Annotated in this window: 55 protein-coding genes (2 of these 55 only partly in view); 38 read left to right on the forward strand and 17 right to left on the reverse strand. The window is 58.3% G+C overall.

Annotated elements, in window-relative coordinates; translation table 11 throughout:
- The 3 genes in view from ACR3EQ_RS22660 to ACR3EQ_RS22670 are tightly spaced (at most 44 nt apart) and all read left to right on the forward strand, a layout consistent with a single transcriptional unit that may run on beyond the window.
- Window positions 1-718, forward strand: partial view of a YcaO-like family protein gene (locus ACR3EQ_RS22660; protein WP_480492194.1) — the 3' portion only. It extends 476 nt beyond the left edge of the window; only the last 718 of its 1,194 coding nucleotides appear in the window; the start codon falls outside the window, past its left edge; its stop codon occupies window positions 716-718.
- A 44-nt stretch (window positions 719-762) separates the two neighbouring features.
- On the forward strand, window positions 763-1,434 hold the full coding sequence (locus ACR3EQ_RS22665) for a TfuA-like protein (protein WP_480492195.1): 672 nt from the start codon (window positions 763-765) through the stop codon (window positions 1,432-1,434).
- Complete coding sequence (locus tag ACR3EQ_RS22670; protein WP_170611700.1) at window positions 1,431-2,321, forward strand: DMT family transporter; 891 nt, start codon at window positions 1,431-1,433, stop codon at window positions 2,319-2,321. The genes ACR3EQ_RS22665 and ACR3EQ_RS22670 overlap by 4 nt, the downstream gene beginning before the upstream one ends.
- A 207-nt stretch (window positions 2,322-2,528) precedes the next feature.
- Here the strand turns inward: ACR3EQ_RS22670 and ACR3EQ_RS22675 are convergent, their stop codons facing one another.
- From ACR3EQ_RS22675 to ACR3EQ_RS22695, 5 genes are all read right to left on the reverse strand, one after another.
- Window positions 2,529-4,973 carry a GcvT family protein gene (locus tag ACR3EQ_RS22675; RefSeq protein ID WP_480492197.1) on the reverse strand — a complete coding sequence of 815 codons (2,445 nt, stop codon included), beginning with the start codon at window positions 4,971-4,973 and terminating at the stop codon, window positions 2,529-2,531.
- 8 nt (window positions 4,974-4,981) lie between these two features.
- Entirely contained in the window at window positions 4,982-5,863 is an 882-nt protein-coding gene (locus ACR3EQ_RS22680) for a phosphotransferase (protein ID WP_480492199.1), read from the reverse strand.
- Window position 5,864: 1 nt separating this feature from the next.
- Window positions 5,865-7,856 (reverse strand): ABC transporter permease, encoded by a 1,992-nt coding sequence (locus ACR3EQ_RS22685; RefSeq protein ID WP_480492201.1) that lies wholly within the window; start codon window positions 7,854-7,856, stop codon window positions 5,865-5,867.
- Window positions 7,853-8,875 (reverse strand): quaternary amine ABC transporter ATP-binding protein, encoded by a 1,023-nt coding sequence (locus ACR3EQ_RS22690; RefSeq protein ID WP_480492202.1) that lies wholly within the window; start codon window positions 8,873-8,875, stop codon window positions 7,853-7,855. Before ACR3EQ_RS22690 ends, ACR3EQ_RS22685 begins: the two co-directional genes overlap by 4 nt.
- Window positions 8,876-8,953: 78 nt before the next feature.
- On the reverse strand, window positions 8,954-9,901 hold the full coding sequence (locus ACR3EQ_RS22695; protein ID WP_480492204.1) for an ABC transporter substrate-binding protein: 948 nt from the start codon (window positions 9,899-9,901) through the stop codon (window positions 8,954-8,956).
- Window positions 9,902-10,079: 178 nt separating this feature from the next.
- Here ACR3EQ_RS22695 and ACR3EQ_RS22700 point away from each other — a divergent pair, with 178 nt between their 5' ends.
- The gene (locus tag ACR3EQ_RS22700; RefSeq protein WP_480492206.1) at window positions 10,080-10,889 is read left to right on the forward strand and encodes a DeoR/GlpR family DNA-binding transcription regulator; all 810 of its coding nucleotides are present in this window, start codon (window positions 10,080-10,082) and stop codon (window positions 10,887-10,889) included.
- Window positions 10,890-10,910: 21 nt separating this feature from the next.
- Here ACR3EQ_RS22700 and ACR3EQ_RS22705 read toward each other — a convergent pair whose 3' ends face one another.
- Entirely contained in the window at window positions 10,911-11,576 is a 666-nt protein-coding gene (locus ACR3EQ_RS22705; RefSeq protein ID WP_170611710.1) for a GntR family transcriptional regulator, read from the reverse strand.
- Between the two features lie 128 nt (window positions 11,577-11,704).
- Between ACR3EQ_RS22705 and ACR3EQ_RS22710 the strand changes: the two genes are divergently transcribed.
- The 5 genes from ACR3EQ_RS22710 (at window position 11,705) to ACR3EQ_RS22730 (ending at window position 15,904) form a co-directional block, all read left to right on the forward strand.
- A complete protein-coding gene (locus ACR3EQ_RS22710) occupies window positions 11,705-12,649 on the forward strand; it encodes a class II glutamine amidotransferase domain-containing protein (RefSeq protein WP_170611712.1) in 945 nt (314 codons plus the stop codon).
- Window positions 12,646-13,359, forward strand: coding sequence for a GltB/FmdC/FwdC-like GXGXG domain-containing protein (locus tag ACR3EQ_RS22715; RefSeq protein ID WP_170611714.1), 714 nt, complete (start codon window positions 12,646-12,648; stop codon window positions 13,357-13,359). The genes ACR3EQ_RS22710 and ACR3EQ_RS22715 overlap by 4 nt, the downstream gene beginning before the upstream one ends.
- Entirely contained in the window at window positions 13,344-14,768 is a 1,425-nt protein-coding gene (locus ACR3EQ_RS22720; protein WP_170611716.1) for an FMN-binding glutamate synthase family protein, read from the forward strand. Before ACR3EQ_RS22715 ends, ACR3EQ_RS22720 begins: the two co-directional genes overlap by 16 nt.
- A complete protein-coding gene (locus ACR3EQ_RS22725; RefSeq protein WP_170619625.1) occupies window positions 14,765-15,469 on the forward strand; it encodes a type 1 glutamine amidotransferase in 705 nt (234 codons plus the stop codon). The genes ACR3EQ_RS22720 and ACR3EQ_RS22725 overlap by 4 nt, the downstream gene beginning before the upstream one ends.
- Before the next feature lie 84 nt (window positions 15,470-15,553).
- Window positions 15,554-15,904, forward strand: coding sequence for a hypothetical protein (locus tag ACR3EQ_RS22730; protein WP_170611719.1), 351 nt, complete (start codon window positions 15,554-15,556; stop codon window positions 15,902-15,904).
- Here ACR3EQ_RS22730 and ACR3EQ_RS22735 read toward each other — a convergent pair.
- Complete coding sequence (locus ACR3EQ_RS22735; RefSeq protein WP_170611721.1) at window positions 15,901-17,040, reverse strand: FAD-dependent oxidoreductase; 1,140 nt, start codon at window positions 17,038-17,040, stop codon at window positions 15,901-15,903. The genes ACR3EQ_RS22730 and ACR3EQ_RS22735 overlap by 4 nt on opposite strands.
- A gap of 92 nt (window positions 17,041-17,132) precedes the next feature.
- Here ACR3EQ_RS22735 and ACR3EQ_RS22740 point away from each other — a divergent pair, with 92 nt between their 5' ends.
- The 14 genes from ACR3EQ_RS22740 (at window position 17,133) to ACR3EQ_RS22805 (ending at window position 29,524) form a co-directional block, all read left to right on the forward strand.
- Window positions 17,133-18,425: a glutamine synthetase family protein gene (locus ACR3EQ_RS22740; RefSeq protein WP_480492208.1), complete on the forward strand. Its 1,293-nt coding sequence runs from the start codon at window positions 17,133-17,135 to the stop codon at window positions 18,423-18,425.
- A complete protein-coding gene (locus ACR3EQ_RS22745; protein WP_170611725.1) occupies window positions 18,425-18,691 on the forward strand; it encodes a EutN/CcmL family microcompartment protein in 267 nt (88 codons plus the stop codon). The genes ACR3EQ_RS22740 and ACR3EQ_RS22745 overlap by 1 nt, the downstream gene beginning before the upstream one ends.
- A gap of 41 nt (window positions 18,692-18,732) precedes the next feature.
- The gene (locus ACR3EQ_RS22750) at window positions 18,733-19,041 is read left to right on the forward strand and encodes a BMC domain-containing protein (protein ID WP_117869464.1); all 309 of its coding nucleotides are present in this window, start codon (window positions 18,733-18,735) and stop codon (window positions 19,039-19,041) included.
- 23 nt (window positions 19,042-19,064) lie between these two features.
- On the forward strand, window positions 19,065-20,249 hold the full coding sequence (locus ACR3EQ_RS22755; RefSeq protein WP_480492210.1) for a hypothetical protein: 1,185 nt from the start codon (window positions 19,065-19,067) through the stop codon (window positions 20,247-20,249).
- On the forward strand, window positions 20,249-21,628 hold the full coding sequence (locus ACR3EQ_RS22760; protein ID WP_480492212.1) for an aldehyde dehydrogenase family protein: 1,380 nt from the start codon (window positions 20,249-20,251) through the stop codon (window positions 21,626-21,628). Before ACR3EQ_RS22755 ends, ACR3EQ_RS22760 begins: the two co-directional genes overlap by 1 nt.
- A complete protein-coding gene (locus ACR3EQ_RS22765; RefSeq protein WP_170611731.1) occupies window positions 21,625-22,248 on the forward strand; it encodes a BMC domain-containing protein in 624 nt (207 codons plus the stop codon). Before ACR3EQ_RS22760 ends, ACR3EQ_RS22765 begins: the two co-directional genes overlap by 4 nt.
- Window positions 22,248-23,429 (forward strand): malate dehydrogenase, encoded by a 1,182-nt coding sequence (locus ACR3EQ_RS22770; protein ID WP_170611733.1) that lies wholly within the window; start codon window positions 22,248-22,250, stop codon window positions 23,427-23,429. Before ACR3EQ_RS22765 ends, ACR3EQ_RS22770 begins: the two co-directional genes overlap by 1 nt.
- Window positions 23,426-23,836: a Rid family hydrolase gene (locus ACR3EQ_RS22775; protein ID WP_480492215.1), complete on the forward strand. Its 411-nt coding sequence runs from the start codon at window positions 23,426-23,428 to the stop codon at window positions 23,834-23,836. The genes ACR3EQ_RS22770 and ACR3EQ_RS22775 overlap by 4 nt, the downstream gene beginning before the upstream one ends.
- A 96-nt stretch (window positions 23,837-23,932) precedes the next feature.
- Window positions 23,933-25,213, forward strand: coding sequence for an ABC transporter substrate-binding protein (locus ACR3EQ_RS22780; protein WP_480492217.1), 1,281 nt, complete (start codon window positions 23,933-23,935; stop codon window positions 25,211-25,213).
- A 65-nt stretch (window positions 25,214-25,278) separates the two neighbouring features.
- Window positions 25,279-26,130, forward strand: a complete 852-nt coding sequence (locus ACR3EQ_RS22785; RefSeq protein ID WP_170611739.1) for a branched-chain amino acid ABC transporter permease — start codon at window positions 25,279-25,281, stop codon at window positions 26,128-26,130.
- 2 nt (window positions 26,131-26,132) lie between these two features.
- The gene (locus tag ACR3EQ_RS22790; RefSeq protein WP_170611741.1) at window positions 26,133-27,080 is read left to right on the forward strand and encodes a branched-chain amino acid ABC transporter permease; all 948 of its coding nucleotides are present in this window, start codon (window positions 26,133-26,135) and stop codon (window positions 27,078-27,080) included.
- Window positions 27,077-27,808, forward strand: coding sequence for an ATP-binding cassette domain-containing protein (locus ACR3EQ_RS22795; RefSeq protein WP_170611743.1), 732 nt, complete (start codon window positions 27,077-27,079; stop codon window positions 27,806-27,808). The genes ACR3EQ_RS22790 and ACR3EQ_RS22795 overlap by 4 nt, the downstream gene beginning before the upstream one ends.
- Window positions 27,808-28,515: an ABC transporter ATP-binding protein gene (locus ACR3EQ_RS22800; protein ID WP_170611745.1), complete on the forward strand. Its 708-nt coding sequence runs from the start codon at window positions 27,808-27,810 to the stop codon at window positions 28,513-28,515. The genes ACR3EQ_RS22795 and ACR3EQ_RS22800 overlap by 1 nt, the downstream gene beginning before the upstream one ends.
- A gap of 175 nt (window positions 28,516-28,690) precedes the next feature.
- Window positions 28,691-29,524: a hypothetical protein gene (locus tag ACR3EQ_RS22805; RefSeq protein ID WP_170611747.1), complete on the forward strand. Its 834-nt coding sequence runs from the start codon at window positions 28,691-28,693 to the stop codon at window positions 29,522-29,524.
- Window positions 29,525-29,565: 41 nt separating this feature from the next.
- Here the strand turns inward: ACR3EQ_RS22805 and ACR3EQ_RS22810 are convergent, their stop codons facing one another.
- Window positions 29,566-31,422 carry an SLC13 family permease gene (locus ACR3EQ_RS22810; protein ID WP_170611855.1) on the reverse strand — a complete coding sequence of 619 codons (1,857 nt, stop codon included), beginning with the start codon at window positions 31,420-31,422 and terminating at the stop codon, window positions 29,566-29,568.
- A 269-nt stretch (window positions 31,423-31,691) separates the two neighbouring features.
- Window positions 31,692-32,564, reverse strand: a complete 873-nt coding sequence (locus ACR3EQ_RS22815; RefSeq protein ID WP_170611749.1) for a LysR family transcriptional regulator — start codon at window positions 32,562-32,564, stop codon at window positions 31,692-31,694.
- Window positions 32,565-32,766: 202 nt separating this feature from the next.
- On the opposite strand from ACR3EQ_RS22815, the gene ACR3EQ_RS22820 reads away from it, so the two are divergent.
- From ACR3EQ_RS22820 to ACR3EQ_RS22835, 4 genes are all read left to right on the forward strand, one after another.
- Window positions 32,767-33,783 (forward strand): TRAP transporter substrate-binding protein, encoded by a 1,017-nt coding sequence (locus tag ACR3EQ_RS22820; protein ID WP_170611752.1) that lies wholly within the window; start codon window positions 32,767-32,769, stop codon window positions 33,781-33,783.
- Window positions 33,784-33,845: 62 nt separating this feature from the next.
- Window positions 33,846-34,409, forward strand: a complete 564-nt coding sequence (locus ACR3EQ_RS22825; RefSeq protein ID WP_170611754.1) for a TRAP transporter small permease — start codon at window positions 33,846-33,848, stop codon at window positions 34,407-34,409.
- Window positions 34,409-35,749 (forward strand): TRAP transporter large permease, encoded by a 1,341-nt coding sequence (locus ACR3EQ_RS22830; protein ID WP_170611756.1) that lies wholly within the window; start codon window positions 34,409-34,411, stop codon window positions 35,747-35,749. The genes ACR3EQ_RS22825 and ACR3EQ_RS22830 overlap by 1 nt, the downstream gene beginning before the upstream one ends.
- Window positions 35,750-35,773: 24 nt before the next feature.
- Window positions 35,774-36,262 carry a universal stress protein gene (locus tag ACR3EQ_RS22835; protein ID WP_170611758.1) on the forward strand — a complete coding sequence of 163 codons (489 nt, stop codon included), beginning with the start codon at window positions 35,774-35,776 and terminating at the stop codon, window positions 36,260-36,262.
- A 113-nt stretch (window positions 36,263-36,375) separates the two neighbouring features.
- Here the strand turns inward: ACR3EQ_RS22835 and ACR3EQ_RS22840 are convergent, their stop codons facing one another.
- A complete protein-coding gene (locus ACR3EQ_RS22840; RefSeq protein ID WP_170815989.1) occupies window positions 36,376-37,890 on the reverse strand; it encodes a malonate--CoA ligase in 1,515 nt (504 codons plus the stop codon).
- Window positions 37,891-38,179: 289 nt separating this feature from the next.
- On the opposite strand from ACR3EQ_RS22840, the gene ACR3EQ_RS22845 reads away from it, so the two are divergent.
- The 8 genes from ACR3EQ_RS22845 to ACR3EQ_RS22880 all read left to right on the forward strand — a co-directional run bounded on the left by ACR3EQ_RS22845 (window position 38,180) and on the right by ACR3EQ_RS22880 (window position 46,164).
- The gene (locus ACR3EQ_RS22845) at window positions 38,180-38,437 is read left to right on the forward strand and encodes a metal-sensing transcriptional repressor (protein WP_170611769.1); all 258 of its coding nucleotides are present in this window, start codon (window positions 38,180-38,182) and stop codon (window positions 38,435-38,437) included.
- 4 nt (window positions 38,438-38,441) lie between these two features.
- Window positions 38,442-39,779, forward strand: coding sequence for an MFS transporter (locus ACR3EQ_RS22850; RefSeq protein ID WP_480492220.1), 1,338 nt, complete (start codon window positions 38,442-38,444; stop codon window positions 39,777-39,779).
- 137 nt (window positions 39,780-39,916) lie between these two features.
- The gene (locus tag ACR3EQ_RS22855; RefSeq protein ID WP_480492222.1) at window positions 39,917-40,969 is read left to right on the forward strand and encodes a dipeptidase; all 1,053 of its coding nucleotides are present in this window, start codon (window positions 39,917-39,919) and stop codon (window positions 40,967-40,969) included.
- Between the two features lie 30 nt (window positions 40,970-40,999).
- On the forward strand, window positions 41,000-42,595 hold the full coding sequence (locus ACR3EQ_RS22860; RefSeq protein WP_170611775.1) for an ABC transporter substrate-binding protein: 1,596 nt from the start codon (window positions 41,000-41,002) through the stop codon (window positions 42,593-42,595).
- 8 nt (window positions 42,596-42,603) lie between these two features.
- Entirely contained in the window at window positions 42,604-43,650 is a 1,047-nt protein-coding gene (locus ACR3EQ_RS22865) for an ABC transporter permease (RefSeq protein WP_480492224.1), read from the forward strand.
- Window positions 43,647-44,561 (forward strand): ABC transporter permease, encoded by a 915-nt coding sequence (locus ACR3EQ_RS22870; RefSeq protein ID WP_170611779.1) that lies wholly within the window; start codon window positions 43,647-43,649, stop codon window positions 44,559-44,561. Before ACR3EQ_RS22865 ends, ACR3EQ_RS22870 begins: the two co-directional genes overlap by 4 nt.
- Window positions 44,558-45,424, forward strand: coding sequence for an ABC transporter ATP-binding protein (locus ACR3EQ_RS22875; protein ID WP_170611781.1), 867 nt, complete (start codon window positions 44,558-44,560; stop codon window positions 45,422-45,424). Before ACR3EQ_RS22870 ends, ACR3EQ_RS22875 begins: the two co-directional genes overlap by 4 nt.
- Window positions 45,421-46,164 carry an ABC transporter ATP-binding protein gene (locus ACR3EQ_RS22880; RefSeq protein ID WP_170611783.1) on the forward strand — a complete coding sequence of 248 codons (744 nt, stop codon included), beginning with the start codon at window positions 45,421-45,423 and terminating at the stop codon, window positions 46,162-46,164. Before ACR3EQ_RS22875 ends, ACR3EQ_RS22880 begins: the two co-directional genes overlap by 4 nt.
- 36 nt (window positions 46,165-46,200) lie before the next feature.
- Here the strand turns inward: ACR3EQ_RS22880 and ACR3EQ_RS22885 are convergent, their stop codons facing one another.
- The 7 genes from ACR3EQ_RS22885 to ACR3EQ_RS22915 form a co-directional block, all read right to left on the reverse strand.
- Window positions 46,201-46,959 (reverse strand): methyltransferase domain-containing protein, encoded by a 759-nt coding sequence (locus ACR3EQ_RS22885; RefSeq protein ID WP_170611785.1) that lies wholly within the window; start codon window positions 46,957-46,959, stop codon window positions 46,201-46,203.
- The gene (locus tag ACR3EQ_RS22890) at window positions 46,956-47,576 is read right to left on the reverse strand and encodes a pimeloyl-ACP methyl esterase BioG family protein (RefSeq protein WP_170611787.1); all 621 of its coding nucleotides are present in this window, start codon (window positions 47,574-47,576) and stop codon (window positions 46,956-46,958) included. The genes ACR3EQ_RS22885 and ACR3EQ_RS22890 overlap by 4 nt, the downstream gene beginning before the upstream one ends.
- The gene (gene bioA, locus ACR3EQ_RS22895) at window positions 47,576-48,859 is read right to left on the reverse strand and encodes an adenosylmethionine--8-amino-7-oxononanoate transaminase (protein WP_170611789.1); all 1,284 of its coding nucleotides are present in this window, start codon (window positions 48,857-48,859) and stop codon (window positions 47,576-47,578) included. Before bioA ends, ACR3EQ_RS22890 begins: the two co-directional genes overlap by 1 nt.
- The gene (gene bioD / locus ACR3EQ_RS22900) at window positions 48,856-49,476 is read right to left on the reverse strand and encodes a dethiobiotin synthase (RefSeq protein ID WP_480492227.1); all 621 of its coding nucleotides are present in this window, start codon (window positions 49,474-49,476) and stop codon (window positions 48,856-48,858) included. The genes bioA and bioD overlap by 4 nt, the downstream gene beginning before the upstream one ends.
- Window positions 49,473-50,606: an 8-amino-7-oxononanoate synthase gene (locus ACR3EQ_RS22905; RefSeq protein WP_170611793.1), complete on the reverse strand. Its 1,134-nt coding sequence runs from the start codon at window positions 50,604-50,606 to the stop codon at window positions 49,473-49,475. The genes bioD and ACR3EQ_RS22905 overlap by 4 nt, the downstream gene beginning before the upstream one ends.
- Window positions 50,603-51,583 (reverse strand): biotin synthase BioB, encoded by a 981-nt coding sequence (gene bioB, locus ACR3EQ_RS22910; protein ID WP_170611795.1) that lies wholly within the window; start codon window positions 51,581-51,583, stop codon window positions 50,603-50,605. The genes ACR3EQ_RS22905 and bioB overlap by 4 nt, the downstream gene beginning before the upstream one ends.
- A 188-nt stretch (window positions 51,584-51,771) precedes the next feature.
- Window positions 51,772-53,298: an ABC-F family ATP-binding cassette domain-containing protein gene (locus ACR3EQ_RS22915; RefSeq protein WP_480492229.1), complete on the reverse strand. Its 1,527-nt coding sequence runs from the start codon at window positions 53,296-53,298 to the stop codon at window positions 51,772-51,774.
- A gap of 332 nt (window positions 53,299-53,630) precedes the next feature.
- Here ACR3EQ_RS22915 and nadA point away from each other — a divergent pair, with 332 nt between their 5' ends.
- The 3 genes in view from nadA to nadC are tightly spaced (at most 8 nt apart) and all read left to right on the forward strand, a layout consistent with a single transcriptional unit that may run on beyond the window.
- On the forward strand, window positions 53,631-54,683 hold the full coding sequence (gene nadA, locus ACR3EQ_RS22920; RefSeq protein ID WP_170611799.1) for a quinolinate synthase NadA: 1,053 nt from the start codon (window positions 53,631-53,633) through the stop codon (window positions 54,681-54,683).
- Window positions 54,684-54,691: 8 nt separating this feature from the next.
- Window positions 54,692-56,257: an L-aspartate oxidase gene (locus ACR3EQ_RS22925; RefSeq protein ID WP_480492231.1), complete on the forward strand. Its 1,566-nt coding sequence runs from the start codon at window positions 54,692-54,694 to the stop codon at window positions 56,255-56,257.
- Window positions 56,254-56,908, forward strand: the 5' portion of a protein-coding gene (gene nadC / locus ACR3EQ_RS22930; protein ID WP_480492233.1) for a carboxylating nicotinate-nucleotide diphosphorylase. It continues 194 nt past the right edge of the window; 655 of the gene's 849 nt are visible here — the first part of the coding sequence; the start codon lies at window positions 56,254-56,256; its stop codon lies off the right edge, out of view. The genes ACR3EQ_RS22925 and nadC overlap by 4 nt, the downstream gene beginning before the upstream one ends.

Below are 56,908 nucleotides of genomic sequence, written 5' to 3' on the forward strand. Positions count from 1 at the left end.
GTTCTTCCTTTCAAGCTCCAACGGCTTGGCGTCAGGAAACACCTTTGCCGAAGCCGCCTGCCACGCCTTGTGCGAAGTCATTGAACGCGACGCCATAGCGCTATGGTCGCAATTGCCCTGGACAGATCGTGACGCGCGACGCATCGACCAAGATACGATTTGCGGCGGCTCACTTCTTGCGATTCTGAAAAAATTCCAAGACGCGGATATTGATGTGGCGATCTGGGACGTCACTTCCGACATTGGTGTGCCTGCATATCTGGTCTGGACATGCGAGAAAGGAAACCTGCCGGTTTTGCTGCCGCGGCCCTCGGTCGGTGCGGGGTGTCACCCTTGCCGCGAAATCGCATTGTCCCGCGCGCTGACAGAAGCCGCACAGGAACGGCTGACGCTGATCACCGGTTCCCGCGATGACTTGTCCAGGGAGTTCTATCGCGAAATGGAATTTCACGAGACAATCGCAAGGCCCGGAAAGCTTGAGTTCGGGTCAAGAAAATCGCAAGACACAGCAACCCCGGATGGTGATCTGGATCAGATATTAGCGGGCTTGCAGAATGCTGGACTTCACGACGCATACATCATCGACATAACCGCGGACTATGTGGCCAAATATATTTCGGTGGTCCGTGTGCTTGTTCCGGGACTGGAAGGTCCAAGCGACGACCCGCGCTACGCAATGGGGGTGCGGGCGCAAAGACAGCTGGAACCGGCCCAATGACCATATTCGTATTTTGCGGCCCCACGATCCGGAAAAGTGAAGCATTGAGTATTCTTGACGCTGAATACCTGCCACCTGCTGCACAGGGGGATGTGATGGCCGTGATAGCGCGCAACCCCCATGCCATCGGTATCATTGACGGGTACTTTCAGCTGACACCTTCGGTCTTACACAAGGAAATACTTTGGGCGCTTGACCAAGGCGTTCACGTTTTCGGCAGCGCCAGCATGGGAGCGCTAAGAGCCGCCGAGCTTTGCGATTTCGGCATGAAGGGGATCGGGCGCGTTTTCGAGGATTACCGCACTGGCCGGATTACACGGGACGACGAAGTCGCCCTGAACCACGGACCCGCCGAACTGGGTTATCCCGCATTGTCTGAACCATTGTTGAACATCAAGGCCACGCTGGCGGCTGCGTTGGAAAACGGGGTTATTTCACAAGAAACCGCAGCAGCTTTTGAAGCGCATATGAGCCGGACATATTTCTCACACCGTTCCTATTGCAACATGATCGAATACGGTCGTCAAAAAGGGTTTGATCTAAAGGAACTCGCCCGTTTTGAAGACTGGCTAGACCATGGGAAAGTTGATGTAAAGAAAGCTGATGCGGTCGAAATGCTAACCTTCATGAAGGACTTCCTGAAGCAGAATCCGGGCAGGTTTTCGTCGCAGTTTTATCTGGAACGCACTTCGGTTTTCGACCGGGTCGGCCAATGAGCGCCATGCTTCGTCAGTTTCAAGGGAGCGCGCGCGGGATAATCTTGTTTGCGCTGGGCGTGTTTTTCATGTCCGCGCTGGATGCGGTCGCAAAAATGCTGGCCCAGACATATTCTGAGCTTCAGGTCATATTCTTCGAAAGCGTGTTCGGGCTGCTGTTTTTCTTCGGGATCATCGCCCCGTCGACCTGGCGTTCGATGGTATCGCCACGGTGGCCGCTGATGATTGGCCGAGGCTTGCTGACCTTGGGAACGATGTATTTTTTCATTGCAGGTCTGAAGGTACTGCCTCTGGCTGAGGTGACGATCATCTTCATGGTTTCCCCGATCATTTCAATGTGTCTGTCTTCCCTGTTCTTTCGGGAACACGCGAGCGTCCTGCAGGTCTTAGCGGTGGTTGCCGGAGCTTTGGGTGCATGTCTCATTATTCGCCCGCCGGGCGTCGGCATGAACATGGCCGCTTTGCTGCCGCTGGCCGCGGCTTTTTGCAGTGCTTTCGGTCTTGCGGCGGCGCGCGCCCTGTCCCGCCGCGACACGCCAGAAGCAATCACGGGCTATGAATATCTGACGATTTTTCTGGTCGCTGTCCTTCTGGTTCCGGCTGGGGACCACCTGCCCGAGACGCCGGATTTGTGGCTTGTTGTTCTACTCGGGCTGTTCGGCGCCTTATGCGTGTATTGTCGAACGAAAGCGTGCTCGGTTTCGCCGCTCAGCTTGATGGCACCGGTAGAGTACTCCGGGATGATCTGGGCCATCATCTTTGGCTATGCGATCTGGAACAACCTGCCGGATTTCTGGGGATGGGTCGGGGCAGGGCTGATCGCAATTGGCGGCTTGCTGCCAGCGCTTCCAATTGGTCAGTCCGCCAGGAAGGAGAACCGACTCTGATGCAAAACTTGTCGCCTGTCTTTCCGGTTCGGACGGGTATCGGTTTTTCGGTTTTGGTCGCTCAGCAACCTCGAAAGTTCAGTATGAAGTTCCGGCGTCGCGGCGGAAGTTACTCCGCCGTCTGAAGCCAGTATCGGCGCTTGGCCGTTCCCTTCTGTTGTTACGTTACCGGTACCACAAGGTCTTAACCTTCCGGTATCGTCGCTTTTATGCTTTGACACGTTCCATTTTCGGATCGTACAGCGGCTGCAAAGTGACTTCGCAGGGAACGCGTTGGGTAGCGACCTCCAGCTCGTACCTGCCGGATGTTACAAATCCCGGGTCGACCCCCTCGGGGTTGCGGACATAGCCGTAACCGATGGATTTGCCCACGGTGAAGCCATGGCCACCCGAGGTCAGCCAGCCGACGCGCTTGCCGTCGCGATAGATCGTCTCGCGGCCCAGCAGAATAACATCCGGGTCGACGGTGAAACAGGCCAGCATCTTTTTGACGCCTTCGGCCCTTTGTTTTTCCGACGCAGACCGGCCTTTGAAGTCGACGTTCTTGCGCAGCTTCACCGCCCAGCCCAGCCCGCTTTCGAATGGCGTGTGGTCAGGGCCGATTTCCGCACCCCAGGCGCGATACCCTTTTTCGAGCCGCAGCGATTCAATCGCCCGATAGCCTGCGTTCACCAGACCGTGCGGCTGGCCCGCAGCCATCAGGGCGGAATAAACCGTCTGGGCATATTCCACCGGCAGGTGCAGTTCCCAGCCAAGCTCGCCTACATAGGTCACGCGCAGTGCCTTGACCGGGCACCCGGCGATGCCGATTGTGCGGATCGTGCCGAACTTGAAGCGGTCGTTCGAAACGTCATCGCGCGTGACCTTCGCCAGAATATCGCGCGCTTTCGGGCCCATCAGCGACAGCACGGCATTGGATGAGGTGATATCAAAAAGCTGACAGTTGAGACCTTCGGGGATATTGCGGCTGATCCAGTCGAAATCATGGGTGGCAAAGCCGGTGCCGGTGACGATGTAAAACTCATCATGCGCGACGCGGCCCACGGTCAGGTCGCACTCGATCCCGCCCTTGTCGTTCAACATCTGCGTATAGGTCAGCGCGCCCACGGGCTTGTCCACGTCATTGGCGCAGATCCAGTTCATAGCGACCAGCGCATCCGGACCCTTAAGGGCGAATTTGGCGAAAGAGGTCTGGTCGAACAGCACTGCCGCCTCGCGCGCGGCTTTGTGTTCGCGGCCCACGGCACTGAACCAGTTCTGACGGCCGAAGCTGTACTCATCTTTGGCTGTTTCACCCAGCGAGGCATCGGCGTACCAGTTCGGGCGTTCCCAGCCCAGTTTCTCACCAAAGCACGCGCCCTGATCTTTTAGCGTTTCATAGAGCGGAGATTTGCGGCAGGGCCGCCCCGAGTCGTGTTCTTCATGCGGCCAGCCCATCGTGTAGTGCTTGCCGTATGCCTCGACCGTGCGGGTGCGCACCCAGTCGGTGTCGAAATGCGGGCGGCCAAAGCGGCGGATGTCGGCGGACCACAAATCGAAAGGCGGCTCGCCCTTGTGGACCCATTCGGCCAGCGCCATGCCCGCCCCACCACCAGCTGCGATGCCGAAGGCGTTGAAACCCGCACCGACGAAGAAGTTGCGCAACTCTGGCGCTTCACCGATGATGAAATTGCCGTCGGGCGTGAAGCTTTCAGGCCCGTTGGTCAGCGTTTTGACACCCGCATTCTCCAAAGCGGGAACACGGCCAAGGGCCAGCTCCATCAGTTGTTCGAAATGATCGAAGTTGCTGTCGAGCAGCGTGTAGTGGAAGCCCTGCGGGATGCCTTTGGTTGCCCAGGGGATCGGGTTTGGCTCGTACCCTCCCATGACCAGCCCGCCGACCTCTTCCTTGTAGTATGTCAGTCGGTCCGGGTCGCGCAGGGTCGGCAGGTTGGAAGGCACGTCAAAGGGTTCCGTCACCATATATTGATGCTCCATCGGCACCAGGGGCACGTTGACGCCAAAACGTCCCGAAAATGTACGGGTCCACTGACCGGCACAGCAGATCACCTTTTCGCATTCGATCCGGCCATGTTCGGTGATCAACGCGCGGATCTTGCCATCTTCGAATTCGATATCGGTGACCTTGGTGTCCTCGAATATCTTCGCTCCGGCCATGCGTGCGCCCTTGGCCAGCGCCTGAGTGATGTCTGACGGGTTCGCCTGACCATCCGTCGGCAGATACGCCGCGCCGATCACGTCAGAGACGTCCATCAGCGGCCACAGGTCCTGCGCTTCGGAAGGAGTCAAAAGCTGCATGTCCAGACCGAAGGAATGCGCCGTTGTGGCCTGGCGTTTAACCTCGGTCCAACGTTCTTCGTTACAGGCCAGCCGCAGGCCACCGTTCATCTTCCAACCGGTGCCGAGCCCGGTTTCCTCTTCGATCTTGTTGTACAGATCGACCGAGTAGCCCAGCAACTGCGTGATATTGGCGTTCGATCGAAGCTGGCCCACCAATCCCGCCGCGTGAAATGTCGTACCCGAGGTCAGTTTCTTGCGCTCCAGCAGTACCGTATCTGTCCAGCCCAGCTTGGCCAGGTGATACGCGGTCGAGCAGCCGATGATCCCGCCGCCGATGATGACGGCTTTGGCTGTTTTCGGAAGGTCGGTCATGTCTGTCCTCAGGTGTTTTTGAAGTCTGTCAGAGCCGCGCGGAACCGCGCGAGGTTTTCGGCTGTGTAAGCTGCGTAGTCGAAGTCGATATCCGAAGTGATTTCGGACACCATGCTCCACATCGTTTCGCGCAGCAGCGAGGCGCATTTCATGGCCGTGTAGCGATGGCGCAGATCGCCAGTGACGGGGGTTTCAAAATATGTCTCCAGCACCCAGTCTTCCTGTTCGGGCGAAAGGCCGTTGTTCGAAGCCAGCCCGCCCAAGTCAAAGAGCGGCGAGTTAAACCCGGCATAGTCGAAATCGATCAACCAGAGGCGGGCACCGTCGTCCAGAAAGTTGCCGCAGAGCAGATCGTTGTGGCCAAAAACCATGTCATATGGTCCCGCCTCGGCTTCGAGGCCATCACTGATTTCCACCAGATCAGGGAGCAAAGCCGAATGGGTGCTTCCTCGTTCCTTGAGTGTAGCGGCGTAGTCGCGGATGACGTGGAAGACCCAGAACACCAGCGACGGGCCGCGCAGATGCTTGGGGATCTCGATATGGCAGGCTTTCACCAGGTCCAGAACACGCGGCAGCGTGTCGGGGTGGCGAATGTCCTCTTCGGACAAGGTACGGCTTTCGACGAACTCCAATACCGTCAGGTCGCCCGAGGCGTGGACCACGGCAGGCGAAAGCCCAGCCGCATGGGCCGCCCTGTTGGCCGCCAGTTCGTTGAACCGCATCACCTGATGCAGGGGGATATCGTCTCCGACACGCACCACGTAGGAACCGCTGTCGTCGGTGATCTTGTAGTTTATGTTGGTGATGCCGCCGGTCAGAGGCGTTGCCTCAATATTTCCTTGCCAGATCGGCAGATCGCGGATGCGGGTCATCAGATCGGAATGGCTCATGTTAGCTCTCCAGTCCAAAGCGGATACGGGCCTGCCGGGCACCTGCATTGATCAGCCTGTCCGCAATGATGGCGATGAAGGCAATCGACAGACCAGCCACCAGACCCCGACCGGTGTCGGCCTTGGTCAGTGCGATATAGACCTCTTGCCCCAGATCGCGGGTGCCGACGAGCGCTGTAATGACCAGCATCGACAGAGCCAGCATGATCGTCTGGTTGATGCCCAGCAGGATTTCGGGCAGGGCCATCGGCAGGCGGATATGGCGCAGCAGTTGCGTGCGGGTACAGCCAGAAACCAGCCCGGCCTCGATCAGGTCTTCGCTGACCGAACGCACACCGTGCGCGGCATAGCGCACTGCTGGGGCCAATGCGTAAAGCACGATGGCGATCAGTGCGGTGAAGTCGCCGACCCGAAACAGCATGACCACCGGGATCAGATAGACAAAGCTGGGCAGAGTTTGCAGCGTGTCGATCAGCAGATTGATCACCGTTCCGGCGCGTTTGTTCAGGGCCGCCAGCACGCCCAGAGGCACTCCGATCAGGGTTGCCAGAATGACTGATGCCCCGCAGAGGTAAACCGTCACCATTGCCTTCGACCACAGACCCGACACAAGGATCAGCGAGGCCATGCCGCCGCACAGCAGCGCCAATCGCCAGCCGCCTGCGTGCCAGCCCAGCAACGTCAGCATGGCAATGGCCCAGGGCCATGGGATGCCCAGCAGAACCGTCTTGATCGGGATCATGAACCAGGTCAGGAAAAAGACCTTGATCGCCTCGAACGTGTCGAAATAGTTGACGTTCAGGTATTCGACAGTGTTGTCCCAGAAGGCACCCGTGGTGATCGTCTGGCTTTCGGGATATTCCAGCAGCAGGGGTGAAAACTGGCCCAGAACCCATGTAACGACCAGCAGGATCAGCACGAGAACTGTCCGCCGATGGCGGGCGACCCACGAGCCCGGCGCCTCATGATGCACCTGCCCCATCCGTTCGGCAAAAGCCTGGCTCAGCCGGTCCACCGCGATGGCCAAAACAACGATGGCGATGCCAGCTTCGAACCCTGTGCCTATGTCCAGACGGCGCAGCGCGGCGAGGACGTCGAACCCCAGCCCTCCGGCCCCGATCATCGAGGCGATGATGACCATGTTCAGCGTCAGCATGATCACCTGATTGACACCCACCATCAGGCTGTGACTGGCCGAGGGCACCAGAACGCGCCACATTAGCTGCCGCTGTGTCGTGCCCGCCATGCGGCCAAAGTCCTGAATCTCGGGGTCAACGGCTTTCAGTGCCAGCGTCGTGATCCGAACCATCGGAGGCGTGGCGTAGATGATCGTCGCGACCAGAGCCGAGATCGGGCCAAAGCCGAACATGAACAGGATCGGCACCAGATAGGCGAAGATCGGGATCGTCTGCATCAGATCCAGAATGGGCGAGATGATGCGTTCGAAGGTCGGGTTGCGATAGGCGATGATGCCGGTCAGCAACCCTCCGCCCGCGCCGATCGGAACTGCAATCAGAACCGAAGCCAATGTGACCATTGCGCTGTCCCATTGGCCAAAGACCGCAAGGTAGATGAAACAGCTACCAACCAACGCGGCCAGTGCCCCGTCGCGGCAATACTGGCCCAACGCGATCACTGCGGTGATCACCACGATCCAGCTGATGGCGGGCAAAATGACCTGAGCGTCATTGCCCAAACCGCTGACGAACCCATTGGCAAGCAGCGCCAGAACAAAGTTGTAAGGCTGTTCAACCAGCCAGGCGATGGCACGTGTGATATCGGTGAACGAAACCGGCCCGATGGCCGCGTCCTCAATCAGCCAGGTCATGGCAGAGGAAATGTAGGTTTTGAACGGGATCACCCATGCCGAAGGAAATTTCGTCAACCAGCGGGCATCCATCACCTTGCCCAGATCGCGTCCGAACCAGCCCAGCAGGATCGTTACCAGAACAAGCGTCAGGATGACAATCTGGCTGCGGTTCAGGCGGATCATGCCGCATCTCCGCCGCCGAACAGCACACGCGCCACGGCCTTGCGATCTATCGCGCCAACAATCTGGCCGTTTTCATCCGAAATCGGGATTGGGGTGTCCGATGCAATGATCCGTTCTGCCACGTCTGACACACGGGTTGATTGCGGTATGGGATCGCCATCGCCACTGGCCCCCGCGATCATGACGCCGCCGACGGTCAGCACTTTTGAGCGGGGAATATGGCGGGTGAATTCGGCCACGTAGTCGGTGGCGGGATGCATCACCAGCTCTTCCGGGGTGGCGATCTGGATCACTTGGCCATCTTTCATGATGGCGATGCGGTCGGCCAGGCGGACGGCTTCTTCGAAGTCGTGTGTGATAAAGACGATGGTCTTGTGCAGACGTTCCTGCAGACGCAGGAATTCATCCTGCATCTCGCGCCGGATCAACGGATCCAGGGCCGAGAAGGGCTCGTCCAGAAACCACAGGTCGGGTTCCGTCACCAGCGAGCGGGCGATTCCGACGCGCTGTTGCTGTCCGCCAGACAGTTCGCGCGGGTAGTAGTCCTCGCGTCCTTTCAAACCCACCAGTTCCACTACGTCGCGGGCCTTGGCCGTTGCCTCGGCTTTTGGTTTAGCCTGAATGGTCAATGGGAACATGACGTTTTGCAGAACGGTCAGATGCGGCAACAGGGCAAAGTGCTGGAATACCATGCCCATCTTATGGCGGCGGATTTCTATCAACTCTTTCTCGTTGGCGCGCAGCAGATCGGTGTCATCGAACAGAACTTCTCCGCCCGTTGGTTCGATCAGCCGTGACAGGCAACGCACCAAAGTCGACTTGCCCGATCCGGACAGGCCCATGATGACGAAAATCTCTCCCTCGGTGATTTCGATGTTGGCGTTGCGCACCGCCCCGATGACGCCTGCGTTGCGAATCTCATCCGCCGATGGGTTCGGGTGTTGCCGCAGCAGCGATTCCGCATTTGGACCGTACAGTTTCCATACATTACGGCAGGACAATTTTGTCTTGGGGGTCATCTGGTGTGTCCAGTCAGAGAATGGAAAAGGCCGGAACGGGTGGGGAGAGGGAGCTTGCCCGCTCCGGCAAAAGGCGGATTACTTGGAGATCCAGCCGGACCAGCGGTCCTTGTTAGTATCCATCCAATCCGCAACAACCGTATCGATTTCCACGCCTTCCAGATCGGCCTTTCCGACCATCGCGCTCATTTCATCGTTGTTGATATTGTAGGCCTCGATGATGTCATAAGCCCCGGGCCATTTTTCCTGCAAACCGGACCAGGCCGCTTTCCAGATCGGACCACGCGGCTTGCCGCAGTCGTAGGCCAGGCTCGGGTTCACACCGACCGACGGATCGCTGTAGCATTCGGCCGAGAAAGGCGGAAACTCCACGAACTCGCCGTCATATTTCGCGGGCGCCCAATGGGGTACGTAAACCCACAGCATGATCGGGTCTTCCCGCTGATAGGCGGATTCCAGTTCTGCAAACAAGGCCGCATCGGTTCCAGCATGGACAACTTCAAACTCAAGCTCCAGCGCCTCGACACGCTCTTCGTCAAATCCGCCCCAGGTTACAGGGCCGCCAACGTAGCGCCCGTTTGGTGAAGTCTCGGCCGTTGCGAATTCTTCGGCACAGTCTTTCAGCGCTTCCCAGTTGGGCAGACCCGGGCAGCGGTCTTTCATGTAGGACGGATACCACCATTCCTCGATCGCCATCAGGCCGGTTTCGCCGACATTGACGACATTGCCGGTGGCGGTCGCCTCGTCCAGAGCCTCGCGTCCGGTGGTTTCCCAGATTTCCATCGCCAGATGCAGGTCGCCCGTCTTCAGGCCTGCGAATTGTGCGATGTAGTCCGCCTGAACGTATTCGACGTTGTATCCCGCCTCTTGCAGGATCGAGCCCATGATCTTGGTGTTGATTAGCTGACCGGACCAGTCGTGCAGTGTCAGTTTTATCGGGTCGGTCGACTCTGCGGCCCATGCCGCCGAGGTCACGCCGGCAGCTACCAAGGCAAGTGCACAGAGTCCCAGATTGCGTTTCATCATACCATCTCCCTGTCGTGGTTTTTTCTGGTGAATCGGTGGTATTCTCTCTAGACGACCATATCGTGGGGTTTTGTGTCAATAAAAACCACGTAAAGCCACATAAATACTCAAATCACGCCGCTCAAACCGTTGATTTTTCGTGTAGCGTTGCTTTCTGTGGGTGTTGTGATATGCCTGAATGCCACCTCAAGATCGATATCCAATGCCCGAGAACATGAACCTAAAGACGACCAATCAACGCGAAGAAGAGATCCTGCGAGAGCTGTTTCAAGCCGGCGGATCGTGCCGGGTAAGCTTTCTGGCCAATCAACTGGGCGTCACGTTGGAAACCATCAGACGCAATGTTCGCAATCTGGAAGAGCGCAGTATCGTGCGAAAGGTCCATGGCGGTGTTCATCTGGTCGAAGACATCCTGGAACCAACGCTGGAAAGCCGTCTGGACAAAAAGGTCGACGCCAAGGAAAAACTGGCCAAGGCCGTTGCGAAGATCATCAGCGAGGGGGATTCCGTGTTTCTTGATATCGGATCGACCACAGCCTATGTCGCAAGGGCTCTCAGGGATCATAAGGGTCTGTTTATCGTCACCAATTCCGTTTTCGTCGCCAATGAACTGGCCTCAAGAAACAACAACAGGGTTTTCATGGCCGGTGGCGAGTTGCGCCCCCACGATGGCGGCGCGTTTGGTGTGGAGGCTCAGGACCTGATCAAGCGGCTGAACGTCAGGTTTGCGGTACTGTCGGCAGGTGCGGTCAACGCGGATCTGGGCTTTATGCTGCACGATCTGCAAGAGGCCAACCTGGCCCGTATTGCGATTGACCGGGCACAAGTTCGCGTGGTGGTGGCAGATGGAGAGAAACTGGGCAAACGCGCACCGGTCACTTTGGAAGCATCAGGCAAAATCGATCTGTTCTTCACAGACACCCAGCCGTCACAGGAGATTCGTTCAATGCTCGCGCTGAACGAAATTGATCTTGTCGTTCCCGATTAAGCTTGTGCCCGTGACGCAGCCCTATTTGGCTTCCTTCAGGCCCTCGATCTGCAGATCGAAGCCGGCCTGAATATGCGCGGTGAATGTCTCGAGCGCTTCGGTTGCATCGCCCGTTGCGATGGCATCGACAAGCGTCAGATGGTCCCCCAGCGATTTCGAAATATCCACGTTTTCAATCGCGGAAAACAGGTGAAAGGCCATTGCCTTGCCCCAGATCATGTCGAACATATCCAGCAGGAATTTGTTGCCCGCTTCAATCATGAAGGCACGGTGAATCCGCCGGTTTGCAATGAAGTAGTCCCGGGTCGAGCCGTTGATCAAATCCTCTTCGCGGCGAATCAATTCTCGTAGCCGGTCCAGTACTTCGGGTTCCGCGTGAACCGCCAGAATGCGCGCTGCTTGCCCTTCGATGGCTGCACGCGCCTGATACAACTGCCTGACCTCGGCCTGATCCATGCGCGCCAGACGGAAGCCGCCGCTGGCGGCAACTTCCAATACCCCTTCGGTTTCCAGCCGCATTAATGCTTCACGGACCGGTGTACGGCTGATATTCAGTTCGGTCGCCAGCTTTTCTTGCACCAGCCGGTCTTCTGCTGAAATCTCGCGGCTCATGATGGCCTCGACCAGCTGATCGTAAACCTCGTCAGCCAGTCTTCTGCGTTGAGTTTTAATTTCTTTCAGAGCCACTCGGAGCCTCTCTTTCCGCATTTTGTGAATTCTGTATTCAAAAAAGCAACCGGTGCCAAGGCGATTGGGCTTGCTATTGTTCGTGTACTGTATACAGTATACAGACGCGAATGAACAGGGAGCTCTTCATGTGTGGAATCGCTGGAAGGATTCTGGCCGCGCCCGGTAAGGTCGGGGCGGACCTGGTAGACCTGATGGACGCGCAGGAACATCGCGGCGCGGACAGCACCGGGTTTGCAATCTATGGACCGCCACGGGAAGCCGGATACGTTCTGCGGGGCATGGGGTTCAAAAAATCCCGGCAAAGTTCGGATCTGGATGCGTTTGAGGCGGTATTGAAAGAACACGGCTCGGGGTTCCTATCCGACCCAAAAATTCTGACGGATGAAAATCAGCACTATTGCTTTCGGATGGAAATCTCGGACCCTGCGGATTTGCAGGCTTGGGTCCTTGATGCGGATGAATTGACCGACCGTATCGAAATTCAGTCCTGCGGACGCAGCCTCGAGATCATCAAGGATATCGGCGGAGCAGAGGCCGTGTCCGAGAAACACGGTGTGCGCGACATGGTCGGGACCCATGGTCTGGGGCATGCGCGGCTGGCCACCGAAAGTTCGGTTCTGCCGAACGCTTCGCACCCGTTCTGGGCACGGCCTTTCTCGGATGTGGCGATTGTCCACAACGGGCAGATCACGGACTATTTCACGTGGCGCGACAGGCTGACCCGGATGGGCTATCGCTTTCTGACCGAAAATGACAGCGAACTGATTGCGGTCTGGGTCAGTGACCAGATGAAGGCAGGCCTGACGATGGAGCAGGCGCTGAAGAAGTCGATCACCTCGATCGACGGGGTTTTCACATATATGATCGCAACGCCGAACGGGATTGGCTTTGCCAAGGATCGCTTCGCCATGAAGCCGCTGGTCGTCGTCAACCGCAACGGCGATCTTGCCGCCGCGACCGAGGAGCAGGCGGTGCGTCGGGTGATGACCGAGGAATGCGACGTGATCAATTACGACGGCCCGTCGCTGACAGGTATCTGGGGTGTCGGAAACCGGAGCCTGGCGGCATGAGCGAGGTAGCAAGGCAGATGGATGAGATCGTCATCGAAGTCGGGAAACGGCATATTCGCGAAGTGAATCAGGACATCATGGCAGCGTGTGCCACAGGGCGTCCCATCCGGGTGGTCGATACGTTGTCGCGGCATAATCTGGGTGTAGGTTTGCCGGACAATGTGGACATCACGTTCGAAGGGTCCGTTGGCTATTACTGCGGTGGATTGAACACCGGAGCAAACATCACGATCGAACGCAACTGCGGCTGGGCCGTGGGCGAGGGAATGGCCAAGGGCCACATAACCGTTGGCGGCTATGCGGGCATGTCCTGTGGGGCCGCAATGATTGGCGGCACGATCCATGTCAAAGGGGACGCCGGGCCCCGCGTCGGCGTTGCCATGAAGGGCGGAAATATCGTGGTCGAAGGCAAAATCGGGTATCAATCCGGTTTCATGGCGCATTCCGGGCGGATCATTGCCTTGGGCGGAGCGGGCGAGTCCTGTGCCGATGCCCTGTGGCAAGGAGAGGTTTGGGTGGCGGGCGAGGTCGATAGCCTTGGCGTCGATGTCGATGTACTTGAACCGACGGCCGAGGAAGTCGCCGAGGTCGACGCCATTCTTGACCCGCTCGGGCTTGTCGACAGTTCACGGAACTGGAGAAAAATGGTGTCCGGTCAACGTCTTTGGTATTTTGAAAGCAGGGATGCAAGCGCATGGCTCATGATCTGAGTAAACCCTATGAGTATCCGTTCGAGGTCGCCTCAGAGGAAGAAATCCGGTTCCGCGACGCAGGCGCGATCGAGGGTCGCCCGGCAGGCGTGCCGTCCTCGTATGATGAAGGCGGATCGACCCGTTGGACACCCGAAGCGATTTCCGAGGTTCACGCGCTGGCGCAGCTGGGGCGCTATCAGGTTCGCGGTTACAACACGTTCAACAAGCGGATGCCGACCTTTGATGATCTGACATTCGTCCCGGCGACCATGACCCGTCTGCCGTTGGAAGGGTATCGTGAGAGCTGCGACACCACGACAGTTCTGGGCGGTGGGCGCGGCCTGGTCGAACGCCCGCTGGAACTCAAGATTCCGATCTACATTGCATCCATGTCGTTCGGCGCGCTGTCGGCGTCAGCCAAGGCATCGCTGGGCTATGGGGCCTCGAAAGTGGGCACCATGACCTGCACGGGCGAAGGCGGCATGCTGGAGGAGGAGCGCGAAGCCTCCCAACGCCTTCTCTACCAGATGTCGCCCGCCCGCTATGGTGTGGATCTGGATCACCTGCGCCGCGCGGATGCGCTGGAAATCGTCGTGGGGCAGGGGGCCAAGCCCGGAACCGGCGGCCTGCTGCTGGGCATGAAGGTCAGCCCGCGGGTCAGCCAGATGCGGACACTGCCCGAAGGGGTGGATCAGCGTTCGACCATCCGCCACCCGGATTTCCTCGGAGCTGACGATTTGGCGGTGAAGATCGAGGAATTGCGGATCGCGACCAATTATCAGGTGCCGATTTTCATCAAAATGGGCGCGACCCGTCCCAGGTTCGACGTGGCGGTTGCGGCCAAGGCAGGCGCCGATGTCGTGGTTGTTGACGGGGCAGAGGGCGGTACCGGGGCATCCCCCGAATTGCTGCTGAATCACACCGGCATTCCGACCATGAGCGCCATTCGCGCCGCACGCGAGGCTCTGGACGATTGTGGTATGACCGGCAAGGTCTCACTTGTGGCAGCCGGGGGTATCCGCTCGGGAGTGGATGCAGCCAAGTGTCTGGCATTGGGTGCCGATGCGGTGATGATTGGCAACGCAGCGATGGTCGCGCTTGGGTGCAACAGCCCCAGGTATCTCGACGACTACACCGCTTTGGGGACATCGCCCGGTGCATGCCATCATTGCCATACAGGCCGGTGTCCGGTCGGCGTCGCAACGCAGGACCCTGAACTTGAGGCGCGCATGAACCCCCATGCCGGTGCGGAACGTATCGCCCGGTACCTGACGGCCATGACGATGGAGATCACGGCGCTGGCCAAGGCTTGCGGCAAGTCCTCGGTCCACAATCTGGAAACCGAAGACCTGCGCGCACTCAGCTTTCAGGCGTCGGCCTTCACCGGGGTCAAGATGGCGGGCATAGACCGGGCTTTCGACTGGTGAGGATCGCCCTGCTTGAGATGACCAGCCACCCGCTGCCGCTGCTGGAGGGTTTGCCGCGAACCGCGCAGCAGATCCGCGAGTGGATCGAACCGCATTTGCCGGAAGCAGAGTTCTTTGTGGCGAATGTCGTGGATGGTGTCGCTCTTCCTGCGTTGTCCGATTTTGAAGGGGTCATAGTCGGAGGTTCCGAGTTCGGCGTTTACGACGACACGGAGTGGATGCAGCCCCTGCGCTTGTTCCTGCAAGACTGTCGGGACCAGAGCAAACCTGTCTTCGGAATTTGCTTCGGCCATCAGATCATGGCCGATGTCTATGGCGGAAAGGCGGAAAAGGCGGTGATCGGCAACATTGTTGGCTGTCGCGCCTTTGACTACGGAGGCGGCAATCCCGACGCTTATGTCTGGCATCAGGATCAGGTGACCAAGGTGCCTCCGACGGCTCGGGTTACGGGTTCGGCTGATCACTGTCCTGTCGGGGCGCTCGATTACGAGTTTCCTGCCCGGTCGGTTCAGTTTCATCCCGAATACACGGCGGAACATTTGCGCGACCTGTTCATTCGGGGTCGCGACATCATTGTGACGCCAGAGGATGCGGATGCCGGCCTGGCAGCGCTCAGGACAGCGAATGTTCCGGGCGATCTGGCCGCGTCGCAGGCTGCAGCCTTGTTTCGGGGAACATATCGGACTCAGCAGCGCGAATAGCCGCCAGCACCATTTGATCCTGATCAATTCTCCCGTGAGCTTGTCATGTATACTGAATACAAGGCAGGGCAAAGGAGGTGTCAGATGTCCGGTTACTCAGATTTCTTTCAGTCCATTGCGCGGATCGTTGGCGCGCCCCGCACGGAACATGTGGATGATCGCGAGTTGTCAGATCTGGGGCTTTCCCGCGCGGATTTGGCGATGCTGCGCTCGGGTGCGCCACAGGCACGCGAGCGCATACTGGCGATGGCTCGGCAGTTCGGGTTGACGGAAGATGACCTGAACGCGCACACCAACCTTGGCCTGGAGCTTGCCGAAAAGTGCGGTCATTGCCTGCAGGCGGAAACATGCCGCGACGCCATTCGGGCCGGAGCCCGGCTGCCGCAGGAAAAATGTCCCAATGCTGGCTTGTACCGCGCCTTGTCCGAAGTTTAGCGGCCGCTTGGGCTTTCTTTTGGGCTGAGTTTTCTGCGTCCGGCGACCCTGAACCGGTCAGCCGTGCCAAAATCTTTCATGCCGACACCTGCAGCGAATTCAGCAAACACAGGAGCATGCTTGAACAGATGCCCTGAGCATCCCCCGGCAAATAACACGTTGTCATGTTCCGGGTGCCAGTCAACGATGAAGTGAGTGTCCGGTGTCAGTATGATCTGGTTGAACTTCGAATCCACGACACGCTCGCCTTCCAGCCCAGGCAAACGGTGGCGAATATAGCTGCGTGTGCGACCCAGTGTCTCCTGACGGATCAGGCGTTCGTCGTTGTCCAGGTCGATCTTGTCGGGGATCACAACGGCCGCCTTCACACCAGACCCCTCGGACGAGGGCAGGCCAAATGACCCCTGACCATGATCGATCCAGCAGGGCATTTGGCTCATATCGAAATCCTCGGACCCATCTGGCGTCGAGGTGTACAGGACATTGACGCCAACCACCGTTGATATCGGCTTGATTGTTTTGGGGAACATGTCCGCCATCCAGGGGCCGGTCGCAATGACGATCAGATCAGCCTCAAGCGGTTTGCCGTCCAGCATCGGGCGCTCAGAGCCGTCCGTGGTGACACGTCCCCGCTGCACGATTCCCCCAGCGCGCCGAAACAGATCCAGTCCGGTCAACACGCAGCGATGGGCCATCAGCATTCCGGCTTCTGGCTCGAACAGTGCATATTCGATATCGGACACCCGAAACTGAGGGAACCGCGATTCGATCTCCTGCTGATCGAACTTGTAGTAAGGCACGCCAACCTTGTCGAAAGTCTGCGCGGTTGCGTCTTCCCAGTCACAATGGCCGCCGGTGGCCAGAATCAGGGCACCACATTCATACATCAGGTTCTGTCCGCTTTCGGCCTGCAGCTCGAGCCAGCGCAGGCGGCTTTCGCGCGCCCATCGGGTATAAAACTCATCCCGTCCCGATATGGCGCGGATCACCCGGTTGTAATCCGTTGAAGATGCACGGGAATGACCGGGTTCCCACCTATCGATCAAAGTCACCGCCTCGCCCATTCGTTGCAGTGTGAGCGCCGTCATGACGCCGACGATGCCGCCCCCGACAACGATGACCGAGCTTTTGGACATGACGTAGATTTTCCTTGTTTCTGGGTTGTCTTTGTGAATACTGTATACAGAATACAGCATTTATAAAGCTAAAAAACAGGGAGAGCGCATCAATGAGTTCGGGGTTTGATCTGCCCGAGGGCACGCATACCGTCATTCTTGGCGTCGGCGATCTGAACGGCATCATGCGGGGCAAGCGCATTCCGGCCAGCCATTGGGATCATGTGTGCAACAGCGGCAATGCGCTCTCGATTGCTTTGATGGCAATCGATATGACCTGCGATGTCTGGGACACGCCCTATGTCAATTTCGACAACGGCTATCCCGACATGCATGTTTTCCCGATGACCAAACCGGTTGCTGTTCCGTGGGAGCCGGGCGTGGCGGTCTGCTTTGGCCGCGCCGAAGGTATGGACCACAAGCCGGTGCCCATCGATCCGCGCCAGGCTCTGGTGCGTCAGGTCGAGCGCGCGCGCGACATGGGGTTCGAGGTCAATGTCGGCACCGAACTGGAATTCTATCTGCTGGACCCTGAAACCGGGCAGCCGCGTGACAGCGGAATTCAGGTCTATGGATTAGGTCGGGCGGCAAGAATGGAGCATATCGTTGGGCCCATTCGTCAGCAGATCAATGAATGCGGCATTCCGATCGAACAATCGAACCCGGAATATGCCGCCGGCCAGATCGAAGTGAACATTCGGTATGGCGAAGCGCTGGCTGCTGCAGATCGCGTTGTTCTTTTCAAGTCGCTAATCCGCCAGTTGGGCATCGCCCACGGGTATCTGGCCACCTTCATGCCCAAGCCGTTCTTTGACCAGTCCGGCAACGGCTTTCACACACACTATTCGCTGTGGAAGGACGGAAAGAACGTTTTTGCCGAAAATGGCAAGATCAACGACACAGGTAAGGCTTTCATCGCCGGGCTGCAGAAGCGGATGTGCGAAAGTGCGATTTGCGGTAGTGGAACAGTCAATGGTTACCGTCGCCGCCAGCCGTATACCTTCTGTCCGATCAACGCGAGCTGGGGATACGACAACCGCACAGTCGGTATCCGCATTATCGAAGGATCCGACAGCGCCGTGCGTGTCGAAAAACGCGATGCCGGTGCGGATGCCAATCCCTATCTTCTGCTCGCCGCCGAAATCGCCGCAGGTCTGGACGGGATCGAGCAAGGACTGACCCCAACAGACCCCACAACCGGCAACGCATACGAGGATGGCATTGGTGATCCCATTCCGACCGATCTTCCAACCGCCATCGAACTGGCGCGCGGGTCCGAGTGGCTGCGCGACGTAATGGGCGAGATGCTGTGGGAACTGGTCTTGCAGCAGGCCGAACGCGAGCTGGAGTTTTTTAACCAACAGGTCACTCAGGTCGAGCTTGACCGCTATCTGAGGACATTCTGATGCACCTCGGCAAAGTTGCAGGAACGGTTACGGCAACAGCAAAGGACGCCAGATTGGTTGGTCTGAAACTACTGGTGACAGACCTGATCGACAGCGACGGCAATCTGATCGATCCGGCGCGCGTTGCAGCGGATACATGCGGCGCGGGCGTGGGTGACACGGTGCTGATCGCGACAGGCTCGGCCGCACGAATGGCGGCGGGGTTGTCCACCGCTCCGGTGGATCTGGCGATTATCGCGGTGGTCGATCGCGTTTCAACGAGCTGAAACACAACACACAAATCAATAGCCTTCGGAGGATAGGAAAAATGGCGAAACCAGTGGCAGGGCAGATGGCCCTGGGCATGATCGAAACCCGCGGTCTTGTTGGGGCGATCGAAGCAGCGGACGCAATGGTCAAGGCGGCCAGCGTGGCGATTGTCGGCCAGACCAAAGCTGGCGGCGGTCTGGTGACAACCCTTGTGCGCGGCGAAGTCGGCGCCGTCAAAGCCGCAACAGATGCGGGCGCAACGGCAGCCAACAAAGTTGGTGAAGTGGTGTCGGTCCACGTGATCGCGCGCCCGCATGATGAGCTTGAAGCCATTATCGACGGGCTCGGAGCCGGATCTTCGGCCTGATCCATCGCCGCTAAGGAGACATTATGTCAGCCGGATTTGAGGATTTCACCCGTGCGGTGACGCGGGGCGCCACCCGCGACGCCCCTGCCGCGCGCAGCATTGAGCGTTTTGCAGTGCTGGGCGGCGGACCGGATGCCCGCCTTTTGGCAGCGCTGTGTCTGGCTGAAGGGGCCGATGTCACACTGTTTTCGGCCTATGGAGCCGAGCTTTCGCTGCTGACCCAATCTTCGGGCATTGGTATCAGGGGTGACGGTCCTGTGGGCACCTATCAGGTGAACCGGGACGGGCCATCGGTGCAAACAACAGCGGAACTGGATGCCGCTGTTCGGGACGCACAGGTGATCTTTCTGACCGGACCCGTTCACAAGCAGCGTACCTATGCCATGGTTCTGGCTGATCACCTGAGTGACGGCCAGGTTTTGGTACTGGCCCCCGGGCGGTCTCTGGGCGGTGTCGAAGCCGCCTGGATGCTGCGCATCGGGGGGTGTCGGGCGGATGTGACGCTGGTTGAAATTCTGGGTTTGCCCTACTGGTTCAGCGCCGAAGGTGCTGGGCTGACCCTGTCCACAGCCGCACCAATGGCGGCGGCAACGCTGCCACGCGGCCGCAACAACATCCTTGAAGCTCTGAACCGCTTTCTGCCGAACCTTCACCCGGTGGATTCTGTCCTGGCTTCCGGATTTCGTGACCTGTCCGCGTCCGTGGAAATACCTGCCCTGACCCTTGGGGGGCAGGGAATGGGCAACGGCGGCCCCGACGTTCCGATGGGGGGCGTTCCGCTGCAGGCAAACCAGACTTTTGCCTCTCTCATCGGCACCGATCAGATCGCCGTCATCGAAGGATTGGCCGAGGAACGGAGACAGGTCGCGGCTGCATTTGGAGTCCGAAACCTGCCGGAAACGTCGGACTGGATCGCCACCTTTGCCGGGGCTGAAAGGGGGTCGGGTTCCCGGCCTGTGCCGGATCGACAGGCCGCACGCCACCTGATGCGTGACGGTGTGCTTGGCTCGCTGGTCCCGCTGGTGTCTGCTGCAAGGTTGGCCGGTCAGCCCGTTCCTTTGACAGAGAGTCTGATCACCATGACAGACCGTATTCTTGGCGCTGACGTCGCGGCGGCAGGGCGCCGGCTTGAAACCATCGGAGTAACCGCAGGCGATGTCGATCAGGCGCGTCGTATCTTTGACACTATTGCCACTGGAGCCTCGTGATGGACGCAGATTTGAAATCCATCGCCGCCGCGCGGCGCGCTGCCGAAACGGCGTTCGAAGCTTACCGGGCCTTTCTTGGGACCGATCCGGCACAGGTGGATGCCATCGTGGACGCCATGGCCCGCGCCATTGAACCCGAGGCTGAACGGCTGGGGCGGCTGGCGGTCGAGGAAACCGGATACGGCAATGTCCCGGACAAACGGATCAAGAACCTTTTCAACGCGTTGTCAGTTGCGGACTATTTGCGGGATGTAACGACTTTGGGCCTGTTGTGGCGGGATGATGCCACAAAGGTCGCGGCCTTTGGGGAACCGATGGGCGTGGTGGCGGCCCTTATTCCGGTCACCAACCCGACCTCAACCATCATCTACAAAGTGCTGTCAGCAGTGAAAGCGGGCAACGCAATTGTCTGCGCACCCCATCCGCGAGGCGTGGGGTGCGGAATCGAAACCGTCCGCATCATGGCGCGCGTGGCCGAACAGATGGGTGCACCCAAGGGGCTGATCCAATGCCTGGATGCAGTGACCATTCAGGGCACGGCCGAGTTGATGAAGCACCGCCGTACGTCGGTTGTTATGGCGACAGGTGGCCCGGCTATGGTCAAGGCCGCCTATTCCAGCGGCAAGCCGACATTGGCGGTCGGGGCGGGCAACGTGCCGTGTTATGTGCACAAATCGAAGGCGCGCGATCTGGCGGAAGTGGCCGAAATGATCGTCACATCGAAAAGCTTTGACTACGGCACTGCCTGTGTTAGCGAACAGGCCGTGGTGGCCGACCCGGAAATATCCCGTGACCTGCGGCATGAACTCAAGCTGAAGGGAGCTTATTTCTGCACCCCGGCCGAGGCGGATCGACTGGCGAAAGTGATTTTCAAGGGTGCGCGGGCAATGGACCCCGATAGGGTCGGGCAAAGCCCGCAGGCCCTGGCCGATGCCGCCGGTTTCTCGATTCCGCCGCGCATCCGTTGTCTGGTCTCTGAAGAAACCGAAGTGGGTTGGCAACGCCCGCTATCGGCGGAAAAACTGAACCCGGTGCTGGCTTTCTACGAGGCGAAATCCACCGACCACGGCATCGAACTGGCGCAGTCCATCGCGCGGTTCGAAGGTTGGGGACATTCTTCGGTCATCCATTCGGACGACCCCGAGGTTGTCGCCCGGTTTGCCACCGTACCCACGGGACGTGTGCTGGTCAACACGCCGGGGATCATGGGTGGCATGGGCTATTCCACAGATCTGGAGCCGTCTTTCATGCTGGGCACTGGCACGTGGTCGGGGTCGATCACGTCGGACAACGTGACGGCCCTGCATCTCATCAACATCAAGCGGGTCGCTTATGAAAGCAGACCCTGGCGCGACATTTACGAGGAGTATGGCGCATGAGCGAGATCACGATCCGGGCGCTGATGCAGATCGACAACCTGCAACCGAAATTCGCGGCCTACAACGGCGCGACGGTGCAGGGTTCGGTGCCTTTGTCCGGGGACACAGTGCTGATCGGAGAGTTTGCACCGGGCAACGGGGTGTTTTCGCTGATTGATCGCGCGCTCAAGGCGTCTTCGGTAGAGGCAACAACGCAGATGGTGGAACGAGAGTTCGGGTTTTTTATCCTGCGCTCACCTTCAAATGCCGAGGTGTCTGCGGCCCGCGATGCGATGCTGGCCGAACTTGGGGCTTCGATGTCGGACCGTCTGAAACCCGCAATCAGTTCGACTCAGATCATCACAAGCGTTGAACCTTATCAGGCGCAATTGCTGAACAAATGGCGCAAGGGCGCCCTCATCGTTCCCGGACAAACACTGGGGATCGTCGAATGCGCGCCAGCCGCCTACATCTCGATCGCCGCGAACGAGGCGGAGAAGGCAGCCGAGATCGACATCGTCGAAGTGCGCGCCGTGGGCCGGTTTGGCCGCCTGTTCATCTCGGGGTCGGAAAACTCGGTCAAAACCGCCGTCGAAGCGGCAACCCGCGCCATCGAGGCGGTGGACGGGCAGGCAGGCTGATGGCTGCTTCGCGGGTCATAGGCTCGGACGCAGTCGAGGACGCGCGCCGAAGTGGCAGGATCGTGTTCGAAGTTCTGCCCGGCGACATCGTCACGGCGCTGGCCCGGGAAACGGCGGAGCGCATCGGCATCACCCTGGTGGACGGACCGCTGGAGCGGCCACAGGCACCACGTACAGATGGCGCCGTTTCGATGCGCCGCGTGCTCTATCGTCGTTCACCCAAATGGGTTGCGCCTGCGCGGGCACCGCGCAAGGCCCGCAGGCTGGGCAAGCTGGCGCTGATCGGTGCAGGCGGCGTTGGTGGCAATATCGCACATCTGGCAGCGATGGCGGATATCGCGGATGAAATCGCCCTGATCGACATTGCTCCGGGTCTGGCAGCTTCGACAGCGCTGGACCTCAATCACACATCCGGCATCACTGGTGCCCGTGTCCGATGCGTCGGAGGGGAATCTCTGGATCTGGTGGCAGGTGCCGAGGTGGTCGTCGTAACCGCCGGGCGCGCACGCCGCCCGGGCATGACCCGTGCTGACCTGATAGATGTGAACGCGCGTGTGATGCGCCAGTCGGCAGAAGCGATCCGTTCAGCCGCACCAAACGCCATCGTGATTGTCGTAACAAATCCTCTGGATGAAATGACGGTCGAGATGCTGCGGGCCACAGGCTTCGCGCGCGAACAGGTTCTGGGCATGGCGGGAACACTGGACAGCAGCCGGTTCCGCAACGCACTTGCCTTGGCCGCGGGGGTCTCTCCCGCTGATGTCGAGGCCTTTACCCTTGGCAGTCACGGTGACGAAATGGCGCCGATCCCCAGCCGCGCCCGGATCAAGGGGCGGGCGCTTGAGGTCTTTCTGTCACCGGATCAAATTGAAGCATGCGTACAGGACGCGATCACAGGCGGCGGGCAGGTCGTCGCGCTCAAGAAATCCGGTTCGGCGACGATTGCCCCGGCCCATGCCTCGATTGAACTGATCGATCACATCAGGGGCGCTCGGTCCGGTCCGGTTCCGGTGTCTGTGATGTTGCAGGGCGAATATGGAATTGATGGCGTGGTGCTGGGCGTGCCCGCACATCTTGGCGCCAGTGGACTGGTCGAGGTCGAGGAACTGCGCCTGACGGACCAGGAACAGGCAGGGCTGCAAGAAGCAGCTGATGCGATCCGGCTGAGGCTGGGTCTGTGACCCTTCGGTCGTGGAAGTTCGGCGGGCGGTTTGAAGAGGTCGCATCGTATTCCCGCGCAAAGCGGATCGGACCATTTGTCTGGGTCGCAGGGACGACCGCGATTGAACCAACAGGGCGTATTCATGCGCCGGGCGATGTGGGCGCGCAAACACGGTATATCCTGTCCCGTACCGAAGACGCGCTTAAGGCTGTCGGGGCAGAGTTGCGCCATGTGGGCCGGGTGCGCGCATACCTGACCGATCTGTCAAAAGCGGGTGAATTCGCGCGTGTGCACGGAGAGTTTTTCAAGGGTATCGATCCGGTTCTGACCGCTGTTCAGGCAGGCCTGACCCAACCCGGTCTGATGGTGGAAATCGATGTGGACGCCGTGATCCACGATGAAAGCGGTAAAATCGGCGGATTCTGAACATGAGTTTTCAAGAAAGGATTTGATCGATCCATCTTCTTGTGTACTGTATACAGAATACAAGAACGGCATAATGAGACACAGGGAGCAAAACTGATGATCAAGACAGCGCTACTTAGCGGAACATGCATCGCGCTCATGGCCTCGACGGCCGGAGCAGAAATTAAGGTTGGGTTTATTGGGTCGCTTTCCTCGGACACCGGGCTGTCGACCTTTCGCGGGGCAGAAGTCGCGATTGAGGAGCTTAACGCCAATGGCGGCGTGATGGGCGAGCAGATCACACTGGTCTCTGCCGATACCGGGCAGGATCCGACCGAAGGCGTGCGCGCTTATGAATACCTGGCCGAGACCGAAGAGGTTGATTTCATCATATCGGGCTCGATCGACGATGTGTCGCTTGGCTGGCTGCCCCGGATGCAGGAATACCGCATTCCGACGCTGGACACCTGGACATCCTATATCGGCATCATCGACATGGTGGTCGAAGATCCCGAGGGCATGGCGCCCTATTTCATGAACATCGCCTCGGACGAGGCGTTGGCCACGCTTTACATCAATTTCGGCGCGGATGTCCTGAAGGAAAAGATGGGCTGGGATTCCGTTGTCATTCTGGCCGAGGACACCGCCTTTGGCGAAGCGATCACCGGACTTGTGACCGAAGCGCTTGCACCGGTCGCCGGGATCGAGGTCAAGGATATCATTACGTATGATGTGGCCACTGTCGATTTCGCGCCGATCTTCAGCCGTGCGCAGGATACAGGGGCCGACTTCATCTATCAGGTTTCGTCCGTTAACTCTCAGGTTGTGTCGTCGCAATATGTGAAATTGCAAGTGCCGATGGCGATGACGGGCGTCAACGTATCCGCGCTGGGAATGGAGTATTGGGAAGACACGGGCGGCGCCGGCGGCGGCATTTCGACCCTGTCCCCGATCCCTTCGGTTGGGTTCAGGCTGGATCCGGCAAGCCAGGCTTTTGTCGACACCTATCAGGCCAAGTATGACAGCCGCCCGCTGCTGCCGCATTTCAACGGGTTCAACGCCTATCACGGTCTTAAGCAGGCCATGGCTGCTGCCGAAGAGGCTGGCGGTTTCGACAATGTCGAAGGCTGGGCCGATGCGATGAAGAAGCAGGATCTGGTCCTGGAGATGGATGGTCAACTGTGGTTGCGCTATGCCTTCTGGGGCGATGATGAGGTCGAACCCGTGACCGGCCGTACCTATCCGCACAATATCCGCTTTGATCTGTCAGAGCCGTTTGATGACGCCGCACCGTCCATGGTTGTCGTGCAGTGGTACGAGGACGGAACCGCCGCTGTTGTGTACCCAGAGAAATACGCGACGGGCGAGTTTACCCTGCCAAGCTGGGTCAAAAACTGATCCTGTCGTCCACATAGCTTGAACCGGGCGCGCGACAGCGTGCGCCCGCAGCCAGGGATACCTCAATGTTGCAGATACTGATCCAGGGGCTTTTGCTCAGTGGTCTCTATGCGCTTATCGCAATGGGTTTCACGCTGATCTTCAGCATAGGGCGAGTTCTGAATCTGGCGTATGGCGCCTATCTGATGGTCGGTGGGTACATCTACTTCTGGGTATCGCAAACGCTGGGGATGCCCAAGCTCATGGGCGTTGTCGTGGCCGCCGCACTGGGCGTTCTGATGGGTATTCTGAAGTACCGCCTGATCGTGAAGACGCTCAAAGGTGATCATGTGGCGGTCGAAATATCGACGCTGATCCTTGCGGTCGTGATACAGGCCGGGATCGTTTTGGTCTTTGGCGACAGCAGTAAGATCCTGCTGCCCATCGTGCCCGGAGTGATCAACGTTGCCGGAGCGTCCGTCACCTACAACATCCTGATTGCTACGCTCATCAGTTGGGCCATTCTTCTGGGTCTATACGCGTTCGTGCGGCTCACCCACACCGGGCGGGCAATGCAGGCGGTTTCGATGGACGCCAAGGGGGCTGCTATCTCGGGGATCGACCCGGACCGGATCAACCTGATCACCTGGGGCATCTCGGGGGCATTGGGGGCACTTGGGGGTGTGTTCTTCGCCAGTTACACGCAGCTTTCGCCATCCATGTGGGTCGCCCCGCTGATCATCTCGGTGGCCGTTGTCATCGTGGGCGGAATTGGGTCGATCATCGGGACCTTGGTTGTCGCACACATCGTCGGCTTTCTTGAAGTCATCGTGGTGGCGACCCTTGCGCCCGAGTTGCGCGGTGTCTTCACCATGCTGCTGATCATTGGTGTTCTGGTGACCCGCCCGCAGGGCCTGTTTGGCCGTGAGGAGTTATAAAGATGGGGCTGCGCTGGTTTCACTTTGCCCTCTGGGGTGGTCTGATTGCGGGGATGTTCCTGTTGCCTCAGGTCGTTTCCAACGGAACACTGCGTACGATGATCTTTGCCAACTACTTGGCGATCTTCGCGATCAGTTGGGACGTGCTGTCCGGGCGGACAGGATACGTGAGCTTTGGCCACCCTTTCCTAATCGGCATCGGAGCGTACACGACCGCCATTCTGACCAAACGGTTTGATGTGCCGGTTGAAATCTCGATCCCGGTCGCGGTGCTGGTCACCATGGCAGCCGGACTGCTGGTGCTGCTGCCTGCGTTGCGTATTCGCGGAAGCTATTTCGCACTGGTTACACTGGCCTTCATGGAGCTGCTGTATCAGCTGGTGCAGGTGATCCGCCCGGACCTGACCGGCGGTACACGGGGGATGTCGGGTATCCAGACCCTGACGCGGGGCGCAGCAAACGGGTACTACCTGTCGACGGCCCTGATGCTGAGCGTCGCCGTCAGCATGTGGCTGCTGATGAAAACCCGGCTGGGCACAGCGCTGGCAGCGATCGGCATGAACGAGGAAAGCGTGCGCGGCTCCGGGCTCAGCACCACCCGGCTGAAAGCGTTTGCCTTTTTGACCAGCGCGTTTATCGCAGGGCTGGGCGGGGCTTTCTATGTGCACTATCTGGGATCACTGGCCCCGCGTGCGCTGTTTGACATCAACTTCCTGTTTACCATCATCGTTGCCGCACTGCTGGGCGGTACATCGACCATCATTGGGCCGATGATCGGCGCATTCTTCATGACCTTCCTGCTGGAATACCTGCGGCCGGTCCTGCCGGGGGCCGAGCGGTATTTTGTCTACGGTGCCATCGCGCTGATCCTCTACATGTACCAACCCAAAGGGCTGGTGGAACTGGTGCGGCGCGGATTCACCCGGCTGCGGAAAGGGGGTGTGGCGTGACTGTGGCACTGGACGTTTCCCATCTGATCAAACGCTTTGGCGGGCTGGTGGCCACGAATGGTCTGTCCTTTTCCCTCAAAGAAGGGGAATCGCTGGGTCTGATCGGTCCGAACGGGGCGGGCAAGACCACCGTGTTCAGCCAGATCATGGGCGAACTGCGACAGAACAGCGGCACGATCGAACTTTTCGGGCAGGAGATATCGGCCCTGCCCACGTCCCGGCGCATTCGGGCGGGCGTCAGCCGCACGTATCAAATCCCGCGGCCCTTCGGCGACATGAACGTGGCCGAGAATATCCGCGTGGGCCTGATGCCTGACAACATCTGGCGCATGATCACCAAATCCCCTGACACGGATCGGGAACGGGAACTGGCCTTGAGCGTCGGCTTCACCGAGGCTGACCTGCAACGGACACCATCCGAACTGGCCATGGGCGATCTGCGCAAGCTGGAAATGGCGCGCACCATGGCCACCGCGCCGCGTGTGATGCTGCTGGACGAGGTGTTTGCCGGTTTGACGGTGGGGGAAATCGCGCAGATCTCGGACCTCATCCAGTCGATGCGCAAGGACGGCATGACTTTTCTGATCGTCAGCCACGATCTGCCCGCGCTTGAACCCCTGATCGACCGTGCCATTGCAATTGAGCGGGGAACGATGATCGCCGAAGGCACATTCACCGAAGTGATGAATGACAAGGCCGTGCAGGCCTCGTATCTGGGGGGGGGCTGATGTCCTATCTGGAAATCGAAAACCTGTCCGCATTCTACGGCAAGGCGCAGGCGCTGACAGACATCTCGATCACGGTCCAGCCGGGCGAGATCGTTGCTGTCGTCGGTCCGAACGGTGCGGGTAAGTCCACCCTGCTGGACAGCATAATGGGGATGGTCAGAACGGAAGGCGATATCCGGCTGCGCGGCCACAGTCTTGCAGGCCGATCACCGGCCGAAATCGTGCGCCACGGCGTCGGCTACGCGCCCGAACGGTTCAACCTGTTTCCCTACATGTCGGTGCGCGACAACCTGATGGTGGGCGCCTATACTGCCCGCGAGGATATAGAAAGCAATCTGGACATGGTCCACAAGCTGTTCCCACGGCTGGCCGAGCGGGAAGGGCAGGAAACCTCGACCCAGTCCGGCGGCGAACGGCAGATGGTGTCCTTCGGACGGGCCCTGATGACCAGCCCCGAGTTGCTGTTGGTCGATGAGCCAACAATCGGTCTGGCCCCGAAAATCTGCCTTGAGATCGCCGAGGTCGTGCGTCAGTTAAACAAGGAATACGGCCTGACCGTGGTCATCACCGAACAAAACGCCAACTTCGCCCTGTCGCTGGCCAGCCAAATTTACGTGCTCGAGTCCGGCCGCATGCAAACGTCCGGCACTGCGGACGAACTGCGGAACGACAAAAGGCTGCTCGAAGCGTATTTCGGCGGGCACTGAATCCGATCGGTTCAGTTTTGCGTGCCGTCTCGGCGACAATTCCTCAGAACTACCACACACGACCTGGGTTTTGGTGTTGTCTGCTGCACGGGTTCTGTACCAAATGGGGCGGGTACCGGCGCTCGGGCGTCTAGAACACCCGAGTAGGCGCGGTACAGAAGGATGGGACCAATACATGTCGGAAGAGTTCACGGCTGCAGAAAAGCGCAGGCTTGAAAAACGAGTTCGTGCTGAACGGGTCATGGGCGATAACGGCCATCTGTTCGACCATCCGGTACCCGCTGAACTTCTCACGCCGTATTCCAATGGTGACAATACCGAGCTTGAGCAGATCCGCGTACAAAGGAAATATATCAATCGTGCCAACAACATCCGAAGGTGCTGGAACAGGTTTCAGCTTTACCTTCCCGAGTTGATGTACCCCGAAGAACCGCAGGACATATTCGAGATGTCGACGGCGCATGGCGGTATGCTCGAGGTTGCCCGGCACTTTGGCCATACCGTTTTGGGAAGTGACTTTCCCAATATGCTCAACAACAAACAAACTGAACTGGCATCCACGCATCGTCGCCTGAACGACGAGACGTTTGTCTGCGAAACCGACAATCACGGCATTCAGATCCCCAAAGACCACAAGGTACACGACTGGCCCTATCGCCCGATTATCGAAGCAATCGATATTCCAATGACGCTGTTTGACGCCGGGCGCACGCCCTATCCATTGGCGGACAAATCAAAGGATGTGCTGATTTGCATGCAGTCGATCGAACATTATTGCCACCCTCAGGACTGGATGCTGATACTGGACGAGTTCTGCCGCATCACCCGAAAGACGATCCTGATCATGCTCAACCCCGTGATCGGTCATTTCGCCAATGATCCGTTTTACACAGAGTGCTTCGAGAAAGCCCGACACGATCTGCATATGTATCGTCGAAATGGGTTCCGGACCACATCGTGTCATATCCAGTGGTCGCAGGTGCTTGTGTTCAAAATCACGGCCGTCTGAGAAAAAAGACCTGCAAGGCTGTCACTGACATGCCTGTAAAATCAATACAGGACGTTGAGCATGAACAGAGACACGAACAGGAACAGGACTGTCATGACCCCGCCGGATCGCACGAAATCCATGACCTTGTAGCCTGCTGGACCCATGATCAGGGCATTCACCTGATGGGTCGGAATGATGAAGCTGTTCGAGGTCGATATGGCAACGGTCAGCGCAAAGACCCCCGGATTGCCCCCTGCGGCAACCGCGATTGAAACCGCAAGGGGCACAAGCAAGACGGTTGCCCCGACATTCGACATTACCAGCGAAAAAGCTGTGGCCAGTATTGCCACCCCAGCCTGAAGCGCCCAAATGGGCCAGCCGTCCAGAATGGTCATGATCTGCTGCGCAATCCATGCGGCCGTCCCGGTATTCTGCACGGCCTGACCAAGTGGAATGAGACAGGCAAGAAGGAAAACGGTGTTCCACCCAACTGCGCGATATGCCTCGTCCACACTCAACACGCGGGTCAGCATCATGCCGGCCGCTCCGGTCAGCAGGCATAGTGACAGCCGGACGTCGGTGAACAGGATCAGCGACAAGGAAATGGCAAAAAAGGCAAGCGCCCAACCGACCTTTTGCGGCCGCAATTCGTCTTGCGGAAAGTCCGTGGTCACAACGACAAAATCCGGATCGCGCTTGATCCGCATCAGGTTGTCCCATCGGGTATGGGCGACCAGCATGTCACCGGCGTGAAATGCTTCAAGGCCGATCTGGGTTGATGCGTGATCATCCGTCTCGACATGGCTGAGCGTTTCTTCCCCGCGATGGATCGCCAGCAATGACATGCCATAGGTCTTGCGGAACAAAAGCTCGCGCGGGCATTTGCCGATCAGCTTGCTGTCCGGGGTCACGACAACTTCTGCGATCCCGGCATTGGTGGGTGCAAACTCTTCGACGAAGATATCCAGTTCGGGCAAAACGGTCAGACCGAACTTCTGCGCGAACTCCTCGACCACCCAGCGACGCCCGATGATGGCCAGCCGGCAAGGTGCGGCAATCTCGGCGGTCAGTACCTGCACCATCGAGGTTTTCCCGCGATAGAATGTCGAGATGATGTAAAGGTGGTTCTCGTGGTTGATATCGGCCAATATCTGCCCCACCAGGGGGCTGTCCTCGGGGACGATGACCTCAAAAACGTCTGCTTTGAGGCCGTAGACCCTTTGCAGATATTCTTGCGTGCCTTGCCCGGTCCCTGTTGCATCAGACGCGCCTTCAGTCGGCAGTACCCAGCGCCCGAGCAAAAGAAAATATGCGATACCCGTCAGGATCAGGGCCATGCCGATTGGAGTGACTGAAAAAAGTCCAAACGGTTCAATTTTCTGCCCTTCGGGCAACCCGTCATTGGCCGTCAGAATGAGGTCATTCAGCAAGATCAGTGGGGAAGAACCGACCATAGTCATGGTGCCGCCCAGAATGGCGCAAAAACCCATCGGCATCAGCAGTCGCGAAAGCGGAATGCCGGACCTTGAGGAAATTCGGCTGACAACCGGTAAAAACAAGGCCGCCGCGCCGACATTCTGCATGAAAGACGAGATCACTCCGACAGTGCCTGACACGATCGGCAAAACCCGGTTCTCGGCTGTGCCGCCGTATTTCAGGATGACGGCGGCCACTTTGTTCATGATGCCGGTCTTGTCCAATCCGGCACCGACAATCATGACCGCGATGATTGAAATAACGGCGTTGGACGCGAACCCGTCGAACAGTCGAGAGACATTTGCCAGGTTCTCCAGCCCGGGCGCATAACTGAGAAGGCCGACGATGACCAAAACCAGTATGGCGGAAAGGTCAATTCTTACGATTTCGGAAACAAACAGGAAAACGGTGAAGGCCAACAGGGCGCAAACCACACCCATCTCGAACGTAAAGGTTACTTGTTCCACAAAGTTCACCGGGAAATTGTATTTTGGTCTTTTGGGAACACTTAACTTATTGCGCCAGCCTTGTCATGAAGTTTCGCCAACTATGGCGGAAACGAAATAAAATTATGCCAGGAGCCCGAGCTTTGAACAAGTTGACACACTGCTTGCTCCAACCAATCGGGCACCGTGCTCTCAATGGTGAAGAATCCGATCCCGCTAACTTTGGGTGGTCGAATAAAGTAACCGGACCGGCATTTCATAGCCTACCTGTCATGAGCGTCTTTCAGGCACTCAAGAAACACGTTCAACCTGCGCCCTTGCGAAGCGCTTTTGCGCACGATTGCGGCCATGCTTGAAATATATTCCGCAGCTTCGCAACGGACTTCCCGGACTTGACCAGCTTCCACGAACGGCTGTGCCTGATGGGTCGGCAAGAAGCCCAGATAGCAACCGGAAAGGATGAGAAGTGCCAACGCTTCTTCGCTTTGGACAAAGGCAGACTTTCTCAGTTTCAGTTTTTGATGGATCGACATGTTGGGTGAGTTAAAGCTCAGGCCCGCGTAGGTGTACTTTCGAAGCTCACTTAACTTGAACTCGGTTTCTGCGCGCTGAAACAGCTCGTGATTCTGGCCGCAAAACAGGCGCATGTCTTCGGTATACAGGGGCGAATAGTTCAACATCGGCGATTGGCGGTGCAAGGGGACGATGCCCAGATTGAATCGACCGTTTATGACACCTTCTTCGATCACGTTGGGCGGTTCGACCGAAATATCGAGCGTGACGCCCGGCGCCCGGTTTCGGAATAGTCGAATTGCCTCGGACATTTCGGCATCCGGGTTGGATGAAGACCGGTCAAAGATTGCAATCTTCAACTTTCCCGCCATTTCGGCGCGAACCTCACCGATAATGTTCTGAAATCTGTCGATTGAGGCAAACAGGCTGTCTGCGGACTTCAGGACATGTTGGCCGTCGGAGGTCAGCGAGAACCCGGCGGGCCCGCGATGGCATAGTTTCAGGTTCAGGCGGGTTTCGAGATCCGAGATGTGTTTGCTGATAGTTGAGCGCCCGATGTTGAGCTCAAACTCGGCGGCGGTGAACCCTCCGCAGGCAACCACGGTACGAAAAATCTGCAGCAAGCGAATGTCCACATCCGAGATGCGCGTAATGGCGAGTTTCTTTGGAATTGAAAGGTTTCCTTTTGTCGAACTTTACGTAGATTACTTTGTATTACCTCAACCGTTTTTGCAACTTATAACTCGCCCACCGGTGACTCCAGTTTGCGCCATACTCACAGGCGTAGGAATGCGATGCCATCGTCACAAATAAGGTGGAGGACTTATGAAACTCATCAAATCATTCTCATCTGTCGCGTTGGCTGCCACGTTTGCCGCCGCGACCTTTGCCGCGCCGGCCATGGCGAAGAACTTCAAGATTGCCGTGGGCGACAGCGGCGGTTCCAGCCAGGAGGCAACCGGCCTTGCCTTCAAGGAAAAACTCGAGGAACTGTCGGGTGGCAATCACACCGCAACTCTGTTTCTGAACGGCCAGCTCGGGTCCGAACAGGACACCGTGAACGAAGCAGCAATCGGCACGCTGGACATGTCGCTGCTGGCGATCAACAACGTCACGCCGTTCTCGCCGACCGTAGGTGTGTTCACGCTGCCCTACGTCATCCTCAGCCTGGAGGACGCCGAAACCCTGACCCAGGGCCCCATTGGCCAGGAACTGACCGAAAACACGATCAATGACGCCGGTGTGCGCATCATTGCCTGGACCTATACAGGTTTCCGCGTTCTGACGAACTCCAAGAAGCCGGTGAAATCGGTTGCGGATCTGGAAGGTCTGGTTATCCGCGTTCCCAAGAACGAGATCATGATCGACACCTATAAGGCGTGGGGCATCAGCCCGACACCGATGGCCTGGTCGGAAACTTTTGCCGGTCTGCAAACCAAGGTTGTTGATGGTCAGGACAACCCCTACACCACGATCAACGCGATGAAGTTCTACGAAGTTCAGGACTATGTGACTGAAATCCGTTACATCTTCTCGATCGAGCCTCTGATCATTTCCGAGCAGGTATTCCAGGGTCTGTCCGCCGAAGATCAGGCCGCCGTACTGGAAGCCGGGCAGTATGCAACCCAGGCCTCGGCCCAATTCCTGCGCGACAAGGAAGCCGAGATCAAAGCACTGCTGGTTGAAAAGGGTATGGAAATCCATGTTCCCGAAAACGACGAGGCAGAGTTCATCGAACTGGCAACCACAGCGGTCTGGCCGAAGTTCTATGAAAGCATCGGTGGTGTTGAAAAGCTGAACGCCGTTCTGGCCGCCATCGGCCGCGACCCCGTTTCGGAATGAAAATAGTATAAAACAAAGGAAAGCGCCTGACTGGCGCTTTCCATTCTGAGGGAGAGGGACCGATGAAAAACTTCTGGGGAATAGTCGACAACATAGAAAGCTACATCTGTCGGTTTCTTCTGGCAGTCTTTGTATGTCTTTTGTTTTTGCAGGTGGTCGTAAGGACAGTATTCAACTTTTCTTTCTCGTGGGTTGAAGAGCTGTCCGTCTACATGTTCGTTTGGTTCGTGTTTTTCGGCGCCAGCTATGCGGCCAAGATGGGTGCGCATAACCGCGTCACGTTTCAGTTCAAGTTTCTGCCCCCTCGCGCGATCAAATATATCGAGGCTTTCGCGGATCTGTTCTGGATCTGCTTCAATGTCTACTTCGTCTACCTGGCGATCGACTTCATCTTCAACCGCATGAACCGGTTCCAGTCCTCCCAGACCCTGGGGTTCCACCTAAGCTGGGTCTACATCGTTTTGCCGATCACCTTCACCCTGATGACCATTCGTATCCTTCAGGTGAACTACAAGAAAATCATTCTGGACGAAGATCTGCGTGATCCTGACGCGATCGATCTGGAAGAAGTCCGCGCAGACCTGGGCGCTGACGTGGACCACACTGACATTGGGGAGGCAAAATAATGGGCAGTGAAATCGTATATATCCTGTTCGGCGGCTTCCTGTTGCTGTTGTTCATCGGCGCGCCGATAACGGTCGCGCTTGGCGTTTCGACGATGATCACCTTTCTCGTCCTGGACGAGAATCCGATCAAATTTGTCCAGATTGCGTTCACGTCCGTGGGTTCATTCCCGCTCATGGCCCTGCCGGCGTTTATTCTGGCGGGCGCATTAATGGAAGCCTCGGGCCTGTCACGGCGACTGATCAATGTTGCCGAAAGCTTTGCTGGTCCCTTCACCGGCGGTATGTCGGCGGCAACAGTTTTTGCCTGCCTGTTCTTCGGCGCGATTTCGGGTTCAGGCCCGGCGACAACTGCCGCCGTCGGCATGCTGATGATCCCGGCCATGATAGATCGGGGATACGGACGCAACTATGCTTCGGCGATCACTGCATCGTCCGGAGGGCTGGGGATTGTCATTCCGCCGTCCATCCCGCTGATCATCTTCGGCATTGCCGCGCTCGGCATGCCAGCCCCGCCAGAAGCTGTTGCCGAACATGGCACCTTCCAGACCGTGTCCATCCCGAAACTGTTCATCGCCGGTTTCATGCCCGCCTTCGTGATCGCCGGCAGCCTTTTGCTGATGAACTACATCCTGGCCAAAAAGAGCGGCTACAAGGGTACGACCGAGGGCTGGTCCATGCGTCATATCTGGTGCGAAATGTATCGCGGCTTCTGGGCCCTGATGGCCCCGGTGGTGATCCTGGGCGGCATCTATTCGGGCTTTTTCACCCCGACCGAGGCGGCGATCGTCGCGATCTTCTACACACTGGTTGTGGGCGCATTCATCTACCGCGAACTCAGCTGGGAAAAGCTATTCACCTCGCTTGAAACCACCACATGGCTGACGGGGCGCGTGTTGCTGATCATGTTCACAGCAACGGTGTTTGGCCGGCTTCTGGTCGAAAACCAGATCCCTGCACTGATCGCCGAAGGCATGCTTTCCGTCACAAGCAACATCTATGTGATCTGGACGCTGGTCATCCTGTTCCTGCTGTTCGTTGGCATGTTCATGGAAACGCTGGCAACCATTCTTATCCTGGTTCCGGTGATGCTGCCTGTGGCCTACAGCGTCGGCATCGACCCAATCCACTTTGGTGTCGTGATGGTGTGTACGCTGGGGATCGGTTTCCAAACCCCGCCATTGGGCGAAAACCTTTTCATCGCATCCGGTATATCCAATATATCAATCGAGAAGATTTCCGTTGCAGCGCTGCCCTTTGCCTTCATCAATACGGTCGCCATCTTCATCATAGCGTTCTTTCCCGAAATCTCGCTATGGCTGCCGCGGGCGCTTGGGTATTGAGTGCGGACAGAAAGGAACTGAACCATGTTACCTCAGATCAAAGACATCCTGTTCGCAACGGATTTGTCCGAAAACGCCAACAATGCGTTGCGCCATGCCCTGAGCATGGCGCGCGCCCATGGGGCGAAAGTCCATGTTTTGCACGTGACCGAGCCTCTGACACAGGACGCCATCGTGACGATGCGAATGTTCATTCAGGATGATGCATCGCGCAAAAAAGCGATCCGGGACCGCCACGCTTCGGTGAAGGAACTGCTGAAAGAGAACCAGCAGAAGTTCGTGAAAACCCTGACCGAAGAAGGAAAGGAGGCTTACGCGTCTGTCGCCTCGGTGGAGCTGGTTGACGGGCATCCCGCCGAGTCCATCCTGCAGCGCGCGCGCGAGCTGGATTGCGGCCTGATTGTCATGGGCACGCACGAGCAGGGCACCGGACACACCTTCATCGGGACGGTCGTCAAACGGGTGCTGAGACGCTCGACAATTCCAACGATGGTGGTGCCCAACATCACCTGATAGGGGTGTTCAGACTCATCTTGAAGACCTCAGAATCTTCTTTTCACAGCGGTTGGGTTGAGGTTCTTCCGATGGTACGCGAAGGCCCCTAGGGCTCTTGCGGGGTGATCGTGTCACAAGCCCGCGAACAGGTCTTTGAATTGCGCGCGTAGCGCGTTCTTCTGAACTTTGCCCATCGTATTGCGCGGCAACTCATCCAGTTGGATCAGTTTTCGTGGGTGTTTGTAGCGGGCCAGACCGCTGCTGATCGCGGCCTGTATCGCTTCCAGATCGGGGTGCGCGTCCGGTTCCGCAACAATCACACCGACCACGGTTTCACCGAAATCCGGGTGCGGCACGCCGATGACTGCGCTTTCCAGAACACCCGGCTGGTCGTCCAGCGCCAGTTCAACCTCTTTTGGATAGACGTTGTAGCCTCCCGAAATGATCAGATCCTTGTTGCGCCCGACAATGTGGACATAACCGTCTTCGTCTATCCGCCCCAGATCGCCGGTGATGAAGAAACCATCCTCTCGCAACTCGGCGGCAGTTTTTTCCGGCATCTGCCAGTATCCGCAAAACACGTTGGGGCCGCGCACCTCGATCACGCCGATCTCGCCCTGGGGCAACGGACTGCCTTCTGCGTCGCATACCTTAAGCTCGACCCCCGGAAGTGGGAATCCCACCGTCCCGGCCCGCCGTTCACCGTCATAAGGGTTGGACGTGTTCATGCTGGTTTCAGTCATGCCATAGCGTTCGAGAATGCGATGGCCCGTGCGGTTCTCGAACTGAACATGTGTATCGGCAAGCAGCGGGGCCGAGCCTGAGATGAACAGGCGCATATGTGCGGTCAATTCCTTGGTGAAACGCGCGTCATTCAGCAGTCGCGTGTAGAAAGTCGGAACACCCATCATCGCCGTGGTCGTCGGCATCAGTGTGATGATGTTGTCCAGATCGAACTTGGGCAGGAACACCATACGGCTGCCAGCGATCAGAGAGACATTGGTCGCCACGAACAACCCGTGAGCGTGAAAGATCGGCAGCGCGTGCATCAACACATCGTCAGACGAGAACCGCCATTCCTTTGCCAGCGTCCGGGCATTGGACAGCAGGTTGTTCTGCGTCAGCATGGCCCCCTTGGACCGGCCAGTTGTGCCGGAGGTGTAAAGAAAGACCGCCAGGTCGTCTCCTGTACGATCCACAGTTGCAAAGCTGTTCGGCATGGCGGCGGCCTGTTCCATCAATGTGCCACCGCCATCGGCATTGAGGGTTAAAACGCTGGCCCCCATCGGAGTACTGACAGACTTCAGTTGGTCCTCGTTCTGTTCGTCACATACGACCAGAGATGCGCCGCTGTTTTCGATGAAATAGGTCAGTTCCTCGACCGTGTAGGCCGTATTGAGTGGCAAAAACACCAACCCGGCCTGAACACAGGCTGCGTAAAGGGCAAGCGCCTCGGGCGTTTTTTCGACCTGCACCGCGACCCGATCACCGGGTTGCAACCCCATCCGCGCAGTGACATTCGCGATCTGCGCTGCTGTATTCAGAAAGTGGCGATAAGAGATCACCCTGCCATCCGCGAGATGCAGGAACGGTGTGTCTTTGTCCGCATGAATTCCGAACAGGCTGTCATAGAGTGGGTTTGCCAAGAAACTGACCTTTGTATTCGCGATGCAAGAGACCTACCGGCTGAGAATTTCTAGCTCAACGAAAATAGTGGAGCAGCGCGGGATTTTGGGCCGCGTTTCAGGTGGGCTCACGTGTCATCAGGGACAGAACCATAAGAAGCCGTAAGGCAGGCATTCAACAGTGGAAATGAAGTTGTTCGACGGCCCGCAACTGTTCCGACGGTGGCCATTTGTCGAAGTATCGGGACACGTTCGACAAGAAAGACAGATCGATTGACGATATCCCCCGGGGGAGGATAAGGTTCGCCACATGACACACATCCACTCAACCCATCCGGCAATCATTGCACGACTGAAAAGGGCCGAAGGGCATCTGTCCAAAGTGGTTTCGATGCTGGAGCTGCAGCAACCTTGTTCCGACATCGCCCAACAATTGCACGCGGTCGAGAAAGCGATCACAAACGCCAAACGGGCTTTGATCCATGATCATATCGATCATTGTCTGACGGGTGGCGACGATCCGGAAGGAGCCGTGGAAGAGTTGAAAACAATCAGCAAGTACCTGTAATCCGATGCTTTCAGTTCTTAGAAATCGCACCTATCGCCATCTTTTCTTCGCCCAGATCGTGGCGCTTTCGGGCACAGGTCTGGCCACTGTTGCACTTGGCTTGCTTGCATTCCAGCTGGCAGGGGATTCGGCGGCGCTGGTGTTGGGAACCGCACTGACCATCAAAATGGTGGCCTATGTCACGATCGCTCCGATTGCGGCGGCATTTGCCGAGCGCGTCGATCGGAGACGAATGCTGGTGGTCCTCGACCTGATCCGGGCCGCGGTTGCCATGACCCTTCCATTTGTATCAGAGGTCTGGCAGGTCTACGTTCTGATCTTTGTCCTGCAATCGGCATCGGCCGGGTTCACACCCGCCTTTCAGGCCACGATCCCCGACGTTCTTCCTGATGAACGAGACTATACCAAGGCGCTGTCGCTGTCCCGTCTTGCGTTTGACATGGAAAGCCTGCTGAGCCCGATGCTCGCCGCGGCGCTGCTGACCGTGATGAGCTTTGACAACCTGTTCTGGGGCACCGGAATCGGGTTTGTCGCTTCGGCGCTTCTGGTTGTCTCGGTGCTTCTGCCGTCGCCAAAGCCGGCAAAGCCGCGCGGCATTTACGATCGGACAACGCGCGGGATGCGGCTATATCTCAGAACGCCGCGCCTGCGCGGCTTGCTGGCGCTGAACTGGGTCGCCTCGGCCACCGGCGCGATGGTCATCGTCAACACTGTTGTCATCGTGCGTGGGGATCTGGGCCTGTCGGAAAGCGCTGTCGCGGTTGTCTTGGCGGCGTTCGGGGCAGGTTCCATGCTGACCGCATTGACCCTTCCGCGCCTGCTGAACAGCGTGCCCGACCGAAAGGTGATGCTGTCAGGGGCGGTGCTAAGCAATCTGACCCTGTTCACGTTGGCGCTGACATCATTGGCAACGCCGCTGTCCCAAACCGCTCTGATGGTCGGCTGGCTTCTGGTTGGTGCGGGATATTCCGCAATACTGACACCGACAGGGCGGCTGCTTACAAGGTCAGCACATCCTGAAGACCGCCCGGCAATCTTTGCAGCCCAATTCACATTGTCCCACGCCTGCTGGTTGGTATTTTACCCTGCGTCGGGCTGGCTGATCACCGTGTTCGGCACCGTTGTCGCCATGATCTCACTGTCTGCTCTGGCTTTGTTCGGCCTTCTGGCGGCCGTGCGACTATGGCCGGCCGATGACGGCCGACCTGTCCGTCACGACCACCCGGATTTGCCGCAGGATCACCCACATCTACAGGGCGATGAGCCTCATCAGCACGTGATCATTATTGATGATCTGCATCCGAGGGCTGATGGGCAGACAAAGGCAAAAACCGCCCTATAACCTGTTGGCGTCCCCAGAAGGCATTCATTTTATTGCAATCCCTCCGAAAGACATTTCCGGAGTTTTGGATTTTTTTGTTGCAAATTGATACTAACCAGCGGAACCATGCTCAGAACACGTAGTCCAGGGTTTTCGAGATGCCGCCATTCGCCATTGACGGGCACAATGACGTTTTAAGCAAAATTGCCGGTTCGAATGCCTCGGATCCTCTTGCGCTTTTTTGTTCCGGAAACGGGGACTGGCATCTTGATCGTCCAAGAATGAAGGCCGGCGGATTGCTGGGCGGTTTCTTCGCCATTTGGGGGCCATCCGAAAACGATACGATCGACTATGATGGCCTGATGGCCGGAGCGACCTATGACGTGCCGTTGCCACCCGAATTGCCACAAGATGCGGCGATGAGACGATCGGTTGCATTGGCAAGCAGTCTTGTTCAGCTTGAGCAACGCGGGGCGCTGCGCATTTGCAAGAACGCGGCGGAGTTGCGCCTAACCTGCGAGTCCGGCGAAATCGGCGCAATCATGCATATGGAAGGGGCCGAGGCGATTGATCCGGACCTGAAAGCGCTCGATCTGTTCTATGCGGCTGGCCTCAGGTCGCTTGGCCCGGTCTGGAGCCGCAACAACATCTTTTGCGACGGCGTTCCGTTCTGCTTTCCCGGATCACCTGATACCGGTGGTGGACTGACCGAAGCGGGAAGGTCGCTGGTCGCACGGTGCAACACGCTTGGTGTTCTTGTGGACCTGTCGCATATCACCGAAGCGGGGTTTTGGGATGTCGCCGAAACGTCGGATGCGCCGCTGGTGGCCACACATTCCTGTGCCCATGCCATTTGCGCAAATTCCAGGAACCTGACCGACGCGCAAATGCGCGCAATTGGCGAAAAGGGCGGTGTCGTGGGGATAAATTACGCGGCCCAGTTCCTGCGCGCAGACGGTCGTCGCGACCCGGATGTGCCGTTGGATCAGGTTCTGGCCCATATCGATCATATGATCAACGTCATGGGCGAAGACACTGTGGCCCTGGGCTCGGACTATGACGGGGCGACGGTGCCCAATGCCCTCGACGGCGCAGAAAAGCTGCCTGCATTGCTGAATGCGATGGAGGTCCATGGATACACACAAGATCGGATCACGAAGATAGCCAACGGAAACTGGCTGCGCGTGCTGACCGACACCTGGGGCGGGTAGACCCGAGCATAATCAACAGGGAGTTAGACTATGAAGTTATTTTCCAAACTTGTCGGCACCGCAGCTTTTGCGGCGACACTGGCTGTGGGTGCACCGGCCGCGTTTGCCGAAACGCCGCCCAACATGCTGGTCATGGCGATGCGTATCGATGACATCACGACAGCCGATCCGGCACAGTCGTTTGAATTCACCGGCATGGAGATGACGCGCAACATTTATGGCAAGCTGGTCAATTACGATCCGCTTGATCTGGACGCCGGGTATCAGCCGGATCTTGCGACCAAATGGGACGTGTCCGAGGACGGAAAGACGATCACCTTCACGATGCGCGAGGGCGTCAAGTTCCACTCCGGCAACCCGGTGACGGCGGAAGATGCGGCGTACTCGCTGCGCCGTGTCATCAAGCTGAACAAGACACCGGCCTTCATCCTCACTCAGTTCGGTTTCACCCCTGAAAACGTTGATCAGATGATCCGCGTGGAAGATGGCAAGCTGCTGATTACCACGGACAAGAAATACGCGACATCCTTTGTGCTGAACTGCCTGACAGCCGGTGTCGGCGCCATCGTCGATATGAAGACCGTCGAAGCCAACGCCGTGGATGGCGACATGGGCAACACCTGGCTGGCGACAAACTCGGCGGGTTCCGGTCCCTACATGCTGACAGGCTGGAAACCGAATGAGAGCTATTCGCTGCAGTCCAACCCTGATTACTATGGCGGTGCCCCTGCCATGGAACGCGTCATCACCCGCCATGTGCAGGAAAGCGCGTCGCAGCGGCTGTTGCTGGAGGCAGGCGATATCGACATCGCACGCAACCTGAACCCTGAAGACATGGCCGCGGTCGAGTCGAACGCCGATCTGGACATGTACGCGGCCCTGAGCGGTCAGATCATGTATTTCTCGCTGAGCCAGAAACACCCCGAACTGTCGAACCCAAAGGTCATGGAGGCCATAAAGTACCTGATCGATTATGAAGCGATGGCCGATAGTTTCCTCAAGGGTGACTGGGCGGTTCACCAGAACTTCCTGCCGGCAACCTACATGGGATCGGTCGACGACAATCCGTTCAGCTATGATCCGGAAAAAGCCAAGGCGTTGCTGGCCGAGGCCGGTGTTTCCGGGTTTGAGTTCGAAGTCGGTGTGCGCGAGGCGCAGGAACGTATCGAGATCGCACAGTCCATCCAGAACACGCTGGCCGAGGCCGGGATCACCATGAAGATCACTGTTGGGACCGCCAAGCAGGTGCTGACCCGGTATCGCGCCCGTGAACTGGACGCCTATCTTGGCGCTTGGGGGCCGGATTACCCCGATCCGCAGACCAATGCCGGAACCTTTGCCTGGAATCCTGACAATTCGGACGAAGCAAAGGCCACCGGGATTCTTGCTTGGCGCAATTCCTGGAACCCCGGAGAACTGACGGCAATGACCGATGCGGCCAAGATTGAACCCGACACGGCAAAACGGGCCGAGATGTACGAGGAAATCCAGGCCATATTCCGCCAGACTTCGCCCTTTGCAATCATGTTCCAAAGGACTGAGAGATCCGGGATCGGCGGCAACGTCACCAACTGGAACCTTGGCGGTGCGGTGTCCGAAGCCGGTTACTTTGTCGTAACCAAGTAATGAGCGACATGACAAATTCCGAGAGGCGCGGGCTCGCGCCTCTCATTCACGTCTTAAAAACAACCGTTCTGACGATCGGATCGATTCTGGTGACGATGCTGGGATTGTTATTTGTGACCTTCATCATCGGAAGGGTGATGCCGGTCGACCCGGTGATAGCGATAGTGGGTGAACGCGCCACGCAGGAAGTTTATCAGGAAACCTATGAAATGCTCGGGCTGGATAAGCCTCTGCTTGTCCAGTTCTGGTATTACCTTTCCGATGTCGCCCGGCTGGATTTTGGAATTTCCTACCTCAACGCGCGCCCAGTGATTGAAGATATCAAGCGGGTTTTTCCCGCAACACTGGAATTGGCCACCCTGGGTGTTCTGGCGGGTATTCTGGTCGGCGTGCCGCTAGGCATTGTCGCGGCCGTCAACCGGGGTAGCTGGATCGATCAGATTGCCCGCATCATCGCGTTGGTGGGATACTCAATGCCGATCTTCTGGCTGGGCCTGATGGGATTGATGATATTCTACGGCAAGTTGCGATGGGTCGGTGGCCCGGGGCGCCTGGATATCTTCTACGAGGACATCGTGCCGACGCGTACGGGTATGATCCTTGTCGACAGCCTGATTGCCGGCGACATGACGGTCTTCTGGAATGCCGTCAGCCATATTATCCTGCCCGCGCTGCTGCTGGGCTATTATTCGCTGGCCTATATCAGCCGCATGACTCGCAGTTTCATGCTGGAGCAACTCAGCGCAGAATACATCCTGACCGCCCGTGTAAAAGGATTGCCCGAACGTATCGTTATCTGGCGTCACGCCTTCCGCAATATCCGTGTGCAGCTGATCACCGTCATAGCCCTGTCTTATGCCGGTTTGCTGGAAGGGTCCGTGCTGACCGAGATCATCTTCAGTTGGCCCGGTATCGGCAGCTATATCACCACGGCGCTTCTGAGTGCGGACATGAATGCCGTTCTGGGTGGAACCGTGGTTGTCGGTTTCTGCTTCATATTGCTGAACGTCACAAGCGATCTGCTTTACAAAGTTCTGGACCCGAGGGCCAAATGACCACTCAAACGCTACGACAATGGCTTCTCTCGGAAGAACCGGAAAGCAGGGTACAGGCCCGCCTCGCCTCCATATACAACGGATGGCTCACGTTGCGCGGCAATGTCATGGCCATGATCGGTTTGGTCATCATTGTGGCCCTGGTCCTGACCGCCCTGTTCGCGCCACTTCTGGCACCGCATGATCCGTATGTTCAGGACCTTGGCAAACGTCTGCTTCCGCTTGGGACAGAAGGACATCTGCTGGGGACGGACAGCCTCGGGCGCGATATCCTCAGCCGCCTGATTTTCGGTGCGAGAATAACGCTTTACATCGTGGCACTTGTCGCTCTTATAGCGCCGGTTCTAGGGCTTCTGGTTGGCACCGTGGCAGGATATGTCGGCGGAATCGCCGACCTTGTCCTGATGCGGATTACCGATATATTTCTGGCTTTTCCCCGGCTGGTTCTGGCACTGGCCTTTGTGGCCGGTCTGGGCGCGGGGATCGAAAACGCAGTTCTTGCAATATCGCTCACTGCCTGGCCGCCCTATGCACGGTTGGCTCGGGCCGAGACGCTGACGATCAGATCGCAGGACTATATCAGCGCCATTAGGCTGCAAGGGGCCGGTCCGTTCCGGATCATCACGCGCCACATCTGGCCGTTGTGCATCAGTTCACTCATCGTTCGGGTCACGCTGGATATGGCAGGGATCATTCTTGCGGCGGCCGGTCTTGGATTTCTGGGTCTCGGCGCGCAACCGCCCAGCCCGGAATGGGGTGCGATGATTTCTGAGGGGCGCCGTTTCATCCTGGATCACTGGTGGGTCGCCACCATGCCGGGGCTGGCGATATTCATCGTATCGCTCGCCTTCAATCTGCTGGGCGACGGATTGCGTGACATTCTTGACCCCAAACAAGGGGGCCAGGGATGAGCGAACAATTGCTGGACGTGCAGAACCTCTGGGTTCGGTTTCCGTCCCGCAGGGGCGTGTTCGACGCAGTGCGCGGGGTCAGTTTCAGCCTTGGGCGGGAAAGACTGGGGATCGTCGGCGAAAGCGGGTCCGGGAAGTCCATGACTGGGCGGGCAATCCTGCGCCTGGTGCGCAGCCCGGGTCTTGTCGAGGCGGACCATATCAAGCTGCACGACATTGACCTGCTGAGGTTGTCCGAACCCAAGATGCGCGCTGTTCGCGGTAGCAAGATTTCAATGGTCATGCAGGATCCCAAGTTCAGCCTGAACCCCGTAATGACCATCGGTGCGCAGATGATCGAGGCATATCGCCAATCCACTGGCGCCGGCCATTCCACTGCCCGAACGCGCAGTCTGGAAATGCTGGACGCCGTTGCAATCCGAGACCCGGAAAGGGTACTGCGCGCTTATCCGCATGAGATGTCCGGCGGCATGGGGCAAAGGATCATGATCGCCATGATGCTGGCCGCAAATCCCGAGATCCTGATTGCCGACGAACCGACGAGCGCGCTGGATGTTTCGGTCCAGCGTCAGGTGTTGAATATCATGGACGATCTGGTGCGCGAGCGTGGAATGGGGCTGATCTTTATCAGTCACGACCTGAACCTGGTGGCGGAATTCTGCGACCGGGTGCTGATCATGTTTGCGGGGCGCATTGTCGAAGTCTGTGATGCCGACAAGCTGTCTGAGGCCAAACACCCATATACTCAGGGACTTCTGAATGCCTTGCCCCGTCTGGATGAGCCGCATGAAAGGCTTGCGGTTCTGAACAGGGACGAAGCCTGGGCCGATGCGCCTTCGGTCAGCGGACAGGTCAAGCCATGAGCATGATCGACTTACACAATCTGAACGTCTGGTTCGGAACGGGAAGGGATCGGGTGGACGCCGTGCGCAGCGCCTCGCTTTCTGTTGCTCAGGGGCAGAGCCTGGGCCTTGTCGGCGAAAGCGGTTCGGGCAAGTCAACAATATTACGGGCGCTGTCAGGCCTTGTACCCGGCTGGTCCGGTGGCATGCATGTCAACGGTGCAGAACTGGGCCGACATCGCTCGCGCGAGTTCTATCAGACGGTTCAAATGGTCTTTCAGGACCCCTATGCCTCGCTTCACCCCCGCCAGACCGTCGATCAGGTTCTCTCTGAAACCCTGCGTCTGCACGGCATGACCGACATTGACCGCCGGATCGAGGATCTTCTGGCCAATGTGGATCTGGGCCACAGGTTTCGTTTTCGGTATCCGCATCAGCTGTCAGGCGGCCAACGCCAAAGGGTTGCAATTGCACGGGCGCTTGCGGCCGAGCCGGATGTGCTTTTGCTGGACGAGCCGACCAGCGCGCTGGACGTTTCAATTCAGGCCGAGATTCTCAACCTGTTGACGGACATACGCGCCGAGCGATCCCTGACATATCTTATGGTCAGCCATGACCTGGCGGTTGTCGGGCATTTGTGTGACCACATTGCCGTGATGAATGCTGGCCAGATCGTCGAGCATCTGAGCGTCGAGCAACTGCGAAGCAGATCTGCCCATCATGCCTATACCCAGCAATTGATTGCCAATTCCTACATCTAGGCCATCTGTCTTGTTCGGTCCGGGCACAAAGGTGACTTAGACCGGTTTTCGTGCGACGATCCAGACTGAATGATAGGTCAAGGGTACGCCGGCGTCGGTCCCGAACCGGCGGGTGTAATCTGTTGAAAACCGCAACAGATCGGATTTGGTCCAGAACTGTTTGGCCCGCCCGTTGACCCCGGTTTGGCGCAGATGTTTAAGCGCAAGACGCGGTGACGCGAAGTGCAGTTGCTGCACATGCTCGCCCGATGTCACAAGTTCCATTTCAGTTTGGACTGAAGCAACCAGATCCTCGGAACGGCACAAACCCGGTGCCCCTGCAGACGAGCCGATTTGAGCGAGCTCATGATACTGCTTTGGGCCAAAGCCCGAGACTGCAAGCCAACCACCCGGCGCAAGCGCGTCTGCGGCTCTGCGCAAAAGTGCAGCCGGATCCGCCAGCCACTGGATCATTGAGGCAGAGGTGATCAGATCAGGCCGGTCGGGCCAGTCCACCTGCAGCGCGTCGCCGCACAGGAACGTGGCGGCGGCCGTTTGTGCAGTCATCCCGGCTTCGGGCGCCAGATCGTTGAGGATCAGGTCTCCAATGACAAATGCATCGCGCAGCTTCTGTGTCAAAAGTCCGGTACCGCAGCCAAGTTCCAGGACTGAGGAAAAGTTACCCGGCGCGCCGCAATCGCGCAGGTCCGTTACCAGTCGCTCCGCGATCCGCCCCTGAGGACCCGCGGCCTGGTGATAGGTGTCAAAGCTACGGCTGAAGCTGCGCTGAACCCGGTCTGTCAAATGCGCCATCATGTGATCCACTCCGCCCAGCTTTGCCCGGCCCGAAACGGAACATGTGGCCTCGAGACGGGGCGCACAGCCTTACCTTGTTGCGCCCATGCGGCCTTTTGGGCGCCGGTCGGGATGATCCGGTCCTTTTCGGGTATCCAGACGCGATCAAAGACACGTTCCGGGGCTGGACCCCGATCAATGATGCAATGCAGCTCAGCCTGCGCGGCCTCGATGTTCAGGGCAGGAGCGGGGCCTTGCAAACCGGCGCGACGGCAAAATTTCGAAAAACTGTCTGCCGTAAGGCCATCGGCTGTCGCGCGTATCATTTGGGGCGCTATTCCGGTTTCCGCATCCGCTGGCGACAGCGTTCCACTGACGGCGACAAGACGCGCGGGTGAAAAGCCAGTCATTGCCATCCAATGCGCGGCGGACGCGACACCGAAAGAAAAAGCAATCAGATCAACGCGGTCATATTGCGCGAGTTCGGGCAGGGCATCATCCAAGTGACGGTAGTCATCCACCAGCAGGACATCGTCCTGTCCCGTCAGTTCTGCAAACGGGGCCGCACCCAGCGCCCAGCCACCAAAAACAAGGATTAGTGACGACTGTTCCGACCGGGATAACCATTGACGTTTCATTACGATTCCCTGGCCAACGCCACCATCGCAGCGGTGACTTTGCTCAACTCGTCCGGTGAGATGATGTAGGGTGGCATGCAATAGATATTCCGCGCAAACGGGCGCAGCCAAACACCGGTTTCCGGCGCCTTCCTGTGCGCGACAGAGGGATCAACCAAATTCTCCATCTCGATGACGCCGATCGCACCCAGAACCCGGACATCCGCCACTCCGGGCAAATTCCGCGCGGGGGCAAGTTCATGTGCCATCTGCTGTGCGATTGCGTGCACCTCGGCGCGCCAGTCGCGCCGGGACAGTTGGTCAAGGCTGGCGGCACCGGCGGCACAGGCCAGCGGATTGGCCATATAGGTGGGGCCGTGCATCAGCACACTGGCTTCGCTTTCACCGATCCCACGAGCCACAGGTTCAGTGGCGACCGTGGCCGCCAGAGTGATATGACCACCTGTCAGCGCTTTACCAAGACAAAGAATGTCCGGCACGACGTCAGCCAGATGCATCGCAAACAATTCGCCGGTGCGGCCGAAGCCCGTGGCGATTTCGTCGAAAATCAACAAAACCCCGTATGCATCGCACAGCGCCCGCGCGCGCTTTAGCCAGATCGGGTGATAAAAATACATGCCGCCCGCGCCCTGAACCACCGGTTCCAGGATCAGTGCGGCAATTCGATTGCCTTTGGTTTCCAGCAACTCCTCAAGCGCGCCAAGGCCATTGAGGACCGTGTCGTCAGACCAGTCCTGATCCAAAGTGATCTGTGGGCGGGGCAAAAAATGCTGTATCGACAATGCGCCCCGAAACAGCCCGTGCATACCGTTGACGGGGTCGCAAACGCTCATCGCCTTCCAGGTGTCGCCATGGTAACCGCCGCGAATGGTGGCGAATTCCGTGCGCTCGGAACGACCCACGGCCATCTGATATTGCACAGCCATTTTCAGGGCGACTTCGATCGCGACCGAACCGCTGTCGCTGAAAAAAATGCGGTCCAGACCATCCGGCAACAGGCTGATCAGCCTGCGGCCCAGTTCCACGGCGGGTTCATGGGTCAGGCCGCCAAACATGACATGCGGCATTCGCGCCAGCTGATCCTGCATTGCGCTGATAATGGCAGGGTGCCGATGTCCGTGAACTGCGCACCACCATGACGACATGGCATCGATCATCTGTGTGCCGTCTTCCCGAGAAAGCCAGACGCCCTCGGCCCCGGTGATGAGGTGCATCGGGCCGGGGTTCAACACATTGGTGTAGGGATGCCAAAGATGGCGTGCGTCGAATTCCAGTGGGGTCACAGAACGCTCCGGATAGCGTTGACATCGATGGCTTCAAACGCCGCTGACAGCGTGTCGTGTGACAGATCGTCGATTAGCGGCAGCCGGCCCAGATGGCGGACGTTACACATTTCGACGATAGTTTGTTCTACTTCGGGTTCTGCATCGCCGACAAAGGCCACGCCAACCACGGTGCAGCCCGCGTTGCGCAGCGCCATCAGGGACAGGGTCGTATGGTTTATCGTTCCAAGCGCGGTACGCGCGACAAGCACCACCGGCGCCTGCCAGTGGGTGAACAGGTCCAGAAAGAAATGCCTGCGGTTTAGCGGCACCATGACACCGCCTGCGCCCTCAACAACCAACGGGCCGTCAACCTCCGGCAGCGCAAGCTGCGACAGGTCGATTTCGACACCCATATCCGCGGCGGACAGGTGCGGGGATGCAGGCATGTTCAACCGATAGGCTTCCGGCAGCACTTCAGCCCCCGAGAGAGTTGCAACGATTTCGCTGTCGGTTGCATCCTCCAACCCGGATTGAACTGGTTTCCAATAGCTGGCGCCAAGCGCCGCCGTCAGGCCTGCGGCGAAGACCGTTTTGCCGACGCCGGTGTCGGTTCCTGTCACGATGACAGCGCTCATGCCGCTTTCCTCTGGTAACGGTTCAGTGTTTCGAACAGGGCGCTGATTTCCGCCTTGCTGACATTGCCGGTGATAGAGATACGCAATCTCGAAGTGCCGCGCGGCACGGTCGGCGGTCGAATACCGCGCACATCGAATCCGTTTTCTGCGAGCGTGGCCGCCATTTCCATTGTTCGCCCGTCATCCCCCAGAATGACGGGTATGATCTGGCTGTTCAGAACGTCGTTCGGCACGCCAAAACGCCGTGCTTCTGCATGGGCATGCCGCAGACGTTCCTGCGCCGCATCAATCAGCGAGCTATCCGCCTTCAGCACGCTGATCATTGCCCGCACCAGCGCTGCGTTAAAGGGGGAGGGGGCGGTTGCAAAGATGAAAGGGCGCGAGCGGTTGATCAGGGCGTCGATCATCACCCTTGATCCGCAAATCAACCCGCCGGCAACACCAAGCCCTTTGCCACAGGTGTGCAGCGTCAGCAGTTCCGCGTTCAAGCCATGCGCCAGCCCTTTGCCCTGCGGGCCGAATACGCCTGTGGCATGGGCTTCGTCCACAACAAGGATCGCGTCATTGGCGCGGGCCAGCTCCGAGAGCTCTGCCAGAGGCGCAAAATCGCCTTCCATGGAATAGATGCTTTCAACGGCAATCCAGATCTGACCGGAGCCTCCGGCCGAATGCCACTCGGCGATGACACGCCGCGCATCGGCGACATCGTTATGTGCGAACTCCAGAGTCGTGGCGCGGCCCATGCGCATGCCTTCATGCGCGCTGGCATGAATCAATGCATCATAGAGAACCAGATCTTCTGCGGCGGGCAGAGTGGAAAAGATCGCCTGATTGGCCTGAAACCCACCGCCCATGAACAAGGCGGATTCGGCCTGGAAGAAGGCGGCGGCTTCCTGTTCCAGCGCTTCATGCTCAGGGTGATTGCCCCGCAACAGGCGCGACCCGCCGGACCCCAGCGGAACTCCGCGATCCAGCGCGTCTTGCGCCGCCACCTTCAGCATTGGAGACTGCGCCAGCCCCAGATAGTCATTGGAGGCGAAATCCAGGCCGCAACGAGGTGCGAGCACCCTATAGCGGTGCCGGTTGTTCAGAACATCCAGCATGGATTTCAGGCGGTCCAATGCCTTCATTCAGCCGCTTCCACGCAGCTCTGCCCAGCCACGGTTTCGACCTGCAAACCGAGTTTGGCAAACAGGATTGCGTCAGTATCTTCCTCGGGGTTTTCAGCGGTCAGCAGGGTTTCGCCCACAAAGATCGAGTTTGCTCCGGCCAGGAAACACATCGCCTGCATCTCATCGCTCATCTCACTGCGGCCAGCGGACAGACGCACGTAGGATTTTGGCATCATGATGCGGGCGGTTGCAATTGCGCGTACAAAGTCGATCGGGTCGATTGGCTTGGCATCGGCCAGCGGTGTGTCTTCCTGTGGCATCAGCATGTTGATCGGCACGGAATCGGGCGCCGGGGACATGTTGGCCAGCGTTACCAGCATATCGACGCGATCCTGAATTTCCTCGCCCATGCCAAGGATGCCACCCGAGCAGACCTTGATTCCGGCTTCCTGAACCCGGTTCATCGTGTCGATCCGGTCCGCGAAAGTGCGGGTTGTGATTACTTCGGAGTAGTACCGTTCGGACGTGTCGATATTGTGGTTGTAATAGTCCAGACCGGCATCCCGCAAACGGACGACCTGGTTGTCGTCCAGCATGCCGAGCGTCATGCATGTTTCCATGCCAAGGTCGCGCACACCCTCTACCATGGCCACAAGCGCGTCCATGTCTCGTTCCTTGGGCTCGCGCCAGGCGGCTCCCATGCAGAACCGAGTCGCGCCGCCATCCTTTGCCTTGCGCGCCTCGTTCAGAACGCGCTGAACCTCAATCAGTTTTGACGCCGACAGCTTCGAGCCGTTTCGAGCGGACTGAGAACAATATGCGCAATCTTCGGCGCAGCCGCCGGTTTTGATCGAGAGCAGCTTGGATGTCTGGATCTTGTTTGGATCAAAGTTTTCGCGGTGAACCGTCTGAGCACGAAACAGCAAATCCATCAAAGGCATGTCGTACAAGGCTTGCGCGGCCTCGCGGGTCCAGGTGGGGGTCGATTGATCCATTTTATCGATACTTTTCCTAGGCGTCTGTCTTTCCGGCTTTTATTATTGATAAACCCAAAAACTACAACTGGAATCTCCCATGTGGGAAGGCATTCAGGCGAAAACCAGCGAATTGAACGCGTTGCGAGCCAACACAGCGCTGCAGTGCAGCGCCGCGCCGCGGAAACGCACGCAAAATAGTATGTTCCTCAGTCGTCCGCGCCACCTTGACTTTGGTCAGACAGGAACGTGTCAGGGCTGTCTACTTCTTCAAGTTTCCGGTTTTTGATCCACCAGAACCGGGTTCCTAAATTCCGCAGAAAACTTCGGTCGTGACTGACCAGCAGGCAGGTTGCGTCATGTTCCGTCAGTTCGGCCTCAAGCGCCTCTTGCCCGTCGATGTCCAGATGATTGGTCGGTTCGTCGAGCAAATAGAAGTTAGGTGCCTTTAGCCGCAGCATCAGCATTGCCAGCCGGGTCTTTTGGCCACCGGACAACGCCCCAATTTTCGTGTCTTGCATCTGGTAGTTAATTCCGACCCCGGCCAGGACCGAACGCGCCCTCTGATCGCCGATGGAAAACTGTGCCACCACAATAGCCAAAGGAGTTTCCGCATCATCCAGTTGGCTCAGATTCTGATCGGAAAAGCCGGGAACAATAGACGCTGCGCATTTGATGCCATCTTCGGCCCCTGCCAGAGCTGCCTGTATCATCTGGATTAAACGTGACTTGCCAGCACCGTTCGCGCCAAGCATCACAACTCTGTCCCCGCGCGCAATCCACTTCCGGCCGGTCTTGAAAAGTAATTGCCCGTTTGGCGAGCGAACAGGCGCATCATCCAAAAAGACAAGCGCCTTGGCATGAGTGCCGCTGTTCGCCAGCCGGATATCGCCTGCAGATTGTTCGTGGTGAACGTGACCGATTGCCTGTTCCAGCTTGTCGGCCCTTAGTAACAGCTGTTTGGTTTTGGTCAGCAACAGATCAGAGCCGGAATTCACACCAACGTTCTTCAGTTTTGCCGCCTGGCGACGAAGCTGCCGGGCTTTGTTCAGTTCATTGGCTTGCTGCCGCCCATCGGCTGCGTCAGATTCTGCAAGGGCTGCACGTGCCGATGAGTATGACGCCGAAAACACGCGGGAATTTTCGGGGCGCAGAAACAAGGTACGATTGGTCGTGGCATCCAGAAACGCCCGGTCATGCGAGGCGATCACAACCGGCACGTCGCACGGCAATGCGCCAAGCCAGTTTTCCAGCAGCGCAATCCGGTTAAGGTCAAGATGGTTGGTCGGCTCGTCCAATAGCAGCAGGTCCGGTCTGGTGATCCAGACCGCGGCCAGCATGGCAGTGCGCTGCCATCCGCCGCTCAGATCGCGCAGCGGCCTGTGATGCAACGCATAGGGGATCTGAAGCTCATCCAGCACGACATCCACGCGCCAGCTTTCATAGTCCGCCTGCTCTGGTGGCAGGCCCGCCAGGACCCAATCGTGCAAGCTGTGCGCCAGCGCACCGGTCGGAATGTCCTGTTTTACGTGTCCGGCTCGCAAGCCGCGAGCGCGGGTAACCTCTCCGGTTGTGGGCTCATGGTCGCCCGACAGGCATGCAAGCAGCGTGGACTTGCCGCGTCCGTTTGCGGCCACCAGACCGATCCGGTCGGTTTTCGATATGGTCAGGTTGAGGTCAGAAAATAAAGTCGCGCCAAGGGTCACGCCCAAGGCATTGATGTTGATGACAGTCATGGAAATCTCGCACCCAGAAGGTATGGCCGCACAGCGGCTTTGAGCAGACCGTCGATGAAAGGTGTCTCGGGTCGGCCCTGTAAACGGATCTACAGGGCGAAACGGGGACCGTGCTGAAGTCGGCGGATGATACGCATGTTCAGCTCGTGCCCTCCTTTTGTTGGTTGTTACCTTTGCGTCAGGCTAGGAAAACTGCGGGCGATTGGCAACCGCCTTGGCCATCCATCGCAGAAAATTTGGGTCAGTTTTGCCGGTTCACGTTGACGGTAGCCATTCTGAAGAAAATCGAATAATCAGAGCTTCACGACGTCATCAGGCAGAAAAACAGTCCCGTGTTCGACCTACCCGCGCAGCGCGCGCATCTTTCCGAAAAATATGACCTCAGCCCATCGCCGGAACTGGCCGCTAGCATGGCAGACATCTACGCGCGCATGTCCCGCGTTGTGTCCCCGGCGGACTGGGCGATCTATGTCCCTTACGTGAAGGCGATCAATGATCTGAAAGCCGAGCGGAATGCGGTCGTCCTGGGCCATAACTATATGACGCCAGAGATTTTTCACGGCATCTCGGACTTTGGGGGTGACAGCCTTCAACTGGCGATCAAGGCGACTGAGGTCGAGGCAGATGTGATCGTGCAATGCGGTGTGCATTTCATGGCGGAAACCTCCAAGATCCTCAGCCCGGAAAAGACGGTACTGATGCCGGATATGGAGGCGGGATGTTCGCTTGCCGAGTCCATTACAGCCGAGGGAATCGCGGAAATGCGCCGCCGCTATCCAGGCGCACCGGTTGTGTCCTATGTGAACACGACCGCCGAGGTCAAAGCCGCATCCGACATCTGCTGCACCTCGTCGAACGCGGCGCAGATCGTGGCCGCGCAGGACAGTGAAACGGTCATCATGACGCCGGACCAGTACCTGGCCCAGAACGTGGCACGCGACGTGCCGCAAAAGAACGTAGTCTGGTGGGAAGGGTCCTGCATCGTTCACGAACAATACAGCGCCAACGATCTGCGCGATTTCCGTGAATGGAATCCCGGTACGCGCCTGATTGCGCATCCTGAATGTCCGCCGGACGTGGTGAAGGAGGCCGACTTCTCCGGATCGACGAGCGGCATCATCAAGTATGTCACCGAAGAAAAGCCCGAGAAAGCACTGCTGATCACGGAATGTTCGATGGCGTCGAACATCGCCGATGAATTGCCCGAAGTCGAATTTGTCGGGCCGTGCAACATGTGCCCGTTCATGAAAAAGATCACGCTGGAAAAGGTGCTTTATGCACTCGACACGATGACCGGTCAGGTCGAGGTTGACACGAGCATTGCCGAAAAGGCGCGGTTGTCCGTGCAGCGAATGATCGACTTGTCCCGCAAGCTGGGTATTTGACCCAGCCGATGCAGGAAATTGTGACTCCAAGGGTTGTCATCATCGGCGCCGGGCTGGCCGCCGTTTACACCGCGTTGAAGCTGGCACCACGACCCGTTGTCATGATTTCGCCCGAGCCGCTGGGGTCAGGGGCCAGTTCCGCATGGGCGCAAGGCGGGGTCGCCGCTGCCATGGCACCGGGTGACAGTCCTGAAGCCCATACCGAAGACACCATCCGTGCCGGGGCCGGGTCTGTTCTGCGTGAGGTTGCCGAATACGTGACCCGCTCTGCCCGCGACCATGTTCTGGATCTGACAGATCTGGGTACTGATTTCGATCGCACGCCGGACGGGGCCTATATTCAATCCCGCGAGGCCGCCCATTCCGCTGCACGCGTGGTGCGGGTGAAAGGGGATCAGGCAGGCGCGGAGATCATGCGCGCTCTGATTGCCGAATTGCGCCGGACCTCGTCGGTTCAGGTGATCGAAGGGGTTCAGGCCATCGGGCTGGAAAGCGACGGCAAACATGTAAGCGGCGTCTACCTGGCTGCTGCCGCCGACAACGGCGCCAAACCAGTGCTTCTGCGCGGGGCCGCACACATTCTGGCGACTGGCGGGTCCGCGGGGCTATACGCCCAAACCACCAATCCGGCGCGTATCCGCGGGCAGGGGATCGGCATGGCCGCCCGTGCCGGGGCGCGAATAGCTGATGCTGAGTTCGTCCAGTTTCATCCGACCGCAATGGATGTCGGCGAAGATCCAACGCCGCTGGCCACCGAGGCATTGCGCGGTGAAGGGGCGGTTCTGATTGACAAAGCCGGGAAGTGCTTCATGCAAGGGGTTCATGCAGATGGTGATCTGGCGCCCCGCGATATTGTTGCCCGGGCAGTTTACTCGCAGGCGCAATCCGGACAGCGGCCTGCGCTGGACACAAGGGCGGCCATTGGTGTGGAAATCACAACGCAATTTCCGGCCGTGACCGACGCCTGTATTCGCAATGGGGTGGATCCCGTTTCCCAATCGATCCCTGTCACGCCCGCAGCTCACTACCACATGGGGGGTGTTGAAGTAGAACTTAACGGCCGCAGCACCCTCACAGGGCTTTGGGTTTGTGGCGAAGCCGCATCTACGGGTCTGCACGGAGCCAATCGCCTCGCCTCAAACGGGTTGCTGGAGGCGTTGGTCTTTGCCCGCACCTGCGCGCAAGACATCGCAGTCAATACACCGGCAGAACCATGTCCCAAGGTTGCGATACACTTGTCCACGGGTGATCCGAGGGCAGAGGTCCCGGCGGTTTCAACTCTGCGGCGGGTCATGACGGATTACGTGGGCGTTGTTCGGAACGGTATGGGATTGCACCGGGCGCTGTCCGAAATCGCCAGGCTCGAAAAACAAAACGCGGCGTCGGCCAGTTTTCTGAACATGACTGCAACCGCCACACTGATTACCGCGGCCGCGCTGGCGCGCGAAGAAAGCCGCGGCGCGCATTTTCGGTCCGATTTTCCACAGACAGATCCCGGCCCCGGTAAACGCTCAGCTTTGACACTCGGCGAGGCCGTGACACTGCGCGACCGCATCGCAAAGGTTCCACAATGACAATCCCGACATTGCCTGACATGATCCTGGAGCCCCTTGTCCGGGCTGCATTGATGGAGGATCTCGGCTCCAATGGCGACATCACCACCCTGACCGTTATTCCGGAAGGAACGCAGTACACGGCCCGTCTCAACGCGCGCGAAGACGCTGTTGTTTCCGGAATGCAGGTCGCGGAACTGGCTTTCCGTCTGGTCGACCCATCACTTCAGATTACCTCGCTTGTCGTCGACGGTCAGCGGTGCGCCAAAGGTGAAACGCTGATGGAAATCAGGGGCAGCGCCGCCTCGATCCTGTCCGGAGAGCGCGTCGCGCTGAACTTTGCCGGACGTTTGACTGGCGTGGCGACAAAAACAGCGGCCCTTGTGGCGGAAACCAAAGGTACAAAGGCGCGCATCACCTGCACCCGCAAGACCACGCCCGGGCTGCGTCTGGTCGAAAAACAGGCGGTCCTGCATGGCGGCGGTTTCAATCACCGTTTTTCCCTGTCAGATGCAATCCTGATCAAGGACAACCACATTGCCGCCGCCGGTGGGATCGCCGCCGTTCTGCGGGCTACGAAATCCCGTGCCTCACACATGATGAAGGTCGAGATCGAGGTCGACCGCCTGGATCAACTGGCCGAAGTCCTGGATGTCGGTGGCGCGGATGTGG

The sequence above is a fragment of the Ruegeria sp. AN11 genome (assembly GCF_056536005.1).

Bases quoted from the DNA above. Each gene is read 5' to 3' on its own strand.
- ACR3EQ_RS22670 (WP_170611700.1), top strand. From the start codon at position 1,431: ATGAGCGCCATGCTTCGTCAGTTTCAAGGGAGCGCGCGCGGGATAATC.
- ACR3EQ_RS22675 (WP_480492197.1), bottom strand. From the start codon at position 4,973: ATGACCGACCTTCCGAAAACAGCCAAAGCCGTCATCATCGGCGGCGGG.
- ACR3EQ_RS22680 (WP_480492199.1), bottom strand. From the start codon at position 5,863: ATGAGCCATTCCGATCTGATGACCCGCATCCGCGATCTGCCGATCTGG.
- ACR3EQ_RS22685 (WP_480492201.1), bottom strand. From the start codon at position 7,856: ATGATCCGCCTGAACCGCAGCCAGATTGTCATCCTGACGCTTGTTCTG.
- ACR3EQ_RS22690 (WP_480492202.1), bottom strand. From the start codon at position 8,875: ATGACCCCCAAGACAAAATTGTCCTGCCGTAATGTATGGAAACTGTAC.
- ACR3EQ_RS22695 (WP_480492204.1), bottom strand. From the start codon at position 9,901: ATGATGAAACGCAATCTGGGACTCTGTGCACTTGCCTTGGTAGCTGCC.
- ACR3EQ_RS22700 (WP_480492206.1), top strand. From the start codon at position 10,080: ATGCCACCTCAAGATCGATATCCAATGCCCGAGAACATGAACCTAAAG.
- ACR3EQ_RS22710 (WP_170611712.1), top strand. From the start codon at position 11,705: ATGTGTGGAATCGCTGGAAGGATTCTGGCCGCGCCCGGTAAGGTCGGG.
- ACR3EQ_RS22715 (WP_170611714.1), top strand. From the start codon at position 12,646: ATGAGCGAGGTAGCAAGGCAGATGGATGAGATCGTCATCGAAGTCGGG.
- ACR3EQ_RS22720 (WP_170611716.1), top strand. From the start codon at position 13,344: ATGGCTCATGATCTGAGTAAACCCTATGAGTATCCGTTCGAGGTCGCC.
- ACR3EQ_RS22730 (WP_170611719.1), top strand. From the start codon at position 15,554: ATGTCCGGTTACTCAGATTTCTTTCAGTCCATTGCGCGGATCGTTGGC.
- ACR3EQ_RS22735 (WP_170611721.1), bottom strand. From the start codon at position 17,040: ATGTCCAAAAGCTCGGTCATCGTTGTCGGGGGCGGCATCGTCGGCGTC.
- ACR3EQ_RS22740 (WP_480492208.1), top strand. From the start codon at position 17,133: ATGAGTTCGGGGTTTGATCTGCCCGAGGGCACGCATACCGTCATTCTT.
- ACR3EQ_RS22745 (WP_170611725.1), top strand. From the start codon at position 18,425: ATGCACCTCGGCAAAGTTGCAGGAACGGTTACGGCAACAGCAAAGGAC.
- ACR3EQ_RS22750 (WP_117869464.1), top strand. From the start codon at position 18,733: ATGGCGAAACCAGTGGCAGGGCAGATGGCCCTGGGCATGATCGAAACC.
- ACR3EQ_RS22755 (WP_480492210.1), top strand. From the start codon at position 19,065: ATGTCAGCCGGATTTGAGGATTTCACCCGTGCGGTGACGCGGGGCGCC.
- ACR3EQ_RS22760 (WP_480492212.1), top strand. From the start codon at position 20,249: ATGGACGCAGATTTGAAATCCATCGCCGCCGCGCGGCGCGCTGCCGAA.
- ACR3EQ_RS22765 (WP_170611731.1), top strand. From the start codon at position 21,625: ATGAGCGAGATCACGATCCGGGCGCTGATGCAGATCGACAACCTGCAA.
- ACR3EQ_RS22770 (WP_170611733.1), top strand. From the start codon at position 22,248: ATGGCTGCTTCGCGGGTCATAGGCTCGGACGCAGTCGAGGACGCGCGC.
- ACR3EQ_RS22780 (WP_480492217.1), top strand. From the start codon at position 23,933: ATGATCAAGACAGCGCTACTTAGCGGAACATGCATCGCGCTCATGGCC.
- ACR3EQ_RS22785 (WP_170611739.1), top strand. From the start codon at position 25,279: ATGTTGCAGATACTGATCCAGGGGCTTTTGCTCAGTGGTCTCTATGCG.
- ACR3EQ_RS22790 (WP_170611741.1), top strand. From the start codon at position 26,133: ATGGGGCTGCGCTGGTTTCACTTTGCCCTCTGGGGTGGTCTGATTGCG.
- ACR3EQ_RS22800 (WP_170611745.1), top strand. From the start codon at position 27,808: ATGTCCTATCTGGAAATCGAAAACCTGTCCGCATTCTACGGCAAGGCG.
- ACR3EQ_RS22805 (WP_170611747.1), top strand. From the start codon at position 28,691: ATGTCGGAAGAGTTCACGGCTGCAGAAAAGCGCAGGCTTGAAAAACGA.
- ACR3EQ_RS22810 (WP_170611855.1), bottom strand. From the start codon at position 31,422: ATGGGTGTGGTTTGCGCCCTGTTGGCCTTCACCGTTTTCCTGTTTGTT.
- ACR3EQ_RS22820 (WP_170611752.1), top strand. From the start codon at position 32,767: ATGAAACTCATCAAATCATTCTCATCTGTCGCGTTGGCTGCCACGTTT.
- ACR3EQ_RS22825 (WP_170611754.1), top strand. From the start codon at position 33,846: ATGAAAAACTTCTGGGGAATAGTCGACAACATAGAAAGCTACATCTGT.
- ACR3EQ_RS22830 (WP_170611756.1), top strand. From the start codon at position 34,409: ATGGGCAGTGAAATCGTATATATCCTGTTCGGCGGCTTCCTGTTGCTG.
- ACR3EQ_RS22835 (WP_170611758.1), top strand. From the start codon at position 35,774: ATGTTACCTCAGATCAAAGACATCCTGTTCGCAACGGATTTGTCCGAA.
- ACR3EQ_RS22845 (WP_170611769.1), top strand. From the start codon at position 38,180: ATGACACACATCCACTCAACCCATCCGGCAATCATTGCACGACTGAAA.
- ACR3EQ_RS22850 (WP_480492220.1), top strand. From the start codon at position 38,442: ATGCTTTCAGTTCTTAGAAATCGCACCTATCGCCATCTTTTCTTCGCC.
- ACR3EQ_RS22855 (WP_480492222.1), top strand. From the start codon at position 39,917: ATGCCGCCATTCGCCATTGACGGGCACAATGACGTTTTAAGCAAAATT.
- ACR3EQ_RS22860 (WP_170611775.1), top strand. From the start codon at position 41,000: ATGAAGTTATTTTCCAAACTTGTCGGCACCGCAGCTTTTGCGGCGACA.
- ACR3EQ_RS22865 (WP_480492224.1), top strand. From the start codon at position 42,604: ATGACAAATTCCGAGAGGCGCGGGCTCGCGCCTCTCATTCACGTCTTA.
- ACR3EQ_RS22870 (WP_170611779.1), top strand. From the start codon at position 43,647: ATGACCACTCAAACGCTACGACAATGGCTTCTCTCGGAAGAACCGGAA.
- ACR3EQ_RS22875 (WP_170611781.1), top strand. From the start codon at position 44,558: ATGAGCGAACAATTGCTGGACGTGCAGAACCTCTGGGTTCGGTTTCCG.
- ACR3EQ_RS22880 (WP_170611783.1), top strand. From the start codon at position 45,421: ATGAGCATGATCGACTTACACAATCTGAACGTCTGGTTCGGAACGGGA.
- ACR3EQ_RS22885 (WP_170611785.1), bottom strand. From the start codon at position 46,959: ATGATGGCGCATTTGACAGACCGGGTTCAGCGCAGCTTCAGCCGTAGC.
- ACR3EQ_RS22890 (WP_170611787.1), bottom strand. From the start codon at position 47,576: ATGAAACGTCAATGGTTATCCCGGTCGGAACAGTCGTCACTAATCCTT.
- bioD (WP_480492227.1), bottom strand. From the start codon at position 49,476: ATGAGCGCTGTCATCGTGACAGGAACCGACACCGGCGTCGGCAAAACG.
- ACR3EQ_RS22905 (WP_170611793.1), bottom strand. From the start codon at position 50,606: ATGAAGGCATTGGACCGCCTGAAATCCATGCTGGATGTTCTGAACAAC.
- bioB (WP_170611795.1), bottom strand. From the start codon at position 51,583: ATGGATCAATCGACCCCCACCTGGACCCGCGAGGCCGCGCAAGCCTTG.
- ACR3EQ_RS22915 (WP_480492229.1), bottom strand. From the start codon at position 53,298: ATGACTGTCATCAACATCAATGCCTTGGGCGTGACCCTTGGCGCGACT.
- ACR3EQ_RS22925 (WP_480492231.1), top strand. From the start codon at position 54,692: ATGCAGGAAATTGTGACTCCAAGGGTTGTCATCATCGGCGCCGGGCTG.